The organism is Amycolatopsis thermalba (assembly GCF_003385215.1).
GTDB lineage: Bacteria > Actinomycetota > Actinomycetes > Mycobacteriales > Pseudonocardiaceae > Amycolatopsis_E > Amycolatopsis_E thermalba.
In genome coordinates, this window is the sequence record NZ_PQHW01000013.1 from 1 (window position 1) to 55,259 (window position 55,259).

General features: G+C 72.3%; 61 protein-coding genes, 1 pseudogene and 1 riboswitch (1 of these 63 running past the window's edge). Of the genes and pseudogenes, 44 read left to right on the forward strand and 18 right to left on the reverse strand.

The annotated features are described in order from the left end of the window. The first annotated feature begins 404 nt into the window (after positions 1-404). Positions 405-1,409 (forward strand): NADP-dependent oxidoreductase, encoded by a 1,005-nt coding sequence (locus tag D0D15_RS08060; protein ID WP_162830527.1) that lies wholly within the window; start codon positions 405-407, stop codon positions 1,407-1,409. 31 nt (positions 1,410-1,440) lie between these two features. On the opposite strand, the gene purU is transcribed toward D0D15_RS08060, so the two are convergent. The 7 genes and pseudogenes from purU to D0D15_RS08095 form a co-directional block, all read right to left on the reverse strand. Next, a complete protein-coding gene (gene purU, locus D0D15_RS08065) occupies positions 1,441-2,301 on the reverse strand; it encodes a formyltetrahydrofolate deformylase (RefSeq protein WP_094003689.1) in 861 nt (286 codons plus the stop codon). A gap of 26 nt (positions 2,302-2,327) precedes the next feature. After that, positions 2,328-3,068, reverse strand: coding sequence for a maleylpyruvate isomerase family mycothiol-dependent enzyme (locus D0D15_RS08070; RefSeq protein ID WP_341867295.1), 741 nt, complete (start codon positions 3,066-3,068; stop codon positions 2,328-2,330). 124 nt (positions 3,069-3,192) lie between these two features. Further along, positions 3,193-3,663, reverse strand: a pseudogene (locus D0D15_RS36955) (DedA family protein); the annotation flags it as partial. Further along, positions 3,656-4,339, reverse strand: coding sequence for a lysophospholipid acyltransferase family protein (locus tag D0D15_RS08080; protein ID WP_094003691.1), 684 nt, complete (start codon positions 4,337-4,339; stop codon positions 3,656-3,658). The pseudogene D0D15_RS36955 and the gene D0D15_RS08080, both read right to left, overlap by 8 nt. A 77-nt stretch (positions 4,340-4,416) precedes the next feature. Further along, positions 4,417-5,139, reverse strand: coding sequence for a GNAT family N-acetyltransferase (locus D0D15_RS08085; RefSeq protein WP_094003692.1), 723 nt, complete (start codon positions 5,137-5,139; stop codon positions 4,417-4,419). 112 nt (positions 5,140-5,251) lie between these two features. Next, positions 5,252-6,052 carry a class I SAM-dependent methyltransferase gene (locus D0D15_RS08090; protein ID WP_094003693.1) on the reverse strand — a complete coding sequence of 267 codons (801 nt, stop codon included), beginning with the start codon at positions 6,050-6,052 and terminating at the stop codon, positions 5,252-5,254. Then, the gene (locus D0D15_RS08095) at positions 6,028-6,531 is read right to left on the reverse strand and encodes a DUF2505 domain-containing protein (RefSeq protein WP_094003694.1); all 504 of its coding nucleotides are present in this window, start codon (positions 6,529-6,531) and stop codon (positions 6,028-6,030) included. The genes D0D15_RS08090 and D0D15_RS08095 overlap by 25 nt, the downstream gene beginning before the upstream one ends. Before the next feature lie 26 nt (positions 6,532-6,557). Here D0D15_RS08095 and D0D15_RS08100 point away from each other — a divergent pair, with 26 nt between their 5' ends. Then, on the forward strand, positions 6,558-7,580 hold the full coding sequence (locus tag D0D15_RS08100; RefSeq protein WP_094003695.1) for a UDP-N-acetylmuramate dehydrogenase: 1,023 nt from the start codon (positions 6,558-6,560) through the stop codon (positions 7,578-7,580). Here D0D15_RS08100 and D0D15_RS08105 read toward each other — a convergent pair whose 3' ends face one another. Continuing rightward, positions 7,581-8,315: an SDR family oxidoreductase gene (locus D0D15_RS08105; RefSeq protein WP_094003696.1), complete on the reverse strand. Its 735-nt coding sequence runs from the start codon at positions 8,313-8,315 to the stop codon at positions 7,581-7,583. 95 nt (positions 8,316-8,410) lie between these two features. Between D0D15_RS08105 and D0D15_RS08110 the strand changes: the two genes are divergently transcribed. The 4 genes from D0D15_RS08110 to D0D15_RS08125 all read left to right on the forward strand — a co-directional run bounded on the left by D0D15_RS08110 (position 8,411) and on the right by D0D15_RS08125 (position 12,800). Then, positions 8,411-9,580 (forward strand): L,D-transpeptidase, encoded by a 1,170-nt coding sequence (locus D0D15_RS08110; protein ID WP_115944344.1) that lies wholly within the window; start codon positions 8,411-8,413, stop codon positions 9,578-9,580. A gap of 99 nt (positions 9,581-9,679) precedes the next feature. After that, the gene (gene mshA, locus D0D15_RS08115) at positions 9,680-10,987 is read left to right on the forward strand and encodes a D-inositol-3-phosphate glycosyltransferase (protein WP_369806753.1); all 1,308 of its coding nucleotides are present in this window, start codon (positions 9,680-9,682) and stop codon (positions 10,985-10,987) included. Continuing rightward, positions 10,984-11,496 (forward strand): type III secretion system chaperone family protein, encoded by a 513-nt coding sequence (locus D0D15_RS08120; protein ID WP_094003699.1) that lies wholly within the window; start codon positions 10,984-10,986, stop codon positions 11,494-11,496. Before mshA ends, D0D15_RS08120 begins: the two co-directional genes overlap by 4 nt. Positions 11,497-12,059: 563 nt before the next feature. Further along, entirely contained in the window at positions 12,060-12,800 is a 741-nt protein-coding gene (locus D0D15_RS08125; protein ID WP_094003700.1) for a phosphoglyceromutase, read from the forward strand. Between the two features lie 105 nt (positions 12,801-12,905). Here D0D15_RS08125 and D0D15_RS08130 read toward each other — a convergent pair whose 3' ends face one another. Continuing rightward, entirely contained in the window at positions 12,906-13,532 is a 627-nt protein-coding gene (locus tag D0D15_RS08130; RefSeq protein ID WP_094003701.1) for a helix-turn-helix transcriptional regulator, read from the reverse strand. Positions 13,533-13,599: 67 nt separating this feature from the next. Between D0D15_RS08130 and D0D15_RS08135 the strand changes: the two genes are divergently transcribed. The 15 genes from D0D15_RS08135 to D0D15_RS36250 all read left to right on the forward strand — a co-directional run bounded on the left by D0D15_RS08135 (position 13,600) and on the right by D0D15_RS36250 (position 26,173). Next, positions 13,600-14,490: an oxidoreductase gene (locus D0D15_RS08135; RefSeq protein ID WP_094003702.1), complete on the forward strand. Its 891-nt coding sequence runs from the start codon at positions 13,600-13,602 to the stop codon at positions 14,488-14,490. 107 nt (positions 14,491-14,597) lie between these two features. Further along, positions 14,598-15,818 (forward strand): sensor histidine kinase, encoded by a 1,221-nt coding sequence (locus tag D0D15_RS08140; RefSeq protein ID WP_162830528.1) that lies wholly within the window; start codon positions 14,598-14,600, stop codon positions 15,816-15,818. Further along, complete coding sequence (locus D0D15_RS08145) at positions 15,818-16,507, forward strand: response regulator transcription factor (protein ID WP_115944345.1); 690 nt, start codon at positions 15,818-15,820, stop codon at positions 16,505-16,507. Before D0D15_RS08140 ends, D0D15_RS08145 begins: the two co-directional genes overlap by 1 nt. A gap of 66 nt (positions 16,508-16,573) precedes the next feature. Continuing rightward, a complete protein-coding gene (locus D0D15_RS08150) occupies positions 16,574-17,581 on the forward strand; it encodes a Ppx/GppA family phosphatase (protein WP_094003704.1) in 1,008 nt (335 codons plus the stop codon). An 88-nt stretch (positions 17,582-17,669) separates the two neighbouring features. Then, positions 17,670-19,346, forward strand: a complete 1,677-nt coding sequence (locus D0D15_RS08155; RefSeq protein WP_094003705.1) for a hypothetical protein — start codon at positions 17,670-17,672, stop codon at positions 19,344-19,346. A 25-nt stretch (positions 19,347-19,371) separates the two neighbouring features. Next, a complete protein-coding gene (locus D0D15_RS08160) occupies positions 19,372-20,145 on the forward strand; it encodes a sugar phosphate isomerase/epimerase family protein (protein ID WP_094003706.1) in 774 nt (257 codons plus the stop codon). Between the two features lie 83 nt (positions 20,146-20,228). Next, complete coding sequence (locus D0D15_RS08165; protein WP_094003707.1) at positions 20,229-21,155, forward strand: proline dehydrogenase family protein; 927 nt, start codon at positions 20,229-20,231, stop codon at positions 21,153-21,155. Further along, positions 21,152-21,979: a thioesterase family protein gene (locus tag D0D15_RS08170; RefSeq protein ID WP_094003708.1), complete on the forward strand. Its 828-nt coding sequence runs from the start codon at positions 21,152-21,154 to the stop codon at positions 21,977-21,979. The genes D0D15_RS08165 and D0D15_RS08170 overlap by 4 nt, the downstream gene beginning before the upstream one ends. Before the next feature lie 31 nt (positions 21,980-22,010). After that, positions 22,011-22,199 (forward strand): hypothetical protein, encoded by a 189-nt coding sequence (locus D0D15_RS08175; RefSeq protein ID WP_143266142.1) that lies wholly within the window; start codon positions 22,011-22,013, stop codon positions 22,197-22,199. A gap of 134 nt (positions 22,200-22,333) precedes the next feature. After that, positions 22,334-23,140, forward strand: coding sequence for a pyrroline-5-carboxylate reductase (gene proC / locus D0D15_RS08180; protein ID WP_094003710.1), 807 nt, complete (start codon positions 22,334-22,336; stop codon positions 23,138-23,140). 188 nt (positions 23,141-23,328) lie between these two features. Continuing rightward, positions 23,329-23,541: a helix-turn-helix domain-containing protein gene (locus D0D15_RS08185; protein ID WP_094003711.1), complete on the forward strand. Its 213-nt coding sequence runs from the start codon at positions 23,329-23,331 to the stop codon at positions 23,539-23,541. A gap of 128 nt (positions 23,542-23,669) precedes the next feature. Next, positions 23,670-23,771: a 30S ribosomal protein bS22 gene (locus tag D0D15_RS08190; RefSeq protein ID WP_017986394.1), complete on the forward strand. Its 102-nt coding sequence runs from the start codon at positions 23,670-23,672 to the stop codon at positions 23,769-23,771. Positions 23,772-23,963: 192 nt separating this feature from the next. Then, on the forward strand, positions 23,964-24,989 hold the full coding sequence (locus D0D15_RS08195) for an NAD-dependent epimerase/dehydratase family protein (protein ID WP_094003712.1): 1,026 nt from the start codon (positions 23,964-23,966) through the stop codon (positions 24,987-24,989). A gap of 28 nt (positions 24,990-25,017) precedes the next feature. Further along, positions 25,018-26,010, forward strand: a complete 993-nt coding sequence (locus D0D15_RS08200) for a lysophospholipid acyltransferase family protein (protein WP_094003713.1) — start codon at positions 25,018-25,020, stop codon at positions 26,008-26,010. Between the two features lie 25 nt (positions 26,011-26,035). Further along, positions 26,036-26,173, forward strand: coding sequence for a hypothetical protein (locus D0D15_RS36250; RefSeq protein WP_167481474.1), 138 nt, complete (start codon positions 26,036-26,038; stop codon positions 26,171-26,173). Positions 26,174-27,094: 921 nt separating this feature from the next. On the opposite strand, the gene D0D15_RS08205 is transcribed toward D0D15_RS36250, so the two are convergent. After that, positions 27,095-27,931, reverse strand: coding sequence for an HAD family hydrolase (locus D0D15_RS08205; protein WP_229874567.1), 837 nt, complete (start codon positions 27,929-27,931; stop codon positions 27,095-27,097). A 179-nt stretch (positions 27,932-28,110) separates the two neighbouring features. Here D0D15_RS08205 and D0D15_RS08210 point away from each other — a divergent pair, with 179 nt between their 5' ends. Both D0D15_RS08210 and D0D15_RS08215 read left to right on the forward strand, forming a co-directional pair. Continuing rightward, positions 28,111-30,066, forward strand: coding sequence for an ABC1 kinase family protein (locus D0D15_RS08210; RefSeq protein WP_094003722.1), 1,956 nt, complete (start codon positions 28,111-28,113; stop codon positions 30,064-30,066). Positions 30,067-30,071: 5 nt separating this feature from the next. Beyond that, a riboswitch (guanidine-III (ykkC-III) riboswitch) is annotated at positions 30,072-30,132 on the forward strand. Between the two features lie 33 nt (positions 30,133-30,165). After that, complete coding sequence (locus tag D0D15_RS08215; protein ID WP_094003723.1) at positions 30,166-30,480, forward strand: DMT family transporter; 315 nt, start codon at positions 30,166-30,168, stop codon at positions 30,478-30,480. A gap of 212 nt (positions 30,481-30,692) precedes the next feature. On the opposite strand, the gene D0D15_RS08220 is transcribed toward D0D15_RS08215, so the two are convergent. Both D0D15_RS08220 and D0D15_RS08225 read right to left on the reverse strand, forming a co-directional pair. After that, the gene (locus tag D0D15_RS08220) at positions 30,693-31,691 is read right to left on the reverse strand and encodes a DUF5667 domain-containing protein (protein WP_094003724.1); all 999 of its coding nucleotides are present in this window, start codon (positions 31,689-31,691) and stop codon (positions 30,693-30,695) included. Between the two features lie 39 nt (positions 31,692-31,730). Further along, positions 31,731-32,345 (reverse strand): sigma-70 family RNA polymerase sigma factor, encoded by a 615-nt coding sequence (locus D0D15_RS08225; protein ID WP_369806758.1) that lies wholly within the window; start codon positions 32,343-32,345, stop codon positions 31,731-31,733. A gap of 200 nt (positions 32,346-32,545) precedes the next feature. Between D0D15_RS08225 and D0D15_RS08230 the strand changes: the two genes are divergently transcribed. From D0D15_RS08230 to D0D15_RS08295, 14 genes are all read left to right on the forward strand, one after another. Beyond that, positions 32,546-34,039, forward strand: coding sequence for an AMP-binding protein (locus D0D15_RS08230; RefSeq protein WP_115944346.1), 1,494 nt, complete (start codon positions 32,546-32,548; stop codon positions 34,037-34,039). Between the two features lie 7 nt (positions 34,040-34,046). Beyond that, the gene (locus D0D15_RS08235; protein WP_094003727.1) at positions 34,047-34,283 is read left to right on the forward strand and encodes a glutaredoxin family protein; all 237 of its coding nucleotides are present in this window, start codon (positions 34,047-34,049) and stop codon (positions 34,281-34,283) included. Positions 34,284-34,306: 23 nt separating this feature from the next. Beyond that, positions 34,307-35,821: a molybdopterin-dependent oxidoreductase gene (locus D0D15_RS08240; RefSeq protein WP_115944347.1), complete on the forward strand. Its 1,515-nt coding sequence runs from the start codon at positions 34,307-34,309 to the stop codon at positions 35,819-35,821. A 165-nt stretch (positions 35,822-35,986) separates the two neighbouring features. Further along, entirely contained in the window at positions 35,987-36,766 is a 780-nt protein-coding gene (locus D0D15_RS08245) for a redox-sensing transcriptional repressor Rex (RefSeq protein ID WP_094003729.1), read from the forward strand. Beyond that, on the forward strand, positions 36,767-38,092 hold the full coding sequence (locus D0D15_RS08250; protein WP_094003730.1) for a glutamyl-tRNA reductase: 1,326 nt from the start codon (positions 36,767-36,769) through the stop codon (positions 38,090-38,092). It begins immediately after the preceding gene. Further along, complete coding sequence (gene hemC / locus D0D15_RS08255) at positions 38,089-39,054, forward strand: hydroxymethylbilane synthase (protein ID WP_162830529.1); 966 nt, start codon at positions 38,089-38,091, stop codon at positions 39,052-39,054. The genes D0D15_RS08250 and hemC overlap by 4 nt, the downstream gene beginning before the upstream one ends. Positions 39,055-39,109: 55 nt before the next feature. After that, on the forward strand, positions 39,110-40,645 hold the full coding sequence (locus tag D0D15_RS08260; protein WP_115944348.1) for a bifunctional uroporphyrinogen-III C-methyltransferase/uroporphyrinogen-III synthase: 1,536 nt from the start codon (positions 39,110-39,112) through the stop codon (positions 40,643-40,645). A 78-nt stretch (positions 40,646-40,723) separates the two neighbouring features. After that, positions 40,724-41,695, forward strand: a complete 972-nt coding sequence (hemB, locus tag D0D15_RS08265; protein ID WP_094003731.1) for a porphobilinogen synthase — start codon at positions 40,724-40,726, stop codon at positions 41,693-41,695. A 107-nt stretch (positions 41,696-41,802) separates the two neighbouring features. Further along, a complete protein-coding gene (locus D0D15_RS08270; RefSeq protein ID WP_094003732.1) occupies positions 41,803-42,321 on the forward strand; it encodes a hypothetical protein in 519 nt (172 codons plus the stop codon). A gap of 1 nt (position 42,322) precedes the next feature. After that, entirely contained in the window at positions 42,323-42,745 is a 423-nt protein-coding gene (locus tag D0D15_RS08275; protein ID WP_094003733.1) for a DUF3093 family protein, read from the forward strand. A 12-nt stretch (positions 42,746-42,757) separates the two neighbouring features. Beyond that, on the forward strand, positions 42,758-43,102 hold the full coding sequence (locus D0D15_RS08280) for a hypothetical protein (protein WP_094003734.1): 345 nt from the start codon (positions 42,758-42,760) through the stop codon (positions 43,100-43,102). Between the two features lie 25 nt (positions 43,103-43,127). Continuing rightward, a complete protein-coding gene (hemL, locus tag D0D15_RS08285; RefSeq protein WP_094003735.1) occupies positions 43,128-44,429 on the forward strand; it encodes a glutamate-1-semialdehyde 2,1-aminomutase in 1,302 nt (433 codons plus the stop codon). Continuing rightward, the gene (locus D0D15_RS08290) at positions 44,426-45,052 is read left to right on the forward strand and encodes a histidine phosphatase family protein (protein ID WP_094003736.1); all 627 of its coding nucleotides are present in this window, start codon (positions 44,426-44,428) and stop codon (positions 45,050-45,052) included. The genes hemL and D0D15_RS08290 overlap by 4 nt, the downstream gene beginning before the upstream one ends. Beyond that, positions 45,049-45,624 carry a TlpA family protein disulfide reductase gene (locus tag D0D15_RS08295; protein WP_094003737.1) on the forward strand — a complete coding sequence of 192 codons (576 nt, stop codon included), beginning with the start codon at positions 45,049-45,051 and terminating at the stop codon, positions 45,622-45,624. Before D0D15_RS08290 ends, D0D15_RS08295 begins: the two co-directional genes overlap by 4 nt. On the opposite strand, the gene D0D15_RS08300 is transcribed toward D0D15_RS08295, so the two are convergent. Then, the gene (locus D0D15_RS08300) at positions 45,603-46,130 is read right to left on the reverse strand and encodes a hypothetical protein (protein ID WP_094003738.1); all 528 of its coding nucleotides are present in this window, start codon (positions 46,128-46,130) and stop codon (positions 45,603-45,605) included. The genes D0D15_RS08295 and D0D15_RS08300 overlap by 22 nt on opposite strands. 121 nt (positions 46,131-46,251) lie before the next feature. Here D0D15_RS08300 and D0D15_RS08305 point away from each other — a divergent pair, with 121 nt between their 5' ends. From D0D15_RS08305 to D0D15_RS08320, 4 genes are read left to right on the forward strand one after another with little or no spacing between them, the layout of a single operon-like run. Then, a complete protein-coding gene (locus tag D0D15_RS08305; protein ID WP_094003739.1) occupies positions 46,252-47,025 on the forward strand; it encodes a cytochrome c biogenesis CcdA family protein in 774 nt (257 codons plus the stop codon). Continuing rightward, complete coding sequence (gene resB / locus D0D15_RS08310) at positions 47,022-48,620, forward strand: cytochrome c biogenesis protein ResB (RefSeq protein WP_094003740.1); 1,599 nt, start codon at positions 47,022-47,024, stop codon at positions 48,618-48,620. The genes D0D15_RS08305 and resB overlap by 4 nt, the downstream gene beginning before the upstream one ends. A gap of 6 nt (positions 48,621-48,626) precedes the next feature. After that, positions 48,627-49,625 (forward strand): c-type cytochrome biogenesis protein CcsB, encoded by a 999-nt coding sequence (gene ccsB, locus D0D15_RS08315; protein WP_094003741.1) that lies wholly within the window; start codon positions 48,627-48,629, stop codon positions 49,623-49,625. Then, positions 49,625-50,722 (forward strand): MinD/ParA family ATP-binding protein, encoded by a 1,098-nt coding sequence (locus D0D15_RS08320; protein ID WP_094003742.1) that lies wholly within the window; start codon positions 49,625-49,627, stop codon positions 50,720-50,722. The genes ccsB and D0D15_RS08320 overlap by 1 nt, the downstream gene beginning before the upstream one ends. A gap of 1 nt (position 50,723) precedes the next feature. On the opposite strand, the gene D0D15_RS36255 is transcribed toward D0D15_RS08320, so the two are convergent. Further along, entirely contained in the window at positions 50,724-50,897 is a 174-nt protein-coding gene (locus D0D15_RS36255) for a hypothetical protein (protein ID WP_094003743.1), read from the reverse strand. Positions 50,898-51,025: 128 nt separating this feature from the next. Then, entirely contained in the window at positions 51,026-51,235 is a 210-nt protein-coding gene (locus tag D0D15_RS08325) for a BldC family transcriptional regulator (RefSeq protein WP_020417396.1), read from the reverse strand. A 212-nt stretch (positions 51,236-51,447) separates the two neighbouring features. On the opposite strand from D0D15_RS08325, the gene D0D15_RS08330 reads away from it, so the two are divergent. From D0D15_RS08330 to cds1, 3 genes are read left to right on the forward strand one after another with little or no spacing between them, the layout of a single operon-like run. Beyond that, the gene (locus tag D0D15_RS08330; protein WP_094003744.1) at positions 51,448-51,921 is read left to right on the forward strand and encodes an Lrp/AsnC family transcriptional regulator; all 474 of its coding nucleotides are present in this window, start codon (positions 51,448-51,450) and stop codon (positions 51,919-51,921) included. Between the two features lie 11 nt (positions 51,922-51,932). Continuing rightward, positions 51,933-52,214 (forward strand): DUF4229 domain-containing protein, encoded by a 282-nt coding sequence (locus tag D0D15_RS08335; protein WP_115944349.1) that lies wholly within the window; start codon positions 51,933-51,935, stop codon positions 52,212-52,214. Next, entirely contained in the window at positions 52,198-53,271 is a 1,074-nt protein-coding gene (cds1, locus tag D0D15_RS08340; RefSeq protein ID WP_094003745.1) for an L-cysteine desulfhydrase Cds1, read from the forward strand. Before D0D15_RS08335 ends, cds1 begins: the two co-directional genes overlap by 17 nt. A gap of 159 nt (positions 53,272-53,430) precedes the next feature. On the opposite strand, the gene D0D15_RS08345 is transcribed toward cds1, so the two are convergent. The 3 genes in view from D0D15_RS08345 to menE are tightly spaced (at most 31 nt apart) and all read right to left on the reverse strand, a layout consistent with a single transcriptional unit that may run on beyond the window. Beyond that, positions 53,431-54,303 carry a 1,4-dihydroxy-2-naphthoate polyprenyltransferase gene (locus D0D15_RS08345; protein ID WP_094003746.1) on the reverse strand — a complete coding sequence of 291 codons (873 nt, stop codon included), beginning with the start codon at positions 54,301-54,303 and terminating at the stop codon, positions 53,431-53,433. 23 nt (positions 54,304-54,326) lie between these two features. Continuing rightward, the gene (locus D0D15_RS36260; protein ID WP_167481475.1) at positions 54,327-54,467 is read right to left on the reverse strand and encodes a hypothetical protein; all 141 of its coding nucleotides are present in this window, start codon (positions 54,465-54,467) and stop codon (positions 54,327-54,329) included. 31 nt (positions 54,468-54,498) lie between these two features. After that, positions 54,499-55,259, reverse strand: partial view of an o-succinylbenzoate--CoA ligase gene (gene menE / locus D0D15_RS08350; RefSeq protein WP_094003747.1) — the 3' portion only. The gene runs 388 nt beyond the window's last position; only the last 761 of its 1,149 coding nucleotides appear in the window; its start codon lies off the right edge, out of view — the gene reads right to left on this strand; it ends in the stop codon at positions 54,499-54,501.

Here is a 55,259-nt window from a genome sequence, read left to right on the forward strand (position 1 = left end):
GGGCTGGGAAGCTGACCGCAGTTGGTGGGCGGGGCTGGTTCGCGCGGCGGGCTGGGAAGCTGACCGCAGTTGGTGGGCGGGCCTGGTTCGCGCGGCGGGCCGCAGATGGTGGGCGCACAGTGGCTGGCGGGTGGGTCGTGGCGCGCACCGTGGCTGGCGGGTGGAGCTGGCGCTCGCGCCGAGCCGTGAGGTCGACCGCGGTCCCGGGTAGCCGCAGTTGGTGGGCTCGCGGGCCGAGCGCGGCTCGGGGCCCGGCACGCCCGCGGCTGGGGTGCGGGGGGCCAGAGGTGATGCGCCGGTGAGGGCACGTGCCGGACCGGCTGTAGCCTCAGCCACAAAGCGGAATCCTCGCCCCGTTTGAGTCGTTGGTGCCGGTGACACACCTTCGACCCGTGGAGTGCATCATGACCACCACCGCGACCGAGATCCGGCTGGCCTCACGGCCGCATGGCTCGCCGACCTTGGAGAACTTCGACATCGTCGACGTCGAGGTGCCGCGGCCTGGCCCCGGCCAAGCGCTGGTCCGCAACCTGGAAATCAGCGTCGACCCCTACATGCGGGGGCGGATGAGCTCCGCCAAGTCCTACGCGCCTCCGTACGAGGTCGGCAAGGTGATGCTGGGCGGTGCGGTCGGCGAGGTCGTCGAATCGAACACCGACTCGCTGCGGCCCGGTGACCTGGTGCTGCACGGCTTCGGCTGGCGGTCGCACGCCCTGGTCACCGCCGAGCAGGCCGCCAAGATCGACGCCGGCCTGGCGCCGCGCGAGGCGTACCTCGGGGTGCTCGGCATGACCGGCCTCACCGCCTACGCCGGGCTCACCGAGATCGCCCGGTTCACGCCGGGCGACACCGTGTTCGTCTCGGGAGCCGCCGGTGCGGTCGGCTCCGTCGTCGGGCAACTGGCGAAGCTGAAGGGCGCCAAGCGGGTCATCGGCAGCGCCGGCTCCGCCGCGAAGGTCCGCCACCTGATCGACGACCTCGGATTCGACGCCGCGTTCAACTACAAGGACGCGCCCGTCGCCGAGCAGCTGGCACAGGCCGCGCCCGAGGGCATCGACGTCTACTTCGACAACGTCGGCGGCGAGCACCTCGAAGCAGCCATCGCCTCGGCGAACGTGCACGCCCGCATCGCCGTCTGCGGCATGATCTCGATCTACAACCTCACCGAGCCACCCGCCGCGCCGCGCAACCTGGGCCAGATCATCGGCAAGCGGCTCGACATCCGCGGGTTCCTCGTCGGCGACCACTACGACCTGCAGCCGAAGTTCCTCGAGGAGGTCGCGCCGCTGGTGCGCGACGGCCGGCTCAAGTACGAGGAGACGATCGTCGAGGGGCTGCGCAACGCACCGCAGGCCTTCCTCGACCTCCTGGCGGGCGCGAACACCGGCAAGATGCTCGTCCGCGTCTGACCGCCCGGCGCACACACGGCGGCACCAGGAGCTAGAACACCACCGTGCGGTTGCCGTGCACCAGCACCCGGCTCTCCAGGTGCCACCGCAGCCCGCGGGCCAGCGTGATCTTCTCGATGTCGCGACCCTTGCGGACCAGGTCGGGCACGGTGTCGCCGTGGTCGACGCGGATCACGTCCTGCTCGATGATCGGCCCGGCGTCCAGGTCGGCGGTCACGTAGTGGCACGTCGCGCCGATCAGCTTCACGCCCCGGCGGTGCGCCTGGTGGTAGGGCCGCGCGCCGACGAACGACGGCAGGAAGCTGTGGTGGATGTTGATCGCCCGCCCGGACCACGCCTCGCACAGCTCCGGCGGCAGGATCTGCATGAACCGCGCCAGCACGACGGCGTGCGGATCGTGCTCGTCGACCAGCTTGCGGACCTCGGCGAACGCTTCGGCTTTGTCGCCGGCCGCAAAGGGCACGTGGTGGAACGGGATCCCGTGCGCGCGGGTGATGTCGGCGAGGTTGTCGTGGTTGCCGATCACCGCGCGCACGTCGACGTCCAGCTCACCGGCCGCGACCCGGCCCAGCAGGTCGTACAGGCAGTGGCCCTCCTTCGACACCAGGATCACCACCCGGCGCCGCTCCTCGGTGTCCTCGACGCGCCAGTTCGACTCGGCCGACAGCGCCGACGCCACCTCGGCGAAGCGCGAGCGCAGCTCGTCCACACCGAACGGCAGCGAGTCCGCCCGCACCTCCTGGCGGGTGAAGAACCAGCCGGTGTCCGGGTCGGTGTGGTAGGCCGCCTCGACGATCCACCCGCCGTTGTCGGCGAGGAAGGACGACACGCGCGCGACGATGCCGGTGCGGTCGGGGCAGCCGAAGGTGATCACATAACGTCGTTCGGGCACCGCTCCATCTTCCCCGGCGCTCCCGCTCACGGTGCGGCCAGGGGCTCCAGGAGACGCACGTCACCGGTCACCGAGGCGTGGCTGGGTCGCCCCCACACCCGCCGGTACACCGCGTCGGCGGTGCCCGCGACCGTCACGTCGGCCTCGAACGCGGCCGTCACCGGATCGATCGTGCCGGGCTGACCGGGGTGCAGCACGACCCGCCACATGCGGCCGGCGTCGGCGGCGTGCACCAGCACCGAACCGGACACGGCGAACTGGTCCCACTTCGCGCGCGTCGGCAGGATCCAGGCGATCAGCTCGTCGATCCCGTCCGCGGCGAAGGCCGGGCCGAACACCAGCGACGGGACGGCCGACGGGTCGGCGCTGCCGGCCAGCGCGTGCTCGGCGTCCAGCCGGTGGATCGCCGCCTCGTGCGCCTGCCTGCGGGCCCACGAGCCGGTGGTCCCCGGGTAGCGGCCCCACGGCAGCCACGCCGGCGCCGCCGGATCGGCGAGTTCGGCCAGCAGTCCGTGCAGCTGCTCGTCCCACCAGGCCAGCAGTTCAGTCCACTCGGCGGGCGGCTGCCCGGGTGTCACGTTCTCGCCACTGGGATGCGCGATCGCGGACCGGACCCACGACTGGACCTTCGCCAGGTGGCCGACGAGGCGCTGGACAGTCCACTTCGGACAGGTCGGCACCGGCGCCTCCGGCCCGGCCTTCACCGCGGCCGCTCGCAGGGCCTGGGACTGCGCCTCGATCATCGTCAGGTACTCGGCGTGCTGCATGCCGTGAGCCTAGCCGCCGCACCACCTCGATGACCCCGACCATCAGCAGGCCGATGCCGAACGACAGCAGCAGCCCCTTGGCCGGCTGACCGTTGAAGCTCGCCCCGCCGATCGCACCGATGATCACGGAGTAGAAGGCCCAGATCGAGGTCCCCACGGCGTCGAGCGCGATGAACCGCGCCCACGGCACGCCCATGCTGCCCGTCGCCAGGCCGCTCGCGACCCGGCCGCCGGGGATGTACCGGCCCGCGACGATCAGCAGCCCGGCGTGCCGGTCGACCTGTCCGCGGGCCCATTCGTAGCGGTCGTGCTTGCCGCCGCGGAGCCACCGGGTCAGCGCGGGCGCGGCGCCCCGGCCGACCGCGTGCGACAGGCAGTCCCCGGCGAGCGCGCCGGCGGCCGCGAGCAGCGCGAGCAACGCCAGCCTCGGCACGTCCGGACCGAGCAGCACGCCGACCGTGATCACCGTCGTCTCGCTCGGCATGAACGGCAACAGCGCGTCCAGCGCGGCCACCGCGAAGACGATCAGCCACAGCCAGGGCGAGGAGAGGGTGCCCTGGAGCAGCTCACCGAAGTGGTCGAGGAAATCAAGCATGGGCCGGGATCCGGGTGAGCCGGACGGCGTCCTGGGCCCGCGCGGCCAGCTCGCGCCGGTCGCCGGCGGGGTCGAGCGGCGGGTGCGCGGTCAGTTCGATCCGCAGGTCGCGAGCCCGTGCCACCCGGTTCAGCGAGGGCAGGAGCGCGTCGTCACCGACGAAGGCCGCGACCGTGCTCGGCTGCCCGCCCTGCGAGTACGCGAAGGTGACCGGCCGCACCGGCGCCCCGGCGTCGATCGCGGCCTGGAACGCGGCGCGCCGGAACGTCCCGCCCGGCCCGCCGCACCACGTGGTGCCCTCGGGGAACACGACGACCGACTCACCGTGGCGGAGCGCGTCGGCCAGCCCGTCGACCACCGCGGGCAGTTCCCGCAGCTCGCGCCGGGCGATGAACCGGGTGCCGCAGGCCTGCGCGAGCGACCCGATGACCGGCCACGAGCGCACCTCGCGCTTGGCCAGGAACCCCACCGGGTCGACGGCCAGGATCGCGACGATGTCCAGCCAGGACACGTGGTTCGCCACGATCAGGGTGCCGGTGCCGGCCGGCACCCGCAGCAGGTCGGTGTTCGCGTCCAGGGTGATGCCGAAGGCGTCGAGCACTCCGCGGGCGTGCGGCCGCAGGTTCCCCCGGCGCACCCCGGCGAGGACCGAGCCCAGCGCCAGCCACCGTCGCACGGTCAGCAGTGTGCTGACCTCAGGCAGCCGGTGGGTGACGCAGCGAGGGGTACAAGGTGAAGTCACGTCCCACGGGTTCATGAACTCTCCCCGAGGAAGAACCTGCGGTAGCGCTCGCCGATCTGGTCGACCGCCAGCACGGTGAAGAAGTCGGCGACCGCGAAGTCCGGGTCGTGCGCGGGCGGTCCGCACACCCACGCGCCCAGGCGCAGGTAGCCGCGCAGCAGCGGGGGCACCTGGGCGTAGCTGGGCGGGCGCTCGGTGCGGGGGAGCGGGATCCACGGCCGGTGCGGCTCGACCCGCAGCTCACCCGGCGGGCGGTGCTTGGTCTGCGCGAGCGCCCAGGTCGCGGCCGCCGAGGTGCCGCCGTCGGCCAGCGACACCGACGCGCACCCGGCGAGGTAGCGGTAGCCGTGGCCGACGACGTAACGCGCCATCGCCGACCACATCAGGTTGATCACCCCGCCCGCGCGGTGGTCCGGGTGCACGCACGAGCGGCCGGTCTCGACCAGGTACGGCCGCAGCGGGGCCAGGCCGTCCAGGTCGAACTCCGACTGCGAGTACAGCCGCTCGGACCGGCCCGGGGGCAGCAGCCGGTAGGTGCCGACGACCTCGCCGTCGTGGATGACGGCGAGGTGCTCGCACACGTCGTCGAACTCGTCGGTGTCGAGCCCGCTGGGGTGCGGTGCGGCGCCGAACTCGGTGGTGAACACGCGGTGCCGCAGTCGCTGGCACGCCTGGACGATGTCGGAGTCCGTCGTGATGACGGCCTCGTACTGTCTGCTGAGGGTCGCGGTCATGAGGTGATCGTGTCGCCGTGCGCACCGCCTGAGCCAGCAACTTCCGGCAAGATCAGGGACAACCCGGGGAACGCCCGTACGTGCTGCCCCCGCTACCGAAGTGGGGTTGTCCCTACCACCTTTCGGGTGCCACCGTGGCCCACGGCACGGTCAGCTCGCCGAGCCGGATCCGCCGCGGCCGGGTGAGCACCGGCCAGCCGCGCGCGGCGAGCAGCCGCACGGTCGCCAGCCAGCGGGCGCGGGCGCCGAACGCCTGGTGCGGCGCCGCGGTCGCCCAGCAGGTGTCCAGTGTGGACAGCAGATCGTGGATCCGCTCGCCCGGCACGTTGCGGTGGATCAGCGCCTTCGGCAGTCGTTCGGCCAAAGTGGACGGTTGGTCGAGTGAATCCAGGTGGCAGGACAGGGTGAGTGTACGCGGACCGTCGGTGTCCAGGGTGACCCAGGTGGACAGCCGGCCGATCTCGTCGCAGGTGCCCTCGACGAGCAGCCCGCCCGGGGCGAGCCCGTCCAGGATCAGCTTCCACGCGCCCGCGACCTCGTCCTCGGGGTACTGCCGCAGCACGTTGAACGCCCGCACCAGGTTCGGCCGGGTGCCGGCCAGCTCGAACCCGCCCTGGCGGAAGTCCAGCTCCGGCGGCCGCGCGGCCGGCTTCGCCACCGCGACCCGCTCCGGATCGATCTCCAGCCCGAGCACGCGCACCCGCGGGTGCACCCGCCGCAGCCGGGCCGCCAGCTCGACCGTGGTCACCGGGGACGCGCCGTACCCGAGGTCCACGACGAGCGGGTCCGGCGCGCGGCGCAGCGCGGCCGACACCTCGGGGGTGCCGGCCAGCCAGCGGTCGACGCGGCGCAGGCGGTTGGGGTTCGTGGTTCCTCGGGTCGGCGCGCCTACCGGGCCGCGCGCCCCAGCCATTCTCGGCTGAACCGGGCCTCGCGGGCCAGCAGCTTGGTCAGCTCACCGGCGACGAAGCTCTCCAGCTTGCCGCCGACCAGCGGGATCTTGACCTTGACCTCACCGCGGGTCTCCACCACGGCGCCGTCGCCACGGGGACGCAGCTCGGTGCGCGCGGTGATCTCGCCGGGCATCCCGCTCACCGTCGCCCGCGCCGTGCCCGTGTAGCCGTCCCCGCTGCGGGTGAAGGTGTGCTCGCGGTCGACGTAGAGGTCGCCGGGCTGCAGTTTGCGGACGATCTGCGGGAGCTTCTCCGCCTCGATGCCCTGGCGCAGCGTGAAGCGCGCGCCGTCGTCGTCCGCGGAATGGCTGAGCAGGGCGCTGTTCTTGCCGCCGATCTCGGCGAGGCGGGCGGTCAGCGCCTCCTCGCTCGTCTCGGCCCGGAACACCTCGGAGACGCCGTGGGAGTACTCCGCGCGGTGCTCGATACGGGATGCCATGAGGCCAGACAGTACCGTTTGTCCTCGTGAGCCGTCTTGACACGCCGACCCAGACGACCCTGGCCGAACACACCACGCTGCGCCTGGGCGGGCCGGCCCGCGCGTTCGTGGTGACCGAGACCACCGAGGACCTGCTGGCCGCGGTGCGCTCGGTCGAGGGCCCGGTGCTGCTGCTCGGCGGCGGGTCGAACCTCGTCGTCGGTGACGACGGCTTCCCCGGCACCGTGGTCAAGATCGTGACCAGCGGCTGGCGCGTCGACGGCGACGAGGTCGAGGTCGCGGCCGGGCAGAACTGGGACGAGTTCGTCGCGGCGACCGTCGAGGCCGGGTTCGGCGGGCTGGAGTGCCTGTCCGGCATCCCCGGTTCGGTCGGGGCGACGCCGATCCAGAACGTCGGCGCCTACGGCTGCGAGGTCGCCGACCTGCTCACCTCGATCCAGTGCTACGACCGCCGCACCGGCGAGGTGCGCACGATGACCGCGGACGAGCTGGGCTTCGGCTACCGCACGAGCGTGCTCAAGGGCGAAAGCTGGGGGATCGTCCTCAGTGTCCGGTTCGCCCTGCGAACCGACGGGCTGTCCGCGCCGATCCGCTACGCCGAACTGGCCCGCACGCTGGGGGTCGAGCAGGGCGCGCGGGTCCCGGCGGCCCAGGCGCGTGAGGCCGTGCTGAAACTCCGCCAGGGCAAGGGCATGGTGCTCGACGCGTCCGACCACGACACGTGGAGCGCCGGCTCGTTCTTCACCAACCCGATCGTCGCCGAGATCCCGCCGGCGCTGCGGGGCGTGGAGATGCCGCGCTACCCGGCCGACGGCGGCGTGAAGCTGTCCGCCGCGTGGCTGATCGACCGGGCGGGCTTCGGCAAGGGGTACGCGGGCCCGGGCGGGCGGGTGTCGTTGTCCACCAAGCACACGCTCGCGCTGACCAACCGGGGCGGCGCGAGCACGGCGGACCTGCTGGCGCTGGCGCGCGAGGTCCGGGACGGCGTGCACGACCGCTTCGGCGTCACACTGCGTCCCGAACCCCTGCTCATCAACTGCGCCCTGTAGTCACTCGCGGTGGGCGCGGCTGCCGTTCAGCTGCGCGCGCGGCTTCATGACGATCGTGTCGAGGTTCACGTGCGACGGCCGGGTCACCGCGAAGGCGATCACGTCGGCCACGTCCTCGGCGGTCAGCGGCGTGAGGCCCTGGTAGACCTTCGCGGCGCGCTCGGTGTCGCCGTCGAAGCGGTTGGCGGAGAAGTCGGTCTCGACCATGCCCGGCACGATCTCGGTGATCCGCACCGGGTCGCCCAGGTGCTCCGACCGCAGCGTGCGGTGCAGCGCCGACTGGGCGTGCTTCGCCGACGTGTAGCCGGAACCGCCGTCGTAGACCTCCTGCCCGGCGATCGACGTGACGGTCACCACGTGGCCGTCACCGGAGGCGATCAGCTTCGGCAGCAGCGCCTTCGTCATGCGCAGCGTGCCCAGGACGTTGACCTCCCACATCCAGCGCCAGTGGTCCTCGTCGGCCTCTGCCACGCGCTCCAGGCCGCGTGCGCCGCCCGCGTTGTTGACGAGAACGTGGCACTCTGGAACCCGCTGGACGAACGCGGCAACCGAACCGGGGTCGGTGACGTCCAGTACGTGTGCGGTTCCGGACAACTCGGCGGCCAGCTTCTCCAGGCGGTCGAGGCGGCGAGCCCCGAGCACGACGTGGAATCCGGCCTCGGCGAGGGCGCGGGCGGTCGCCTCGCCGATACCCGCGCTGGCGCCGGTGATCACTGCGGTTCGCTTGGTCGTCATACCGCACATACTCCCAGCGGGGGACACGCCGGTAACGCGGCAGGCCCGGGCGTCGCTTGACGTCCGGGAGAGGTAGTTGAGTGCGGAGGTAACAGGTGATCGAGAGGCGCACGGTGTTCAAGGCCGCGCTCGCCGCCGGTGCGGCGACCATGGCCGCGGCGTGCACCAGCACCAGCGAGGACGGTGGCGCGCAGACCGGGGGCGGTGCGACGACGGAGGCGCCGCCGGTCGCGGTCATCACCGCCGAGCCCGCCGCGAACGCGAAGAACGTGCCCGTGCTGCAACCCGTCACCGTGAAGGTCGCGCAGGGCACGCTCACCGAGGTCAAGCTGACCAACGCCGACGGCAAGGCCGTCGAGGGCAAGCTCAGCGACGACAAGACGACCTGGACCAGCAGCGAGTCGCTCGGCTACGACAAGACCTACACCTACACCGCCTCGGCCACCGGCACCGACGGCAAGCCGGTCACGCTGACCGGCAGCTTCGCGACGCTCAAGCCCGCCTCGACGGTGCGCGTCACCCTGAACCCCACCGACGACGTCACGGTGGGCGTCGCGATGCCGGTGAGCGTGAAGTTCACCAGCGCCGTGAAGAACAAGGCCGCGGTGGAGCGGGCGCTGAAGATCGAGACCTCCACCGAGGTCGAGGGCTCCTGGGGCTGGCTGTCCGACCAGCAGGTGGACTGGCGGCCGAAGGAGTACTGGCCGGCCGGCACCACCGTCAAGGTCGAGGCGAAGCTCTACGGGGTGGACCTCGGCGGCGGGGCCTACCCGCGGGCCGACGTCACCACCGAGTTCAAGATCGGCCGCAACCAGGTGGTCAAGATCCACACCCCGGACCACAGGATGAACGTGTACCGGAACGGGTCCCTGTTCAAGAGCTACCCCTGTAGCAACGGCAAGGACGCGGACGTGAACCTCAACACACCGAACGGCACCTACATCATCATGACGAAGGAGCCGAGCGCGATCTTCGACAACGCGCGGTACGGCTACACCAACGTCAACAAGAAGTGGGCGTGCCGGTTCTCCAACCACGGTGAGTTCATCCACGAAAACCAGGACAACGCGGCCAACATCGGGCGGGCCAACACCTCGCACGGCTGCGTCAACCTGCTGGAAGCCGACGCGAAGAACTACTTCGACTCGGCCCTGATCGGCGACCCCGTGGAGATCACCGGGTCGCGGCTCGGGCCGGTCGTCACCTCGGACGTCATGGACTGGCTCGTGAGCTGGAGCGCCTGGCAGGCCAAGTCGGCCCTGTGACGCATTCGCACCGCTGGGAAGATGTCGGGGGCCCGTGGGTGTTGTCGTTCATGGGCTCCGCTTCGATGCGGAAAGCGACTGACACGGGAGTTGAACCAGGTGACGATCTCGCTGCGCGGATCCCGACGGACGCGAACGAGCTGGCCGCGCAGGGTCGCGGTGCTGTCGGTGCACACGTCACCCCTGGAGCAACCCGGCACCGGTGACGCCGGTGGGATGAACGTCTACATCACGCACACCGCGGTCGAGATGGCGCGGCGCGGGATCGCCGTCGAGGTGTTCACGCGCGCGACCTCGTCCGAGCAGCCGCCGGTGGCCGAGCTGGCGCCCGGGGTGCTGGTGCGGCACGTCCCGGCCGGCCCCTTCGAACCTCTGACCAGGGACGAGCTGCCCGCGCAGCTGTGCGCGTTCACCTCGGGTGTGCTGCGCGCCGAGGCGTTCCACGAGCCCGGCTACTACGACCTGATCCACTCGCACTACTGGCTGTCCGGCCAGGTCGGGTGGCTCGCGCGGGACCGCTGGGGCGTGCCGCTGGTGCACACCGCGCACACGCTGGCGAAGGTCAAGAACGCCGCGCTCGCCGAGGGCGACAAGCCCGAGCCGCGCACCCGCGTGATCGGCGAGGAGCAGGTGGTCGCCGAGTCCGACCGGCTGGTGGCGAACACCCCGGTCGAGGCGCGGCAGCTGGTGGACCTCTACGGCGCGGCCCCGGAGCGGGTGCACACGGTGGCGCCCGGGGTGGACCTGAACCGGTTCGTGCCTGGTTCGCAGTCCGGCGCCCGCCGGCGGCTCGGGTTGCCGCGCGATGCCGTGGTACTGGCCTTCGCCGGGCGGATCCAGCCGTTGAAGGCGCCGGACGTGCTGCTGCACGCGGCGGCGCACCTGCTGGGGCGGCAGCCGGAGCTGCGGGAGCGGCTGGTCGTGCTCGTCGTGGGCGGTCCGTCCGGGACCGGGCTGGAGCAGCCACAGGCGCTGCGTGAGCTGGCGGTGTCGCTGGGTATCCAGGACGTGGTGCGGTTCCTGCCGCCGCAGGCGGGTGAACGGCTGGCGGAGGTGTACCGCGCCGCGGACGTGGTGGCGGTGCCGAGCTACAACGAGTCGTTCGGCCTGGTCGCGCTGGAGGCGCAGGCGTGCGGGACGCCCGTGGTGGCGGCCGAGGTCGGCGGGCTGCCGGTGGCGGTCGCGCACGGCGTGTCCGGGCTGCTGGTGCCCTCGCACGGGGCGCGGGACTGGGCCGGGGCGCTGGCCAGCGTGGCGTTGCGGCCGGACCGGCGGGCGGAGCTGGCGGAGAACGCGCTGGTGCACGCGCGGCGGTTCTCGTGGGCGCGCACCACGGACGCCCTGTTGGACGCGTACGCGGCGGCTTCGCGCACGCTGGCCGCGCTGCACGAGGAGGTCGCGGTATGACGCTCGACAAGGTCGTCCGGACAACACTGGACCAGGCGGACCTGAAGTACGACCGCAAAGCCGAGGGCAAGTACTTCGTCACCCTCCCCGGCACGAAGAAGCTGCAGACCAACGCCTGGCTGATCGAACGCGACCACGCCTTCGCCGTGGAGGCCTTCGTCTGCCGCCGCCCCGACGAGAACCACGAGCAGGTCTACCGCTTCCTGCTGCGCCGCAACGCGAAGCTCTACGGCGTGCACTACACGGTCGATGCGCTGGGTGACATCTACCTGGTGGGCCGGTTCGGCAAGGACGCGGTGACCGAGCCGGAGCTGGACAAGATCCTGGGCCAGGTGCTGGAGGCCGCGGACGGCGACTTCAACACGATCCTCGAACTGGGCTTCGCGACGAGCATCAAGCGCGAATGGGACTGGCGAGTCAGCCGAGGCGAAAGCCTGGCGAACCTACAAGCATTCAAACACCTGGTAGAGCCAGAAACGCCCCACGACCCCGGCACCCTGACCGACTGACAAGCCACGCTGGTCCAAACCCACGGTGCCCAGCGCCCGCCAACGCAAGAAGCTCGCACCGTGGGGGTTTGGGGGGTCGCCCCCCAAATGCAATGGCGAACGCCCGCTCCGGGAAGCGAGCGCAGCGAGCGAACAGGAGGAGCGGGCGGAGCGGCTTGAGGGAGGGGGAGTCGCGAACTCAAGCCGCCCCGCGAACGCTCCCGCCGCTTCTGGACCCGGTGGCGAGGGGGAGTGCCAACGGGGCCGGCGGGGCCGCAGCCCGGCAGGGGGGAGACAGGCTGCGGTCGTACCCCGCGTCCGGCTGGGGAGTGCGTGGAATTCCAGCCGAGCGGGACGTAAGCCAACTTGTCAGATGTCCACCAGTAATCACAAGACTACTGGTTACTCCGTTCGAGTGATTCTCACTGTCTGTGTTAACGGTGTGCAGCAAGTGTCACTTTCGTGACCGGTGTTCAACAGGTCAAGGAGTGGTTTGGCGAACCTCTACCGGGTGGTAACACACTGTCGGTAGAAAGCTCCGGGCGTCATCCGGTCGCTCGCCGTGTTCTGGCAGGCTAGCGGGTATGGCCGAACTTGGGACGCTGGTGCTGCTCCGCCACGGGCAGAGCACCTGGAACGCCGAGAACCTGTTCACCGGCTGGGTCGACGTGCCCCTGTCCGAGCTCGGGCAGCAGGAGGCCCGCAAGGGCGGTGAGCTGCTCGCGGAGAGCGGGCTGCTGCCCGACGTCGTCCACACGTCGCTGCTGCGCCGGGCGATCTCGACCGCGAACATCGCGCTCGACGTGGCCGACCGGCACTGGATCCCGGTGCGCCGCGACTGGCGCCTCAACGAGCGGCACTACGGCGCGCTCCAGGGCAAGAACAAGAAGCAGGTCCGGGACGAGTTCGGCGAGGAGCAGTTCATGCTCTGGCGCCGCTCCTACGACGTGCCGCCGCCGCCGATCGAGCGCGGCAGCGAGTTCAGCCAGGACACCGACGTCCGCTACGGGCCGGACGCGCCGCTGACCGAGTGCCTGAAGGACGTCGTGGCGCGGCTGCTGCCGTACTGGGACTCGGCGATCGTGCCGGACCTGCGCGCCGGCAAGACCGTGCTGGTCGCCGCGCACGGCAACTCGCTGCGCGCCCTGGTCAAGCACCTGGACGGCATCTCCGACGACGCCATCGCCGGCCTGAACATCCCGACCGGCATCCCGTTGCGGTACGACCTGGACGCGGACCTGAAGCCGGCCAACCCGGGCGGCACGTACCTCGACCCGGAGGCCGCGGCCGAAGCCGCCGCCGCGGTCGCCAACCAGGGCCGCTGAACCCAGCCGCGAGGGCCGGTTCTCCACGGGGGACCGGCCTTTCGCGCGTTCGGGGGCGCATCCGTCCGGGACCTGCGCCAGGTGTGCCGGCGCGCGAGGGCGGCGCTAGATCAGTCCCAGCTCGCGTGCTCGCGCGCCGGCCTGGAAGCGGGACGTCGCGCCCAGCGCGGCCATCAGCTCGGCCACCCGGCGCCGGTAGGTGCGCACGCTCAGCCCGAGCGCCCGCGCCGCCGTCTCGTCCTTGCTCCCGGATGCCAGCTCGTCGAGTATCCGCGGCGCCAGGGCCCTCACCTCGCGGAACTCGGTGTCGTAGATCGCCAGCTCGGTGCCGGCCCGCCAGGCCGCGTTGAACAGGCCCGTCACGCTGCCGATCACCTCGGGGCTGGTCACCACGCTGTACCCACGCTCGCCGCCGGACGCGTCGCCCGCCAGGATCGCCACCTTCCGGTCCAGCACGATCGTCTCGTTGATCTCGTCCAGCGTGATCCGGATCCGCGCGCCCATCCGCTCCCGCTCACGCAGGTGCGCCACCCCGCCCGGCTGCAGCAGCGACGCCGGCCGGTACAGCTTCCGCACGCTCCGGCCGGTCAGGTCCCGCCGGGTGTGCGGCACCCGGTGCGCGGCCGCCCACGTGTGCAGGTCGTTCGCGGCGCAGAAGATCTCCCGCGCCGAGGAGAACAAGTGCGCCGTCCGCGCGAACAACTCGGCCTCGCCCCGCACCAGGACATCCATGACAACCAGTGTGGCAGCAAGTTGCCAACCCGAGGCGTCACCACGATCGCCGCACCAGGCTGGAGCCATGACCGAAACGATCAACGCCGCCGCGGCCGGCACCTGGCAGCTGGGCGATCTCACCGTGAACCGCATGGGCTACGGCGCCATGCGCCTGGCCATCTCCGGCGACGGCAGGCTCGACCGCGACCAGGCCATCGCGGTCCTGCGCCGGGCCGTCGAGCTGGGCGTCAACCACATCGACACCGCCGCCTTCTACTTCTCCCCGCTGCGCTCGGCCAACGAGCTGATCAGCACCGCGCTGAACCCCTACCCGGACGATCTGGTGATCACCACCAAGGTCGGCCCCGGCCGCGGCCCGGACGGCGAGTTCCTCCCCGAAGCACGCCCCGAGCAGCTGCGCCTGCAGGTCGAGGAGAACATCCGCCAGCTCGGCCGCGACCACCTCGACGTCGTCAACCTGCGCATCGGCAGCACCCTGGACCGCGGCGCCGGCTCACTGGCCGACCGGTTCGGCGCGCTCGCCGAGCTGCGGCAGCAGGGCCTGATCCGGCACCTGGGCATCTCCAACGTCGGCCCGGAGCACCTGGCCGAGGCGCAGGCCATCGCGCCGGTGGTGTGCGTGCAGAACCAGTACGGGCTCACCGCCCGGCGCGAGGACGACGACTTCGTCCGCCTCTGCGCCGAGCAGAAGGTCGCGTTCGTCCCGTTCTTCGCGATCGCCGGCGGCACCGAGGACCAGACCGTCCAGGCCGTCGCGGACGACCACGGCGTCACCCCGGCTCAGGTGCGGCTCGCCTGGACCCTCCACCAGGGACCGAACGTGCTCGCCATCCCGGGCACCGGCAGCGTCGGGCACCTCGAGGAGAACATCGCGGCGGCGTCGCTGCGGCTGTCCGAAGAGGATCTCGCACGGCTCGACGGGGTGAATGGTCACGAGCCGGGACGAGGTGAGTAAACGCAGGTTGAACCGGGTGCGAACACGCGTTGTGAAGGTGTCACAGCCATCACGAGAAGGCAGCCGGGACTAGGCCAAACGGCCACTTCCATGCTTACGATTCACCCGTGAGTGCACCCGGTGCGGTCCTGCTGGCCGTCGGCTGTCTGCTGGTCGGCCTGGTCGCCGGTTTTCTCGTTCCGCAGGTGCGGAAGCGGCGGGCCCAGCGGCGGCCGAGCGGTCCCACGGTCGCCGAGCTGCTGCTCCGGCTGGTGCGCTCGTCGAACAACGGGATCCTGGTGCTGAACCGCTTCGGCGACCTGGTGCTGTTCAACCGCCGCGCCGAGGCGCTCGGACTGGTCCAGGCCAATCGCGCCGATCCGCGGGCGCGGGTCGCGGCCGAGCAGGTCGAGGAGACCGGTGATCCGATGGAGATCGACCTGTCCCCGCTGGAGGCCCGCGGCCGCCAGCCGGAGGCCGTGGTCGCCGAGATCCGCCCGCTCGGCGAGGGGTTCACCGTCGTCGAGGCGGTCGACCACTCCGAGGCCGCCCGGCTGGAGGCCGTCCGGCGCGACTTCGTGGCCAACGTCAGCCACGAGCTGAAGACCCCGGTCGGTGCGATCGCGCTGCTCGCCGAGGCGGTGCTGGACGCGGCGGACGACGTCGAGGAGGTGCGCCGCTTCGGCGGCAAGATCCTGCACGAGTCGACCCGGCTGGGCACGCTCGTCAGCGAGCTGATCGCGTTGTCCCGGCTGCAGGGCGCCGAGCGGCTGCCCGACCTGAACGTGGTCGAGGTGGACGCCGTCGTGCGGGAGGCCCTGGGCCGCACCCGCCTGTCCGCGGAGTCCCGCGAGATCGAGATCACCACCGACGAGCCGAGCGGCCTGCTCGTCGAGGGCGACCGGACGCTGCTGGTCACGGCGTTGTCGAACCTGCTCGACAACGCCGTGAACTACTCCCCGCAGGGCAGCCCGGTGTCGATCAGCCGCCGCCTGTCCGGTGGCATGGTCGAGATCGCGGTGACCGACCGCGGCATCGGCATCGCCGAGGAGGACCAGCAGCGGGTCTTCGAACGCTTCTACCGCGCGGACAAGGCGCGCTCGCGCGCCACCGGCGGCACCGGGCTCGGCCTGGCCATCGTCAAGCACGTCGCCGCCAACCACGGCGGCGAGGTCAAGCTGTGGAGCATGCCGGGCACGGGATCCACGTTCACCCTGCGGATCCCGATGCACCAGTCCGGGCGCAACGGGGACGGAACCCCCGCGGCCCCGGACGACCAGACCCCCGCGCAGCTGTCGCGGCTCGTCGTCACCGCCGCGAAAGACGGCCGGAACCAGGGAGGAAAGTAGTGACGAGAGTGCTCATCGTCGAGGACGAGGAGTCCTTCGCCGACCCGTTGGCCTTCCTGTTGCGCAAGGAGGGGTTCACGGCCGCGGTCGCCACCACCGGCCAGCAGGCCCTGGACGAGTTCGACCGCAACGGCGCCGACATCGTCCTGCTCGACCTGATGCTGCCCGGCATGAGCGGCACCGACGTCTGCAAGCAGCTGCGGCAGCGCTCGGCCGTGCCGGTGATCATGGTGACCGCGCGGGACAGCGAGATCGACAAGGTCGTGGGCCTGGAGCTGGGCGCCGACGACTACGTGACCAAGCCGTACTCGGCGCGCGAGCTGATCGCCCGCATCCGCGCGGTGCTGCGCCGCGGCGGCGAGACCGGTGGCGAGGGCGAGCTGGCGCCGCTGGTGCTCGCGGCCGGCCCGGTGCGGATGGACGTCGAGCGGCACGTGGTCACCGTCGGCGGCGGCGAGGTGTCGCTGCCGCTCAAGGAGTTCGACCTGCTCGAGTACCTGCTGCGCAACGTCGGCCGGGTGCTCACCCGCGGTCAGCTGATCGACCGGGTGTGGGGCGCGGACTACGTCGGCGACACCAAGACGCTGGACGTCCACGTCAAGCGGCTGCGCTCGAAGATCGAGCCGGACCCGGGCTCACCGCGCCACCTGGTCACCGTCCGCGGCCTGGGGTACAAGTTCGAGTCCTGACAAGCGGAGGTGGCCTATCCGGCACTTTGCGGCCGCACACGGTGCGGACCGGTACCGTAGGGCTTTGTGCGCCTAGGGGTACTCGACGTCGGGTCCAACACCGTCCACCTGCTCGTGGTGGACGCGCACCGTGGCGCGCACCCGACGCCGATGCACTCCGAGAAGACCGTGCTGCGGCTGGCCGAGCAGATCACCAGGAACAACCACCTACCCAAGCAGGGCGCGCAGGCGCTGGTGGCCGCCATCGAGGAGGCGAAGGTCTCCGCGGCGAAGCTGGGCTGCGAGGAGCTGATGGCGTTCGCCACCTCGGCGGTCCGTGAGGCCGACAACAGCTCCGAGGTGCTGCGCAAGGTCGCCGACGAGACCGGTGTCGAGCTGACCGTGCTGTCCGGTGTTGACGAGGCGCGGTTGACTTTCCTCGCGGTACGCCGGTGGTTCGGCTGGTCGGCCGGTCAGTTGCTGGTGCTCGACATCGGGGGCGGTTCGCTGGAAGTCGCGATGGGGATCGACGAGGAGCCGGCACTGGCCGAGTCGCTGCCGCTCGGCGCGGGCCGGATCACCCGCACCCGGTTCGCCCACGACCCGCCCACGCGCTCCGAGCTGGTCTCCACCTCGGCCTGGCTGGAGGACCAGCTCGCGCCGCTGGCGAAGCGGGTGGCGAAGTTCGGTGTCCCGGACCGCGTGGTGGCCACCTCCAAGACCTTCCGATCCCTGGCCAGGCTGACCGGGGCGGCTCCCTCCGCAGCCGGTCCGCGGGTACGCCGTACCCTGTCCCAGACCGCACTGCGGCAGCTCATCGCGTTCATCTCCCGGATGGAGGCGGCCGACCTCGCCGAACTGGAAGGGGTCAGCGCGAGCCGCGCGCACCAGCTGGCCGGTGGCGCGCTGGTGGCGCAGGCCGCGATGCGGGCGCTGTCGCTGGAAGAACTGGAGATCTGTCCCTGGGCGCTGCGAGAGGGCGTCATCCTGCGGCGACTTGATCACTCCAACGGTGACGAGGCGACTGTTCGGCGCGGCAGAACCACCGGTGACAGCAACCGGCTGGACCTCGGTGAGCTCGATCAGGCACGGTGAAAGGCGGAAGGATGCGTAAGGCGGTGGTGGGCGTGTGCGGTACACGAGCCCGCGTCTTGTGGCCCTACGCGCTGTTTGGGATGACACGATGAGCCGAGAGAGCCGAGAAGACCGCTCGCAGAAGACCGTCGCCGAGCTGCTCGCCCTGCACGGCGGGAACATCGAGGGCAGGCGGCGCCGCCGGCGCGCGGCCGACGACGACGCGCCGGAGGAGAACGACGGCCCGCGTCGCGCCCAGGACCCGACGGAGACCGGTCCGCAGGCGATCATCGACCGGGTTCGCGCCAACGGCGCGCCTCCCGGGCCCAACGGGGCGCCGCCGGGACGCAACGGCGGGCGGCGCGCCATGCCCGACTCGCCGGGCAGGCAGGACTCGGGTGGCTTCCGCCGTCCCGAGCCGGGCCCGCCCGCGCCGCCGGTTCCCCCTGGCCAGCCCGTTCCCCCTGGTCAGCAGAGCTCGGCCGCCATGCCGCGACCGGTCGTGCCGCCGGAGAACCCCGGCCAGCAGAGTTCGGCCGCCCTGCCGCGGCCGGTGACCCCCGAGCCGCCTGGGCAGCCGGTTCCGCCCGTTTCCCCAGGCCAGCCCGTTCCGCCTGGTCAGCCCATTTCTCCTGGTCAGCCCATTTCTCCTGGTCAGCAGAGCTCCGCGGCCCTGCCGCGGCCGGTCGCGCCCGACACCGGTGTCCCGCCGCGCCGCGGCCAGCAGGACTCGGGTGGCTTCGCGCGCCCGAACACCGGCGCGCTGCCGCCTCCGCCGCAGGACTCCATGCCGCTGCGCCGCCCGCATCCGCAGGACTCCGGTTTCGTGCGTCGCCCGCCCCAGGAGTCGGGTGCGCTGCCGCTGCCGCCGCAGGAGTCCGGCGCGCTGCCGGTGCCGCCCGCGGAGGCCGTGCCGCCGCCGCTGCGCCGCCGTCCGCCCGGCGAGGAGACCGGCACCGGGCTGGCCGCGCGCCTGGACGGCCTCGACGTGCCGGTCGACCCGGACGCCCCGCCCACCGGGGGCCGTGCCACCGGCACGTTCCCGCCGCCGCGGCGTCCGCGTCGCGCCCCAGCGCGCGTCTCGCCGCCGCCGGACCCGAGCACCGAGCAGTTCGAGCCGGTCGGCGAGGTCAAGCCGGTCGACGACCCGGCCCCCGACGCCCCGCCCGCCGGGCTGTCCGCGCCGCCGGCCGGTCTGCAGCGGTGGCGCCGTGGCCGGGAGGAGGCGCCGGCCGAGGAGGACACCGAGGTCGGCCTCATGCCGCCGGTGCGGGACACGCCGGACGCCGACGAGCCGACCGGGTTCCACGCGCCGCCGCATCTGCCCGGCCGCCCGCCGCAGGACGACCCCGGCGAGGCACTGGAGGCCACCGGCTTCCACGACCCGTTCGCCGACGATGACGACGACGTGGACGAGTTCGACCCGGCCGGGGAGGCAGCCGAGCAGCCCTACGACTACGACGACGAGCCCGAGGAGGCCGCCGACGAGCCGGCCCGCGCCAAGAAGCGGGAGCCGGAGCCCTCGCCCGCCAAGCAGTGGCTGTCGATGGCCGGTCAGCTGGCTGGCGGCGTCGTCGGCGGTGCGGCCGTGTGGCTGGGCTTCAACTGGCTGTGGGGCCAGATTCCGGCCGCCGCGCTGATCGCCGCGCTGGTCGTGATCGTCGGGCTGGTGTGGATCGTGCGGCGCATCCGCCGCGCGGACGACATCCAGACCACGGTGCTCGCGGTGCTGGTCGGTCTCGTGGTGACCGTCTCGCCCGCGGCGTTGTTGCTCTTGTCGAGGTAGTGCGAGCGTGCCGGTACCGATCGGGATGTCCACCGCGTCGGTCTGGCCGCTGCGGGCCGGCGCCGGTTTCGAGCTGGCCCAGCGGCTGGGTTACGACGGGGTCGAGGTGATGGTCTGGGTCGACCCGCTCAGCCAGGACGTGGCGGCGCTGCGGCGGCTGTCCCGGCAGACCGGGGTGCCGGTGCTGTCGGTGCACTCGCCGTCGCTGCTCATCACGCAGCGGGTGTGGTCGCCGGACCCGGTCGTGCGGCTGCGTCGCAGCGTCGAGGCGGCCATCGAGCTGGACGCGCGCACCGTCGTGGTGCACCCGCCGTTCCGGTGGCAACGCCGCTACGGCGACATGTTCGCCGACCTGGTGGCCGAGCTGGAGGACGAGACCGGGGTCGAGATCGCGGTCGAGAACATGTTCAAGGTCCGCCCGCCGGGCGGCCGCCGCGACGCGCGGGTGTCGGCGTTCCGGCCGTCGATCGACCCTACGGAAGTCGGGTATCGCCACTACACGCTCGACCTGTCGCACAGCGCCGCGGCCGGCATGGACGCGATGGCGCTGGCCGAGCGGATGGGCAGCGGCCTGACGCACGTGCACCTCGCGGACGGGACGGGTGTCCCGAAGGACGAGCACCTGGTCCCGGGCCGGGGCAACCAGCCGTGCGCGGAGCTGCTGGAGAAGCTGGTCGCGAGCTCGTTCACCGGTCAGGTGGTTCTGGAGGTCAACACGCGGCGCGCGGCGAGCGCCGTGGACCGGGCCCGCGATCTGGCCGAGGCGCTGCTGTTCGCCCGCTTCCACCTCGGTCAGTGAGTCGTATTACAAGATCAACTTCTCCGGGTGGGTGGCGGCCCGGATCGTGGGCTTCCGATAGATGAACACGTAAAGTTCCCGCTGTGAACCCGCTGCGCTCGCTGATCCTCGCCGCCGCCGGAAGCGAGGTGGTCCGCCACCTCGTGGCGACAACCCCGGGAACCTCCGGAGTGGTCGAGCGGTTCGTCGCCGGGAACACGGTCGCCGAAGCGGTGACGCGTGTGGGCCGTCTGGTCGACGACCGGTTGTGGGTGACGCTGGACTACCTCGGCGAGGACGTCACCGAGCCCGCGCAGGCCGAGCAGACGGTCCAGACCTACCTGGCGCTGCTGGACCGGCTCTACGCCGAGGGCCTGGCCGCGCGGGTCGAGGTCAGCGTCAAGCTGTCCGCGCTGGGCTTGCGGCTGGACGAGCGGCTCGCGCTGGACAACGCCTACCGGGTGTGCGCGGGGGCCGAGCAGTGCGGCACCACGGTGACGCTCGACATGGAGGACCACACCACCACCGACGCGACGCTGCGCGTGCTCGGCGAGCTGCGCCGCACCTGGCCGTGGGTGGGCGGGGTGCTGCAGGCGTACCTGCGCCGCACCGAGGACGACGTGCGGGCGCTGGCGGTGCCGGACTCGCGGGTCCGGCTGTGCAAGGGGGCCTACGCCGAGCCGGACGAGGTGGCGTTCTCGCGGGCGCACGAGGTCGACCTCAGTTATGTCCGTTGTGCGAACTTGCTGCTGTCCGGTGACGGTTACCCCATGTTCGCCACGCATGACCCGCGGTTGATCGCGATCCTGGCCGAGCGCGCCCGCTGGTACGGCCGCAAGCAGGGCAGCTACGAGTACCAGATGCTCTACGGGGTCCGTCCGGACGAGCAGCGGCGCCTGGCCGGTGAGGGGGAGACGGTGCGCGTGTACGTGCCGTTCGGGGAGCACTGGTACCCCTACCTGATGCGGCGGCTCGCCGAGCGGCCCGCCAACCTGCTGTTCTTCCTGCGCGCGTTGGTCAGCCGTTCGTGAGCGCGGCAGAGGTTCCGGACCCGGCGTCCTTCGAGGCCGCGTGCGCGGTCCGGTCGCTGGGCGACGGCACGCTGACGGCCGATCTGCGGCACGAGTGGTCCATCGGCGGCCACCCGCACGGGGGATTCCTGATCGCGTTGATGGCTCGCGCGGCGCTGGCGGTGCTGTCCGAGCGGGGCGAGCCGTCGACGGATCCGCTGGCGGTGAGCGCGGAGTTCCTGCGGCCGCCCGCGATCGGCCCGGCGCTGCTGCGGACGGACATCCGGAAGGTCGGCCGCCGCGCGACGGTCGTCGCGGTGCGGCTGGAGCAGCGCGGGCGCAGCTGCGTCGAGGCGACGGTCACCACCGGACGGCTGCCGGTGCGGCGGGCGGACTGGGCGGACCTGCCGCAGATGCCGGTCGAACCGCCGCCGCGGGCGATCCACCTGGCCGGGGAGACGTCGGAGGGCGTGTTCAACCTGGCGAAGGGCTGCGACGTGCGCATCGACCCCGCGACGGCCGGGTACCTGGCCGGCCGCAACGGTGATCCGCCGCGGCTGCGGCTGTGGGTCAAGCCGCGCTACTCGGTGCCGGACGCGTACTTCGCGCTGCTCGCGGGCGACATCAACCCGCCGGTGGTGTTCAACCTGGGCCGGCTGGGCTGGGCGCCGACGGCCCAGCTGACGGCGCTGGTGCGCGCCCGCCCGGCCCCCGGATGGCTCCGCGTGCAGGTCGACTGCCGCACGGTGCAGGAGGCGTGGTTCGACTCGGACGCGACGGTGATCGACTCCGCCGGACGGCTGGTCTGCCAGGCGCGGCAACTGGCCCTGGCCCCGGCGCCCTGACGGGTACGCGTGCGGTAGCTGCGGTGTGGCGGTGCGCTCGCCGGGCGGCGTTGCCTGGTGGGTGCTTCTGGCGCCGGGTGGTCGCTGGGGTGGGCTCGCGCTGGCGGTGGTGCGCGCGGCGGGCGGCGTTGCCTGGTGGGTGCTTCTGGCGCCGGGTGGTCGCTGGGGTGGGCTCGCGCTGGCGGTGGTGGGCGGGCGGCTCTTCGAGCTGGTGTCCTGAGGGGCGCGTGCGGTGGGCGCCGCGTGGCGGTGCGCTCGCCAGCGGCGCTGTGTGGCGCCTCCCGCGCCGTGCTGCGCCGCCGCTGAGCGGCCCCTGGCACCGGCGCCCTGAGCGGCCTTTGGCACGCTGGTGCCATGACGGTTATCGCGGTTCTCGGGGCGGGGAAGATCGGTGAGGCGCTGCTGGCGGGCCTGCTGCAGGGCGGTCGCGGCGCGGAGGAGTTGCTGTTCACCGAACGCCACCCGGAGCGCGCCGCCGAGCTGACCGCCCGCTACGGTATCGCCGGGGTCGAGGTCACCGAGGCCGCCAAGCGCGCCGACGTGCTCGTCGTCGCCGTGAAGCCGCAGGACATCGAGCCCGTCCTGACCGAGCTGGCGCCGCTCGTCGGGCCGAACTCGCTGGTCGTGTCGCTGTGCGCGGGCCTGCCCACCAGCCTCTACGAGCGCCGGCTGCCGGACGGCGTGCCGGTCGTACGGGTCATGCCGAACACCCCGATGGTCGTCGGCGAGGCGATGAGCGCCGTGTCGCCCGGCAAGCACGCCACCCCCGAGCACGTCGCGCTGGTGACGGAGATGCTCGCCACCGTCGGCCAGGTCGTCGAGGTCCCCGAAGCGCAGCAGGACGCCGTCACCGCGCTGTCCGGATCCGGCCCCGCCTACTTCTTCTACCTGGTCGAGGCCATGATCGACGCCGGCATCCTGCTCGGCCTGCCCCGCGCGGTGGCGGAGAAGCTGATCATCCAGTCCGCCGTGGGCGCCGCGAAGATGCTCGCCGAGACCGACGAGCACCCGGTGATCCTGCGGGAGGCCGTCACGTCCCCGGCCGGCACCACCATCAACGCGATCCGCGAACTGGAGAAGCACGGCGTCCGCGCCGCGCTGCTGGCCGCCATCGAAGCGGCGCGGGACCGGTCCGTGGAACTCGGCAAAGCCCACGAATGAGCCCCGCGCACCGGCCCTGACTAGGCCGAACGGGCGCCGCCGACCGGGCTCTTTCGCGGGAAAGTACCCGCCGGGCGTCGCATTGGCCCCAGGTGTCCCGCTACCCTCAAGGGTGAAGCACGTGCGTGTCGGTACCGCCCGGTGGGGAAGCCGAGCGGCACGACACGTGTCGAAGGGCACGGTGACGTATGCCGTCGAACAACAAGGACGTGCCCGCTGTCGGGCAGGTCCAGTTCCTGACGGTCGCCGAGGTGGCCGCGCTGATGCGCGTCTCCAAGATGACCGTCTACCGGCTCGTGCACTCGGGCGAGCTACCGGCCGTTCGCGTCGGCAAGTCGTTCCGGGTGCCCGAGAAGGCCGTCCACCAGTATTTGGAGAACGCCTACTTCGATGTGGGTTAGGCCGGGGGCCCGCGCCGCGGCGCGGGCCCGCCCGGTAACCTTAAGGGCCGCTCGTGCCTGTAGCGCTTCAACTCTTTGGACGTTGCGCTGGGCAGCGTGTGAAGCAGACGAAACGTGAAGGAGCACCCGTGGGCTCGGTGATCAAAAAGCGCCGCAAGCGCATGTCCAAGAAGAAGCACCGCAAGCTGCTGCGCCGGACGCGGATGCAGCGTCGCAAGCAGGGCAAGTAAGCCCTGCGCGAACGCCTCTTCACGCGGCCCGTCCAGATCCTGGACGGGCCGCGCGCTTTTTCCGCGGCGATCAGTGACCAAAGTCCCTGACCTGGGTTAACAGCGTGTTAGGCCTCCTGACTCCGGCCGAGGTCCGGGGTAGCATCGGCCACTGCCGCGAACACCACATCCACACCCTTGTCAGGGGGTTTCATGGCGTCCAACGTCGTGCTGGTCACCGGGGTCGGCGGCGAACTCGGAGGCAGGCTGCTGGTACGGCTGGGCAACAACCCGGACCTCGAGCGGGTCATCGGCGTCGACACCGCGCCACCGCCCAGGACGGTCCTCCGACGCCTGGGCCACGCCGAGTTCGTGCGGGCCGACATCCGCAACCCGCTGATCGCCAAGGTCATCGACTCCGCCGGCGTCGACACGGTCGTGCACTGCTCGACCACCGTGCACCCGGCCGGCCCCGCCCGCCGCACGGCGATCAAGGAAGTCAACGTCATCGGCACCATGCGCCTGCTCGCCGCCTGCCAGCGCTCGCCCCGGGTGCGCAAGCTCGTCGTGAAGTCCACCGCCGCGGTCTACGGCGCGGGGGCGCGCTCGCCCGCCGTCTTCACCGAGGACTCCGAGCTGATCCCGGCCTCGTCCAGCGGCTACGCCAAGGACGCCGTCGAGATGGAGGGCTACGTGCGCGGCCTGGCCCGCCGCAGGCCCGACCTCACCATCACCACCACCCGGTTCACCAACGTCATCGGGCCGGACGTGGACACCGTGCTGGCCCGCTACTTCGCGCTCCCGGTCGTGCCGACGGTGCTCGGCTTCGACGCGCGGCTGCAGCTGCTCCACTCGTCGGACGCGCTGGCGATCCTGGAGAAGGCGACCCTGGAGGACAAGCCGGGCGTGTTCAACGCCGGCGGGGACGGGGTACTCACCTTGTCGCAAGCGATCCGGCGAGCGGGCCGGGTCGAGCTGCCGGTGCCGCGGACCATGATCGGCACGGTGGGCAGCATGTTGCGTGGCGCGAGGGTCGACTTCTCGCCGGACCAGGTGCGCCTGCTGAACTACGGGCGGGTCGTCGACACCACCCGGCTGGTCGCGGTCTTCGGGTACCGGCCGCGGTGGTCCAGCGAGGCGGCCTTCGACGACTACGTCACCGGGCGCGGGTTGCGGCCCGTGCTGGATGGTGAGCAGCTGGCCGGAGCGGTCGGCAAGGTGCTGGCGGCAGTCCGATGACCAGAGAGAGGAAAGCGGGGCAAGACAAGTGACGACCAGCGCGGAAGCTCAGGTCATCCCCCTGCACGCACCCGGGCGCGAGAAGCCGGCGGACGTCCCGCCGCGCGCCGGGGAACCCCCCGCCGACGCGCCCGTCGTGGCGTTCCCGGCGAAGAGCGCGGCGGCCGCGGAAGCGCCGGCCCCGGAACCGGACGCGCTGAGCCGGCTCCTGGAGTTCGTGCGGCACCGGCTGACCGGCGACTACGACGTCGACGAGTTCGGGTTCGACCCGGAGCTGACCGACACGCTGGTGCTGCCGCCGTTCCGGCTGCTGTACGAGAAGTACTTCCGGGTGACCACGCACGGCGCGGAGAACCTGCCCGCCGAGGGCGGCGGGCTCATCGTGTGCAACCACTCCGGGACGCTGCCGCTGGACGCGGTGATGACGGCGGTCGCCGTGCACGACGAAACGCCCGGCCACCGGCACCTGCGCATGCTCGGCGCGGACCTGGTGTTCAAGACGCCGCTGCTCGGGGCGCTGGCGCGCAAGACCGGCCAGACGCTGGCGTGCGCGGCCGACGCCGAGCGGCTGCTGTGCTCGGGCGAGCTGGTGGGGGTGTGGCCGGAGGGCTACAAGGGCATCGGCAAGCCGTTCTCGGCGCGGTACCGGCTGCAGCGGTTCGGGCGGGGCGGGTTCGTGTCGGCGGCGCTGCGGACGCGGGTGCCGATCATCCCGTGCTCGATCGTGGGCGCGGAGGAGATCTACCCGAAGATCGGCGACCTGAAGCCGCTGGCGCGGTTGCTGGGGTTGCCGTACTTCCCGGTGACGCCGTTCTTCCCGCTGCTGGGGCCGCTGGGCGCGATCCCGCTGCCGACGAAGTGGCACATCGAGTTCGGGGAGCCGATCCCGACGGATTCCTACGCCGAGGAGGACCTCGACGACCCGATGCTGGTGTTCTCGCTGACCGACCAGGTGCGCGAGTCCATCCAGACGACCCTGTACCGGCGGCTCGCGCACCGGCGCAGCCCGTTCCAGGACTGAGCGGTCCCGTGCCATCCTGGGTGGCATGGGGTTGATCACGCGGATCGCGTACTCGGTGGGCCGTGTCGTGGGCGGGGTGCTGAAACTGGCGAACGCGATCACCGGCATCCCGGCCGGCGAATCGACGCAGAACCGGCGCAACGAGCGGGGCCGGCGCCGGTAGGGCCTCCCGGCCGCCACGGCGCGGGCAGGCCTTGCGAGCGGGGGCGCGGTCGCCGACGCCGCTACGGCGCCAGCTTGGCGTCGACGGCGCGGGCCGGCCTTGGCAGCGGTAACCGGGGTGCGGTTAGCGGCGTTGGTAGGTCATCCCGGTCGCCACGGTGGCTGCACGGTGCGGGTAGGCCTTGCGAGCGGGAGCCGGGGGCGCGGTCAGCGGCGCCGGTAGGGCGGTAGCGGCGGGCGAGTCCCGCGTTCGGGTGGGCGAGAACGCCCCGCTCGGTTGGGCAATGCGCGGAGGGGGCAGCACGCCGCCGGAAGCGGCCAACCCGCGCCGGGGAACAACACCTGCCCTGGGAGGGCACGCGGTCCGGAGCGCGGTCAGCGGCGTCGGTAGGGCATTCCGGCGGCCACGGTGCCCGCACGGGGGTGCGAGTAGACCTCGCGAGCGGTAGCCGGGGGTGCGGTTACCGGCGCTGGTAGGTCATCCCGGTCGCCACCGTGCCGCACGGCGCGGGTAGGTCTTACGCGCGGTAGCCGGGAGCGCGGTCAGCGGTGGGCGAATCCCGCGGTCGCGCGGGCGAGTTCCACGGTTGGGCGGGCGGGAATGCGCCGCTCGGATGGGCGGAGGGGCAGCACGCCGCCGGGTGGCGATCGCGTCTTGGCGGCGTTGCCGCCGTGGCCATCGCGTCGCCGGAAGCGGCCAACCCGCGCCGGGGAACAACACCTGCCCTGGGAGGGCACGCGGTCCGGAGCGCGGTCAGCGGCGTCGGTAGGGCATTCCGGCGGCCACGGCGCCCGCACGGGGGTGCGGGTAGGCCTTGGCAGCGGTAGCCGGGGGTGCGGTTACCGGCGCTGGTAGGTCATCCCGGTCGCCACCGTGCCGCACGGCGCGGGTAGGCCTCGCGCGCGCCAGCCGGGAGCGCGGTCAGCGGCGCCGGTACGCCATCCCGGCCGCTACCGCTCCCGCCAGTGCGCCCGCGCCCAGCACCGACGGCACCCCGATCTTCGCTGCCTTCCGGCCCGTCCGGAAGTCGCGGATTTCCCAGCCCCGGGCGCGCGCCACCTCGCGCAGGCCGGCGTCCGGGTTCACCGCCACCGCCGTGCCGCACACCGACAGCATCGGGATGTCGTTCGACGAGTCCGAGTACGCCGTGCACCGCCGGAGGTTCAGGCCCTCCCGGGCGGCCAGCGCGCGCACCGCGTGGGCCTTCGCCCTGCCGTGCAGCAGGTCGCCGACCAGACGACCCGTGTACACCCCGTCCACGTGCTCGGCCACCGTGCCCAGCGCGCCGGTGAGCCCCAGCCGCCGGGAGATGATCGCCGCCAGCTCGACCGGCGTCGCCGTCACCAGCCACACCCGCTGGCCCGCGTTGAGGTGCATCTCGGCCAGCGCGCGGGTGCCCGACCAGATCTTGTCGGCCATCAGCTCGTCGTAGATCTCCTCGCCGACCTGGTTCATCTCGGCGACCGTCTTGCCCGCGACGAACGACAGCGCCTGCTCGCGGCTGGACTGCACCCCGCTGTGCGACTCGCGCCCGCCGACCCGGAACTTGATCTGCTGCCACGCGAACCCGGCCAGGTCCGACGTCGTGAAGTACTTGCGCGCGGCCAGCCCGCGGGCGAAGTGGAAGATCGACGCGCCCATCATCATCGTGTTGTCCACGTCGAAGAACGCGGCGGCGGTCAGGTCCGGCGGCGCCGGGGGCACGTCGGCCTGGGCCTCCATGGCCACGGCGGCGTCGGCCGACGCCTCGCCGGCCATCTCGGCGAGCCGCTCGCGCTCCGGGCCGTCACCCCTGCTACGCCACACGCACACCGCCTCCTGCGCTTGTCCCTGGGGTCAGCGTAGCGAGCACGTCACGCATCCGGATCAGGCGATCCCTCCACACCGGGCACCGGTGTGCTTCGATCGGGACACTCATCGCACGCCGGGGAAACACCATGTCGACAGCGTTGCTGGGGCTGCTCAGCCTGCCCGTCTACCTGCTCATGCTGTGGCCGCTCGTGGTCGCCTCGCGGCGGGTGCTCGGCGTGCGCATCGGCACGTTCCGGGCGCTGCTCGGCGCCGCCGCCGGGTGGACCGTCGCGGGTGGACTGGCAGGCCGGATCGGGGTGCTGACGCGCGATTCCGCCGGCGCGTACCTCGGCTTCATCCTGCCGCTCGCCGGATGCGCGTTCCTGGCGACACTGATCTTCCTGTTCCTCGCCGAGATGGCCGTCCCCAGCGGCGGCGGGCTCGGGCTGCTCGGCCGGGTCCGGTCGCTGCGCGCGCGGTTCGCCCGGGCCCGCCGGTACTCGCAGATCACGCGGATCGCCGTGCGGCACGGCATCGGGCCCTACCTCACCGGCCGCCGCGTCACCGACTCCGGCCGGCACGCCACCCTGGCCCGCTCGCTGCGGCGCGCACTGGAGGACGGTGGCGCGACCTTCGTGAAGCTCGGCCAGGTCCTCTCCACCCGGCCGGACGTGCTGCCGCCGGTGTTCGTCGACGAGCTGAGCCTGCTGCAGGACCGCGTCGCGCCGGTGCCGTTCGCCGACGTCGAGCGCGAACTGGAGGCCGAGCTGGGCCGCCCGCGCGCCGAGGTGTTCGCCGAGTTCGACCCCGAACCGCTCGGCGCCGCGTCGATCGCCCAGGTCTACCGGGCCCGGCTGCACAGCGGTGAGGACGTCGTCGTCAAGGTGCGGCGGCCGGGCATCGACCGGATCGTCGAGCGCGACCTCGACATCGTCTTCCGCGTCGCGCGCTCGCTGGAACTGCGGGCGGCCTGGGCGCGCTCGCTCGGCGTGCTCGACCTCGCCGAAGGCTTCCGCGCCGCGCTCACCGAGGAGCTGGACTTCCGCGTCGAGGCCCGCAACCTCACCGCGGTCGCCGCCGCCGAGAACGGCTCGGCCGTTGCCTTGCCGTCCGTGCACGCCGACCTGTCCGGTGAGCGCGTGCTGGTCATGCGGCGCCTGCACGGCGTGCCGGTGCGCGAGGGCATCGCCGAGGTGCCGGCGGAACGGCGCGCGGTCCTGGCCCGCGGGCTGCTGGACTCGCTGCTCCGGCAGGTCCTGCTGCACGGGGTCTTCCACGCCGATCCGCACCCGGGCAACGTCCTCCTGCTCACCGACGGCACCCTCGGGCTGCTCGACTTCGGCTCGGTCGGCCGCCTCGACTCGTCCCTGCGCGGCGGGCTGGCGAACCTGTTCGCCGCCGTCGACCGCGGCGATCCGGAGGGGCTGCGGGACGGTCTGCTGGAGATCGTGGACCGGCCGGACGAGATCGACGAGCAGCGCCTGGCGCGGGCCCTGGGCGCGTTGATGGCGAAGCACCTGTCGCACGGCCGGTCGCCGGACGTGGACATGTTCACCGACCTGTTCCGGATCATCGCCGAGTTCCGGTTGTCGATCCCGCCGGCGATCGCGGCGGTGTTCCGGGCGCTGGCGACGATGGAGGGCACGCTCGGGCTGCTGTCGCCGGGCTTCGACATCCTCGGCGCGTCCCGGTCGTTCGCCGGCTCGCTGGTCGGGGAGCGGCTGCAGCCGGGCTCGCTGCGCGGCGCGGTGACCGACGAGCTGGTCGCGCTGCTGCCGGTGCTGCGCCGCCTGCCCCGACGCGTGGACCGGTTGACGTCGGCGCTGGAGCAGGGCCGGCTGACGGTGAACGTGCGCACCTTCGCCGACGAGCGCGACCGGGCGGTGGTGTTCGGCATGCTGCACGAGCTGCTGCTGGCCCTGACCGGCGCGGCGACCGGTCTGATGGCGGTCCTGCTGCTCGCGAGCACCGGCGGGCCGCGGGTGCTGCCCGAGCTGACGCTGAACCACGTGTTCGGCTACAACCTGCTGGTGGTCAGCGCGCTGCTGGGGCTGCGGCTGCTGTTCGTGGTGTTCCGGGCGCAGCGGCGCGGAACCGGGTAACGTGGGCGGCGGTGGCGCGCCACCCCGGACGAGAACGTCGTACCCGGCAGGACAAGACGACGTGGCAGGTTGTCGGGTTCTGTTCGGAGGTTTTCCGTCATGGCGTGGATCGTTCTCGTCGTCTCCGGTCTGCTCGAGACCGTGTGGGCCGCCGCCCTCAACGCCGCTCGCGGCTTCACCCGTCTCGTGCCCAGCGTGGTGTTCGTCGTCGCGCTCGTCGCCAGCATGGCCGGGCTCTCCTACGCGATGCGGTCGATCCCCATCGGCACCGGTTACGCCATCTGGGTGGGCATCGGTGCGATCGGCACCGCCGTCTACGGCATGGTCGCGCTCGGCGACGCCGTGACCGCGGCGCGGCTGGTGTGCCTGGCGCTCATCGTCGCCGGGGTGCTGGGCCTGAAGCTCCTGCACTGATGCCCGCCGCGCGCGGCCCGGCGGTGCGTCCGCAGCCAGGAACATCCCGGTCAGCCCGGTGAAGTGCACCAGCGCACCCAGCACGAGGCCGGCCGCCGCGGTGCACGCGGCCGCCGCCCACGCGCCGCCGCTCGCTTGGACGACGGCGAGCCCGCACGGCGGCCCGAGGACCAGGCAGGCGAAGGCGAACAGCGTGGCGGTGCTGCGGCCGCTCAGCCGATCCCGAGTCCCGGCAGGCCGGGGATCAGCGGCGGGATCGAGATCAACGGCGGTGGCGTCGTGGTCGACGGCACCGGCAGCCGGGTGCTGGTCGGCGCGCTGATCGGCGGCGGCAGGACCGGGGGCGCCTGACCGCTGCTCGGCCGCGGCAGGGGACCCGTCGCGGTGGGCACGACCGGTGCGCTCGTCCCGGGCGCGGTCGGCGTCGTCGCGATCTCGACCGGCGGCGGGGACACCGTGCTCACCGGCGGCAGCGGCACCGCGGTCGGGACGCCGAGCAGCGCGTCCGGCGGGACCGCGCACTCGCCGGACGCCGGGACCGCGCCCAGGTCGTCGGCCTCGCCGGTGGTGATGCGGTAGCAGGACAGCCGCCCGGCCAGCGCCACCGCCCGCGCGTCGATGCGGTTGAGCAGCGCCCCGGCCTGCGTGAACCCGTTGCGCGCGTCGTCCGGCACCGCGAGGCCGCCGAGCTTGCCGGCCTGCTCGCGCGCCCACGTCCGCAGCTGCTCCAGCCGGGCCGTGTCGCCCTGCACGCCGAGCACCGTGAGCCGCGCGGTCCCGGCCGTCGCCTCCGCGGCGAATGCCGACAACGTTGTCAGAAAGGCGTCGGCGCCGGGGGAGGGCATCGCGGCGAGCTCGTCGATCCGGTTCGCCGCGAACTGCAGGTGCTTCGACCCGCGCGCGGCCTCGTCGAAGGTGAGCTGCAGCTGGGCGTCCTCGCTCGCCAGCTTCATGCCGTAGAGCGGGTCACCGGGCAGCGAGCCGCGGGAGAGCAGCAGGCCGACCCCGGCGACGAAGACGATCAGCGCGGCCGCGGCGGCCAGGACGGTCGCCAGCACGCGCCGCCGCCGGCTGGGCTCCGCCTCCAGCTTCCGCGAGATGTCGGCGCGGATGCGGGCCCTGGTGTGCTCGTCCGGTTCGACGGCGCGCCCCAGTGCGCGAAGGCCGGAGATGACCTCCAGCTCACGCGCCGTCCACCGGTGTTCGTCCACACCACCTGCAACGACGCAAACCGTCCGGTTGTTACGCGGTCAGCGCCACCCGTCCGGCAGGAGCTGCGCGAGCTTGCGCACCGCGCGGTGCTGCAACGCCTTGATGGCGCCCTCGTTGCGCTTCATGATCCGCGCGGTCTCGGCCAGCGACAGGCCCTGGATGAACCGCAGCACGATGCATTCCCGCTGGTCGTCGCCCAGGCCGGCGATCGCGGACAGCAGGGCGTCGCGGGTCGCGCTGGTGACCGCCTGCTGCTCCGGGCCCGCGTCGGGACCCGAGGTCGCGGCGAACGGCGCCGAGCCCGAGTCGGCGACCTCGTCGGTGACCACCTCGAGCTTGTACCGGCTGGACTTGAGGTGGTCGAGCACGATGTTGCGCGCGATGGTGACGAACCACGCGCCGACGTCGCGACCCTGGTAGCTGACCGACGAGATCCGGCGCAGCGCCCGCAGGAACGTCTCGCTCGTGATGTCCTCGGCCAGCTCGCGGTCGCTGAGGCGGAAGTACACGTAGCGGTAGACGACGTCGACGTACTGGTCGTAGAGCGCGCCGAAGGCGGCGGTGTCACCCTGCTGGGCGGCGCGGACCAGGGCCCACGGCCCCGCCTGCTCGTCCGGCACCTCGTCCGCGCGGGTGACCGTGCCGACGTGCAGACCCGCTGGACGGGCGGCAAGCCAGTTCGTCACGGCGACTCCTTCGTCCGACCCGAGTGATCATCACCACTACGACGCGAGAAGCAGCATACGGGTAGTTACCCGGAAGTAGGTAGTGGCGGGGGTCTCGGAAGAGCGACGATCGCCGGGCTTCCCCGTGACGGGTGAGACGACGCCTGGTTGGTGCCACACTGACTCACATGAAAACGGGCAACATCGCCGACCTGCTCACCGGCGCCGCCGAGCAGTGGCCGGACGCCGTCGCGGTGATCGACACCGCGGCCGGTGTCAGCCTGACCTGGTCCGAGCTGGACGCGGCCGCGGGCGGGCTCGCGCAGCGGCTCACCGGCCAGGGCGTGCGGGCCGGTGACCGCGTCGCGATGCGGCTGCCCACCTCGGCGGACTTCGCCGTCGCCCTGTTCGGCGTCACCCGCTCCGGTGCGATCGCCGTGCCGGTCTCGCCGCTGGCTCCGCGCCCGGAGCTGGACACCGTGCTCGCGCACAGCGGCGCGCGCCTGGTGATCAGCCGGGACCCCGACGACGGCACGGACGAGGTGCCCGTGCTGCGGCCGGAAATCGGTCCCGGTGCGAATTTCCCCGCCCGCGGCGGTGGTGAGGACATCGCCGTGCTGTCCTACACCTCGGGCACCACCGGACCGCCGCGCGGCGTGATGCTGTCCCACCGCGCGCTGCTGGCCAACCTCGAACAACTGGGCCGCCTCGACCCGGCGCCGGTCGGGCACCCGGACCGGGTGCTGATCGCGATCCCGCTGTTCCACGTCTACGGCCTCGGCCCGGGCCTGCTGCTGAGCACCGCGGTGGGCGCGACGGCCGTGCTGGCCGAACGGTTCGACGCGCGGCAGGCGCTGCAGGCGTGCGTGGACCACCACGTGACCGTGATCGGCGGGGTGCCGGCGATGTACGCCGAGCTGGCCGCGTTGGAGCCGGAGGAGCTGGCCGCCGGCCTGGGCACGGTCCGCCTGCTCACCTCGGGCGCCGCGCCGCTGCACCCGAAGGTGCTGGCCGCGATCCGGGAGAAGACCGGGCTGGGCGTCTTCGAGGGCTACGGGCTGACCGAGACCGCGCCGGTGGTGACGTCGACGCTGGTCACCGGCTACCCGAAGCCGGGGTCGACCGGCCGTCCGCTGCCCGGCGTGGAGGTCCGGCTGGTCGGGCCGGACGGCTCGGGCGAGGCGGTGCCGCTCGACCCGGACGACCCGGACGACGTGTTCGCCGAGGACGGCGACGGCACCGGGCTCGCCGCGATCCGCGGCGCGAACCTGTTCTCCGGCTACTGGCCGGACGGGGCGCACGGGCCGGACGCGGACGGCTGGTTCCGCACCGGCGACGTCGGGTTCCTGGACAGCGACGGCGACCTGCACCTGGTGGACCGCGCCAACGACCTGATCATCGTCAACGGCTTCAACGTCTACCCGCACGAGGTCGAGGAGGTCATCGCGCGGCTGCCGGAGGTCGCCGAGTCGGCCGTGGTCGGGGTGCTCGACGAGCGCAGCGGCGAGGCGGTCAAGGCGGTCGTGGTGCCCGCGCCCGGCGCGTCGCTGTCCGAGCAGCAGGTCGTCGAGCACTGCGCCGCCCACCTGGCCGGGTACAAGGTGCCGCGCACGGTCGAGTTCGCCGAGCGGCTGCCGCATTCGGCGACCGGGAAGCTGCGCCGCGTCCAGCTGCGGGGATGATGGGCCCATGGCCCACGAAGTGACCGTGATGACCCGCCGGGGCTGCTCGTCGTGCGTCCAGGCGGAACGCGACGTCTCGCGGATCTGCGCCGAGCTGGGTGTGCCGTGGCGCGCCGAGGACGTCGACAGCGATCCGGAGTGGCAGGCCGAGTACGGCGACCGGGTGCCGGTGATCCTCGTCGACGGCGCCGAGCACGGCTACTGGAAGGTCGAGGAGGACCGCTTCCGCGCCGCGCTGGCGTGACCCGCACGGGTCAGACTGGTGGGGTGAGCACGCACCTCGAGCCGCCGCGGCTGTCCGCGCCCGTCGCCGGGCAGATCGGCGTGATCGCCCTGGTCGCCGCGCTCGGGGCCGGGCACCTGGTGGCCGGGTTCGTCGGGGCGGGCGCTTCGCCGTTCTTCGCGGTCGGCAACGCGGCGATCGACGTGTCCCCGGGCTGGCTCAAGGACTTCGCGGTGCGGGCGTTCGGCACCGCGGACAAGGCCGTGCTGCTGACCGGCATGGCCGTGGTGGCGCTGGCGCTCGCGGTGGCCGCCGGGCTGGCCTCCCGCCGCCGGTCCGCGCCCGGCCTGGTGTTCGTGTCCGTGGTCGGCGTGCTCGGCGGTGTCGCGGTGTTCACCCGCCCGGACCTGGGGCAGATCGCGTTGCTCGCGCCGGTGGTCAGCCTGGTCGCCGGGCTCGCGGTGTTCGGGTGGCTGCACCGGACCGCGCTGGACGGGCAGTACTCGTCGGCGGCGCGGCGGAACTTCCTGCTCGCCGTGGCGGGCGCCGGTGCCGCCGGGGTCGCCGGGCAGCTGGTCGGCGCGAGCAAGGACGCCGAGGGCTCCCGGGTGGCCGTCGGTCCGCTGATCCCGGCCCGGACCGCGCCACCGGTGCCCGCCGGCGCGGACTTCGCGAAGTTCGGCACGCCGCCGTTCCTCACCCCCAACGCGGACTTCTACCGGATCGACACCGCGCTCGTCGTGCCGCAGGTGCGCACCGAGGACTGGTCGCTGCGGATCCACGGCATGGTGGACCGCGAGACCACCTACTCCTGGTCCGACATCCGGAACCGGCCGCTGGTCGAGCGGATCGTGACCCTGTGCTGCGTGTCCAACCCGGTCGGCGGGCCCTACATCTCCACCGCGCGGTTCGTCGGCGTCGACCTCGCCGAGCTGCTGGCCGAGGCCGGGGTCGCACCCGGCGCCGAGCAGGTGTTCTCCACCAGCGCCGACGGCTGGACCGCGGGCACGCCGGTGGCCGCGATGGCCGATCCGTCGGTGGGCGCGATGCTGGCGATCGGTATGAACGGCGAGCCGCTGCCCGTCGAACACGGCTTCCCGGCGCGGCTGGTCGTGCCCGGGCTCTACGGCTACGTCTCGGCGACGAAATGGGTCACCGACCTGGAGGTCACCACCTGGGACGCGCGCACGCCGTACTGGCTGCGGCGCGGCTGGGCGAAGCACGCGCCGATCAAGACCCAGTCGCGGATCGACGCGCCGCGCGGGCCGGTCACCGCCGGGCCGGTGCGGGTCGCCGGGATCGCGTGGGCCCAGCACACCGGCATCGACCGGGTCGAGGTGAGCGTGGACGACGGGCCGTGGGAGCCCGCGCAGCTGTCCACGGAGGTGACGGTGGACGCGTGGCGGATGTGGTGGGCGGACGTCGCCGCCGCGCGCGGCAGCCACGTCGTGCGGGTGCGAGCAACGGACCGGAGCGGCTACACCCAGACCGATCAGCTCGCCGACGTCCTCCCCGACGGCGCCACCGGCTGGTACGCGATCACCTTCACCGCGCGCTAGGTGTGCTTTCGGTCATGCCGTTGACCAGCCACTTTGTGCCTGCGTTCACAAGTGGCTACCGTATTGCCGGTACCCCTCACGGCGGCCGTGCATCAAACCCGACTTCGCGGCCCGGGTCAAGAGGGAATTCGAAGCTCATCGAGGGCGTGGAACGAGGAGGCCGGCGTGGTGTCACAGCGTGGCCGGCGAAACGGTGCGGCCGTCGCCCGGAACCTGTCCACCCCGGACGCCGACAACGCCCCCACCGCGGAGATGCCCGCGGTCACCGAGAACGGCGCCGAGGAGGCCCGGGTCCGCGCGATCCCGGAGGCCGCCGTCGCCCGTCTCGCCGTCTACCTGCGCGTCCTGTCCGCGATGGCCGAGCAAGGCGCGACCACCGTGGCCAGCGAGGAGCTCGCCACCGCGGCCGGCGTGAACTCCGCCAAGCTGCGCAAGGACCTGTCCTACCTCGGCTCCTACGGCACCCGCGGCGTCGGCTACGAGGTGGCCGTCCTGGTCGCCCAGCTCGAACGCATATTGGGACTCACGCGACAGCACAAGGTCGCCGTCGTCGGAATCGGTAACCTCGGTCATGCGTTGGCCAATTACGGAGGCTTCCCCGGCCGGGGGTTCCCGGTCGAGGCGCTGTTCGACATCGACCCCGACCTGATCGGCGTGCCGGTCGGCGGGATCCCGGTGTCGCACCTCAACGACATCCCCGAGGTGTGCTCGGAGCGGGGGATCTCGATCGGCGTCATCGCGACGCCGCCGCCCGCCGCCCAGACGGTCGCCGACCGGCTGGTGCAGGGCGGGGTGCAGTGCATCCTGAACTTCGCGCCGGTGGTCCTCCAGGTACCCGACCACGTCGAGGTGCGCAAGGTCGACCTGGCCGTGGAGCTGCAGATCCTGTCGTTCCACGTCGCCCGGCGAGCGGAGAACGTGGGTAACGGAATGGTGGTGCGCTAAGTGAGTGTCCTGGCCGTCGGGCTGTCGTACCGCACTGCCGATCTCCGCACGCTGGAGAAGGTCGCGATCCCGGCGACGGAGCTGGACAAGGTCCTGCACGAGCTCCAGCAGTCGCCGCACGTGAACGAGGTCATGGTCGTCTCGACCTGCAACCGCATCGAGGTCTACTCGGTGGTCGAGGCGTTCCACGGCGGTCTCGCCGACATCTCCGAGGTGCTCGCCCGGCAGGCCGGCTGCGACGCCGCCGACCTCTACGACAACTTCTACGTGCACTACGCGGGCGCCGCGGTCGAGCACATCTTCTCCGTGGCCTCCGGCCTGGACTCGATGGTCGTCGGCGAGACCCAGATCCTCGGCCAGGTGCGCAACTACTACGCCGCCGCGCGCGAGGCCGGCACCGTCGGCCGCACCCTGCACGAGCTGATCCAGACCACGCTGCGCGTCGGCAAGCGCGTGCACTCCGAGACCGGGCTGGACCACCTCGGCGCGTCCGTGGTGTCCGAGGCCCTCGGCGAGGCGCCCGACCTGGCGGGCAAGCACGCGGTGATCGTCGGCGCCGGCTCGATGGGCGCGCTGTCCGCGAGCCAGCTGCGCAAGGGCGGCATCGGCCGGATCACGGTCGTCAACCGCACCGTGGCCAACGCCGAGCGGCTCGCGGCCAACGTCACCGAGCAGGGCGTGCCCGCCGTGGCCGCGGGCATGGACGAGCTGACCGCGCGCCTGGCCGACGCCGACGTCGTGGTCGCCTGCACCGGCGCCCAGGACGTCGTCATCACCCCCGCGCACCTGGCCGCGCGCGGCGACCGCCCGGTGGTCGTGTGCGACCTCGGCCTGCCGCGCGACGTCCACCCCGACGTGGACGCCCTGCCCGGCGTGCGCCTGGTCGACCTGGAGACCGTCCGCAGGCGGATGGACTCGCACGGTTCGGCAGGCAGCGCCAAGCAGATCGCCAAGGCCAACGGCATCGTGCTGGACGAGGTGCGCGAGTACCTCGCCGCGCAGCGCAGCGCCGCGGTCACCCCGACCGTCACCGCGCTGCGCAAGCGGGCCGCCGAGGTCGTCGACGCCGAGATGCTGCGGCTGGACAACCGGCTGCCCGGTCTCGACGCCGAGGTCCGCGACGAGTTCAACCGGACCGTGCGCCGGGTCGTGGACAAGCTGCTGCACGCGCCGACGGTGCGTGTGAAGCAGCTCGCCGCGGAAACCCAGGGCACGGACTACGCCAACGCGCTCCGGGAGCTGTTCGAGCTCGACCCGGCCTCGCCGGCCGTCGTGTCGAGCCCGACCACCGAGCGCCTGCCCAGGACAGACGGTGAAGGCAAGTGACGAGGACCATTCGGATCGGGACCCGGGGCAGTGCGCTCGCCCTGACGCAGACCGGCACGGTCGCCGACGCGCTGCGCAAGGCGGGGCAGGAGGTCGAGATCGTCAAGGTCTCCACGCCCGGTGACCGCTCCAGCGCGCCGATCGCGGAGATCGGTGTCGGCGTGTTCACCTCCGCGCTGCGCGAGGCCCTGCTGAACAAGCAGGTCGACGTCGCGGTGCACTCGTACAAGGACCTGCCGACGGCGCCCGAGCGCGGCATCGTGCTGGCCGCCGTGCCGCCGCGGGAGGACCCGCGTGACGCGTTGATCGCGCGCGACGGGCTGACCCTGGGCGAGCTGCCCCCCGGCGCCCGGATCGGCACCGGCTCACCGCGCCGCACGGCGCAGCTGCGCGCGCTCGGCCTCGGCTTCGAGGTCGTGCCCATCCGGGGCAACATCGACACCCGGCTGAACAAGGTCTTCGACGGCGAGCTGGACGCCGTCGTGCTCGCCCGCGCCGGCCTGGTCCGCCTCGGCCGGGCCGACGTGATCACCGAGACCCTGGACCCGATCCAGATGCTGCCCGCGCCCGCACAGGGCGCGCTGGCGGTGGAGTGCCGCGTCGACGACGTGGACATCGAACACCTTCTTCGGTCCATTGTGGACGACGAAGCGACACGGGCCGCGGTGACGGCGGAGCGGGCCATGCTGGCCGCGCTCGAAGCCGGCTGCAGCGCGCCCGTCGGCGCACTCGCCGAGGTTGTGGAGGATTACGAAGACACAGGCGCGGGCGACCGAGTGGTCGAACGCGTCTCGCTGCGCGGGGTCGCCGCCGCAGGCCTCGACGACGAGTCCGTGCAGCTGCTGCGGGCCTCGGCGGTCGCCGGCAAGAGCGAAGCGGAGCAACTCGGCCGTGACCTGGCCGCGGAGCTGCTCGACCTCGGAGCCGGCGCGCTGTCCGGCCCGGGCCGCGAATCACGGTAAACCAGTTCCTCGAACGGTACGGCGTGCTCGCGCCGATCAATAGGAGAAAGACACGATGACCCCCGCGCGGACAACCGCTGGGCGCGTCGCCTTCGTGGGCTCCGGCCCCGGCGACGCCGGACTGCTGACCGTACGTGCCCAGGAGCTCCTGGCGAAGGCCGAGGTCGTGGTGACCGACCCGGACGTGCCCGCCGGCGTGCTCGCGGGCGCCAGCGCGGACGCCGAGGTCCGGCCCGCCGTCGGCGAGCCGGCCGAGGTCGCGAAGGACCTCGCCAACGAGGCCAAGGGCGGACGGCTGGTGCTGCGCCTGTCCAGCGGTGACCCGCTGACCAGCGCCGCCGCCGTCGCCGAGGTGCAGGCCGTGGCGAAGACCAGCGCGGTCTTCGAGGTCGTCCCCGGCATCACGCCGGGCTCGGCCGTGCCCGCCTACGCCGGCATCGCGCTCGGCGGCAGCTACACCGACGTGGACGTCCGCGGTGACGTGGACTGGGCGAAGGTGGCCGCGGCGCCGGGCCCGATCGTGCTGCACGCGACGTCCGGCCAGCTGGCCGAGGCCGCGGGCGCGCTGACCGAGCACGGCCTGGCCGGCACCACCCCGGTCGCCGTGACCGCCAACGGCACGATCAACACCCAGCGCACGGTCGACACCACGCTGGCGAGCCTGTCGCAGGACGCCGGTGAGCTGGTCGGACCGCTCGTGGTGACCGTCGGTGAGCAGGCCGGGCAGCGGTCGAAGCTGTCCTGGTGGGAGTCGCGTGCCCTGTACGGCTGGAAGGTCCTGGTGCCGCGCACCAAGGAGCAGGCCGGCGAGATGGCCGAGCGGCTGCGCATCCACGGCGCCACCTCGCACGAGGTGCCGACCATCTCGGTCGAGCCGCCGCGCAGCCCCGCGCAGATGGAGCGCGCGGTCAAGGGCCTGGTCGACGGCCGCTACCAGTGGATCGTGTTCACCTCGGCCAACGCGGTGAAGGCGGTGTGGGAGAAGTTCGAGGAGTTCGGCCTCGACGCCCGCGCCTTCTCCGGCGTGAAGATCGCCTGCGTCGGCGAGGCCACCGCGGCGCGCGTGCGGGCGTTCGGCATCAACCCGGAGATGATCCCGCAGGGCGAGCAGTCCAGCGAGGGTCTGCTGGCCGAGTTCCCGCCGTACGACGACGTGCTGGACCCGGTGAACCGCGTGCTGCTGCCGCGGGCCGACATCGCCACCGAGACCCTGTCCGCGGGCCTGGTGGACCGCGGCTGGGAGGTCGACGACGTGACGGCCTACCGGACCGTCCGGGCCGCGCCGCCGCCGGCCGAGACGCGCGAGATGATCAAGACCGGCGGGTTCGACGCGGTGTGCTTCACCTCGTCCTCGACGGTGCGGAACCTGGTCGGCATCGCCGGGAAGCCGCACACGCGCACGCTGGTGGCGTGCATCGGGCCGAAGACCGCGGAGACCGCGGTGGAGTTCGGCATCCGGGTGGACGTGCAGCCGGAGGTGGCCGACGTGCCGCACCTGGTCGACGCGCTGGCCGCGCACGCCGCGAAGCTGCGCGCGGAGGGCGCCCTGCCGCCGCCCCGGAAGGCGAAGCGCACGCGGCGTTCTTCCTGATTCCACCGGCTCGGGGCCGTCTGTGAGATCTCACGGGCGGCCCCGAGCCGTGTCCGGGGCCGGAGTACCGTCGGTGGCGTGTTTCCCGAGCATCGTCCCCGCCGGTTGCGTAGCACGGCGGCGCTGCGGCGCCTCGTCAGCGAGACCACCCTCCGGCCGCGCCAGCTGATCCTGCCCATGTTCGTCGCGGAAGGGGCCGACCAGCCCCGGCCCATCGCGAGCATGCCGGGCGTCGTCCAGCACACGCGGGACTCGCTGCGCAAGGCGGCCGTCGAGGCGGTGGGGGCCGGCGTCGGCGGGCTCATGCTGTTCGGCATCCCGGCGCACCGGGACGCCACCGGCTCCGGCGGGATCGACGAGAACGGCATCCTCAACGTCGCCCTGCGTGATCTGCGTTCCGAACTCGGCGACTCGACCGTCCTGATGGCCGACACCTGCCTCGACGAGTTCACCGACCACGGCCACTGCGGCGTCCTCGACGACAGCGGCGCCGTGGACAACGACGCCACCCTGGAGCTGTACGCGGAGATGGCCGTCGCCCAGGCCGAAGCCGGGGCGCACCTAGTCGGGCCGAGCGGCATGATGGACGGCCAGGTCGGCGTCATCCGCCGGGCCCTCGACGAAGCCGGCCACACCGGCACCGGCATCCTCGCCTACTCCGCCAAGTACGCCAGCGCGTTCTACGGCCCGTTCCGCGAGGCGGTGGACTCCCAGCTCAAGGGCGACCGCAAGACCTACCAGCAGGACCCGGGCAACGCCCGCGAGGCGCTGCGCGAGATCGAGCTGGACGTCGAAGAGGGCGCCGACGCCATCATGATCAAGCCGGCGCTGTCCTACCTGGACATCCTCCGGCAGGCGGCCGACGCCTCCCCGGTCCCGGTCGCCGCGTACAACATCTCCGGCGAGTACGCGATGGTCGAGGCGGCCGCGGCGAACGGCTGGCTGGAGCGTGAGCGCACCATCCTCGAGGTGCTGATCTCGATCCGCCGGGCGGGCGCGGACATGATCCTGACCTACTGGGCGACGGAAGCGGCGGCCTGGCTCGACTGAGCCCAGCACCGCCCGCACCGGAGCCGCTGGCGCGGCGCAGTAGCCCACCCGCCAGCCCACCACCGCCCTCAACGGAGCCGCTGGCGCGGCACAGTAGTCTCTGTGGCGTGACCGCAGGGAACGAATCGGACGACGAGCGCCGCGCCCAGGGCCTGCCCCCGGCGCCGAGCCTGCCGGGCGACGAGGTCGAACGGCCCGAGCCGCCGAAGCCGGTGCAGGTGTCGTTCTGGTTCTGGGTCGCCTCGGCGGTGGTCCTGGTGATCGCCTACCTGGTCGTGTTCCTGTCCCGGCAACAGGTGATCGACGTCCTGGTGAAGGCCAACACCGACCCGCAGATCACCCCGGACAAGATCTCCTCCGGCACCACCGTGTTGTTCGCGATGCTGCTGGTCGGCTCGGTGTCGTTCGCGGCCTTCTTCGTGTTGTTCGCCTGGAAGGCGCGGCAGGGCACCCGCTCCGCCCGCACCGTCCTGACCGTCCTGGTGGCCATCACCCTGGTCTTCCAGTTCGTGATGCAGGCCTACACCGGCATTTCGCTCATCGCGACGCTGCTCTGCCTGGTCGCGCTCGTGTTGATGTACATCCCGTCGGTGCAGCCGTACTTCCCGAAGGTCGGCCGCCGGTAGCGTGACCCGGTACCTGGAGCGCGGAGCGAGCTGGACGGCCCTCGCCTACGGGCCCGGCTTCGCCCTGCTCGGGTTCCTGGCCGAGCTGCTCACCGGCGCCACGCACACCGTCGCGTGGGTGATCGTCGGCCTCGGCCTGGCCGCGATCACCGCGCCCTGGGTGTACGCGCGGCGCCGGTTCCTCACCGTCCAGGTCACCGACGACGCGCTGTGGCAGGGCCGCGAGCGGGTGCCGCTGACGGACATCGCCGAGGTCACCGACGTCGGCGCGCCGGCCGGGGCGCGCGTCCTCGGCGGCGGCTGGACCACCCCGAACAAGTACGAGGCGCTGCCCATCCGGCTCACCGACGACACGGTCGTCCTCGCCTGGGCCAAGGACGTCGAGGCGCTGCGGACCGCGCTGCGCGACGCGCGGGCGGCATGAGAGGCTGCTCACGTGACTGAACAGCCCCGCCTGAACCAGCCCGTGCGCGCGGTCGTCGCGCTGGCCGAGGTGCTGCTGGCGGCCGTGGCCGTGTGGGGCGCGTTCCAGTTGTGGCCGCACGGCGTGCACACCGTGGCGGTGACGCTCACCGACGGCACCGTCCTGACCAGCACGCGCTGGATCGGCAGCTGGATGGCCGGCGCGATCGGCCTCGGCGTGGTCGCCGGGATCCTGCTGGCCGACGCCGTGCGCGAGATCCTGCTCGCGACGCGGGTCAAGCGCCGCCGCAAGAGCCGCGAAGGCGGCGGCGACGGGGATGACTTCGGCTACTTCGCCGGACACCTGAACCAGGCCTGACGAGGCTTTTGCAAGACTGGGGTCTGTGACGCAAGAAGTCGACAAGTCCAGGGCATGGTTCGACCGCGCCGCCGCGGTGACCCCCGGCGGCGTGAACTCCCCGGTGCGGGCGTTCAACTCGGTGGGCGGCACGCCGCGGTTCATGGTGCGCGGCGAGGGCCCGTACCTGTGGGACGCCGACGGCAACCGCTACGTGGACCTGGTGTCCTCCTGGGGGCCGATGATCCTCGGGCACGCGCACCCGGCGGTCGTCGAAGCCGCGCGGGAGGCCGCGAGCTCGGGCCTGTCGTTCGGCACGCCGACCATCGGTGAGGTCGAGCTGGCCGAGGAGATCATCGACCGGGTCGACCCGGTGCACCAGGTGCGGTTGGTCAACTCCGGCACCGAGGCGACGATGAGCGCGATCCGGCTGGCCCGCGGGTTCACCGGCCGCAGCAAGATCGTCAAGTTCGCCGGCTGCTACCACGGGCACGTCGACGCGCTGCTCGCCCAGGCCGGGTCCGGCGTCGCCACGCTCGGCCTGCCGACCTCGCCCGGCGTGACCGGCGCGCAGGCCGCGGACACGATCGTGCTGCCCTACAACGACATCGAGGCCGTGCGGCAGTCCTTCGCGGACAACCCGGACTCGATCGCCGCGATCATCACCGAGGCCGCCGCCGGCAACATGGGCGCCGTCGCGCCCGGCCCGGACTTCAACGCCCAGCTGCGCGACCTCGCGCACGAGCACGGCGCGCTGCTGATCATGGACGAGGTCATGACCGGTTTCCGGGTGTCCCGGTCCGGCTGGTTCGGCATCGAGGGCGTGCCCGGCGACCTCTACACGTTCGGCAAGGTCATGTCCGGCGGGCTGCCCGCCGCGGCGTTCGGCGGCCGCTCGGACGTGATGGCGCGGCTCGCGCCGACCGGCCCGGTCTACCAGGCCGGCACGCTGTCCGGGAACCCGGTCGCGGTGGCCGCCGGCCTGGCGGCCCTGCGCGCGGCCGACGACGAGGTGTACCGCTGCCTCGACGCCAACTCGCAGCGCCTGGGCGCGTTGTTCACCGAGGCCCTGAACAAGGCGGGCGTGCCGCACCACGTGGCCTACGCCGGGAACCTGCTCAGCGTGTTCTTCCGCGAGGAGCCGGTGCGCAACTACCACGACGCCACCAGCTCGGACACCTGGCGTTTCCCGCCGTTCTTCCACGCCCTGCTGGAGCGCGGCGTGTACGGCCCGCCGAGCGCGTACGAGGCGTGGTTCGTCAACTCCGTGATGGACGACGCGGCGTTCGAGGTCATCGAGGCCGCGCTGCCGGCGGCCGCCAAGGCCGCGGCGGAGGCGCGACAGTGACGACCATCGTGCACCTGCTGCGGCACGGGGAAGTGCACAACCCGGACGGGATCCTCTACGGTCGCCTCCCCGGCTTCCACCTGTCCGAGCGCGGCCGCCGCCAGGCGCTCACCGTCGCCGAGGCGGTCGCCGCCCACGACATCGCCTACGTCGTCTCCTCGCCGCTGCAGCGCGCGCAGGAGACGGCGGCGCCGATCGCCGCGGCCCACCGGCTCGACGTGCAGACCGACGAGCGGCTGATCGAGGCGGGCAACGCGTTCGAGGGGCAGAAGGTCGCTGTCGGCGACGGCGCGCTGCGCCAGCCGCGGCACTGGCCGAAGCTGCGCAACCCGTTCGTGCCGTCGTGGGGCGAGCCGTACGTGGAGATCGCGCACCGGATGCTCGGCGCGGTCCTGCGGGCCCGCTCGAAGGCCGAGGGGCACGAGGCGTTGTGCGTGTCGCACCAGCTGCCGATCTGGACGCTGCGCCGGTTCCTCGAGGCCAAGCCGCTGTGGCACGACCCGCGCCGCCGCCAGTGCTCGCTCGCGTCGCTGACCAGCCTGGTCTTCCAGGGCGAGGAGCTGGTGAAGATCGTCTACAGCGAACCGGCCGGCGCCACCGACCCGAAGGTGACCGGAGCATGAAGCGGATCCTCGCGGCCGTCCTGGCGAGCGTGTTCGTGCTCGCCGGGTGCAGCACGGGCAACGACGCGGTGTCGCAGGGCAGCAACTTCGAGTTCGTCGCGCCCGGCGGCAAGACCGACATCCTCTACGAGGGCGCCGACCGGCAGCCGATCCCGAACCTGTCCGGCGAGGACCTGATGACCGAGGGCAAGACCATCTCGGTCGCGGACTACGCCGGCAAGGTCGTGGTGATCAACATCTGGGGCCAGTGGTGCGCGCCGTGCCGCACCGAGGCGCCCGAGCTGGAGAAGCTCTACCTGGCGCACCAGGACAAGGGCGTGCAGGTCCTCGGCCTCGACGTCCGCGACGACGACCGCTCGGCGCCGCAGGACTTCGTGCGCAACCGGCAGCTGACCTACCCGTCCATCTACGACCCGCCGGGCCGCAGCCTGCTCCAGCTGTCCGGCTACCCGCGCAACGTCGTGCCGTCCACGATCATCCTGGACAAGCAGCAGCGGGTGGCCGCGGTCTACCTGCGGTCGATCCTGGCGAGCGACATCGAGCCGGTGGTTCAGCGGCTCGCCGCCGAGTAGCCGGAACGCAGGAAGACGCCGCAGGCCAGCGCGCCGCCGAACACCAGCAGCGCCGTGCCCACGACCGACGGCGGGTACGGCGTCGCGAGGTGGTGCGACACCCGCGCCCACTGGTGGATCGCCACGGCGGCGGCCGCGGCGGACAGCGTGAGGGCGGTCGCGCCGAGCGCCGCGCCCCACGGCCCGGCGTCGCGCAGGACGATCACCAGCACCGCGATCAGGCCGGCCACCTGGACCAGCGGCAGGTTCACCACCTCGGGCCGGGCCGGCAACCAGTCCAGCAGCAGCACCAGTCCGGCCGAGCCGAGCACACCGCCCGCGGCCGGCAGCACCCCCGTCGACCAGTGGAAGCGCAGCGCCAGCCACGGTGCCGCGGCGACGAGCGCGCAGCAGAGCAGGAACGCGTAGGAGGCGGGACGGCTCAGGTCGACGCGGGTGATTTCCCACACCAGCGGCGCCCCGGTCAGCACGGACAGCAACGCGTGGACACGCAGCGGAATCGTCATGGCCGAAAAGGTATGGTGCGGACCACGGGGCCGGCTTCGGTCGAAGGGCTCGCCGTCCTCGGCCGATCGGCCGACCCCATCCCGGTGAACTCACACCGAACTCACTGCTTACCCTCGAACCGTGAACTCCGTGACCGAGCTGGCGACCTCCGGGCCGCTGCTGCTCGCCGCCGGGGTCGCCCTGCTCGCGGGTGCCATCTCGTTCGCCTCGCCGTGCGTCGTCCCGCTCGTGCCGGGTTACCTCGCCTACCTCGCCGCGCTGGTCGGCGCCGACGCCCCGGCCGTGACCGCGGACGAGGACCGCAAGAAGGGCCGCTACGCGGTCGTCGGCGCGGCCGCCCTGTTCGTGCTCGGGTTCACCGTCGTGTTCGCCGCGGGGGTGGGCAGCCTGGTGTGGCTCGCCGACGCGCTGCTGGTCAACCAGGACCTGCTGCAGCGCGTCGGCGGCGTGGTCACCATCGCGATGGCCCTGGTCTTCCTCGGTCTCATCCCGGCGCTGCAGCGCGACGTCCGGTCGCACCGCGTGCCGCGCGGCGGTCTGCTCGGCGCGCCGCTGCTGGGCGCGGTGTTCGGGCTCGGCTGGACGCCGTGCATCGGCCCGACGCTGTCCGGCGTGCTCGCGCTGGCCGCGGGCACCGGCTCCAGCGGCGCCCGCGGGTTCCTGCTGGTCCTGGTCTACTGCCTCGGCCTGGGCCTGCCGTTCCTGCTCATCGCGTTCGGCGCGCGCTGGGCCGTGCGCGCCACCGACTGGCTGCGCCGCAACGGCCGCCGCGTCCAGATCTTCGGCGGCGTGCTGCTGCTCGTCGTCGGTGTCCTGCTGGTCACCGGCCTGTGGGGCGAGCTGGTCAGCTGGCTGCGGGACGCCTTCGTCACGGACACGGTGCTGCCGCTGTGACCGCCACCGAAGCGCCCCCGGACCCCAAGCCCTACCGCAACTCGCCCGCCCAGCGCGTGCTGGCGTTCCTGCGCAACACCTGGCGCGGGCTCACCGCGATGCGCACCGCGCTGATCCTGCTGTTCCTGCTCGCGCTCGCCGCGCTGCCCGGCGCCCTGCTGCCGCAGCGCACGCTCAACGCCCCGAAGACCGAGCAGTACATCGCCGACCACGGCTGGTGGGGCACGCTGCTGGACCGCCTGCAGTTCTTCGACGTCTACTCCAGCGTCTGGTTCTCGGCGATCTACCTGCTGCTGATGATCTCGCTGGTCGGCTGCCTGCTGCCGCGCAGCGTCGAGTACTTCCGGTCGATGCGCGCCAAGCCGGTGCTCACCCCGCGCAACCTGGCCCGGCTGCCGCACTTCGCCAAGGCCACCACCCCGCGCGACCCCGACGAGGTACTGGCCGCCGCTCGCGCCCGGCTCAAGGGCTGGCGCGCCGTCGAGCGCGCGGAGGACGACGGCGCCCGCACGATCAGCGCCGAGCGCGGCTACCTCCGCGAGACCGGCAACCTGGTCTTCCACTTCGGGATGCTCGGGCTGATCATCGCGTTCGCGCTGGGCAAGATGTACACCTACGAGGGCCAGGTGATCGTCCAGGCCAACGGGTCCCAGTTCTGCAACTCCGGGATCTACGCCTACGACTCGTTCACCCCCGGGCTGCGGGTCGACGGCACCGACCTCAACCCGTTCTGCGTCAAGGTGAACGACTTCACCGCCGAGTTCACCGAGGCCGGCCAGCCCATCCAGTACAGGTCGAACGTCCAGTACCAGGCGGGCGTGGACCTGGAGACCGGCACCTGGCGCGACTACCTGCTCGAGGTCAACTCGCCGCTGCGGCTGGCCGGCGACCGCGTCTACCTGCTCGGCAACGGCTACTCGCCGATCTTCACAGTCACCTGGCCGGACGGCACGACCCGCACGCAGGCGACGCAGTGGCGCCCGACCGACGGCACCGCGACGCTGAACGAGGGTGCGACCAAGTTCGACCCGCCCAACATCACCGACCCGTTCGAGCGGCGCACCAAGCAGCTCGCGATCACCGGCCTGTTCGCGCCGGACGGGCTGCTGCACGGCGGCGTGCTGACCGGCGGCGGGCCGGAGCTGACCAACCCGATGGTCGCGGTCGACGTGATGCGCGGCGACCTCGGCCTGGACTCCGGGCAGAGCCAGTCGATCTTCTCCATCGACCAGTCCATGGTGGACGACGGCCGCCTCACCCGGGTCGCCCGCTCGAACCTGAACGTCGGCCAGTCGGTCACCCTGGACGACGGCACCGTGGTGCGGTTCGACGGGGTGCAGCGCTTCGTGTCGCTGCAGATCTCGCACGACCCGACCCAGACGTACGTGCTGGGGTTCGCCGTCGTCATGTTCGTCGGCCTCGGGTTGTCGTTGCTGATCAAACGCCGGAGGCTGTGGGTGCGGGTCGCCCCGGGCGCCGAGGCCGGGACGGGTACCGTGGTCGAGGTGGGCGGGCTCGCCCGCACCGACCAGGCGGGCTACGGCGAGGAGTTCACCCGGATCGCGGACGAGCTGCTCACAGGCAAACGGAGGTAAGTGGCAATGCCGGGCGCTGCTGTTAATGAGACGTTGTCCCAGTACAGCGACTGGTCCTACACGACAGCGACGGCCATCTACGTACTGGCGCTGGTCTTCTTCCTCATCGAACAGTCCTTCGGCGCCAAGGGGCGCCGCGCGGCCGAGCGCACCCGGGAGCGGGCGCGTGAACTGGTCGGCGCCGGTGGTCCGGGCACCACCGAGACCGTCACCCCTCCGGCTGAAACTCCCGCGGACCGGGCCGCCCGTGGCCGCGCCGAGCGCATCGGCCGGATGGGTGCCGCGCTGACCGTCCTGGGCGTGCTGCTGCACCTGGCCGCGCTGATGCTGCGTGGTCTGGCGACGCACCGCGTGCCGTGGGGCAACATGTACGAATACATCATGGCGGTGACCTTCATCGCCGTGGTGACCTGGCTCGTGGTGATCCGCAAGTTCCCGGCCCGCCACCTGTCCGGCTTCCTGCTGCTGCCGGTGGTCATCCTGATGTTCGTCGGCGGCACGATGCTCTACACCGTGGCCGCGCCGGTCCAGCCCGCGCTGCAGTCGTACTGGCTGATCATCCACGTGTCCGCGGCGGCCGCGTCGTCCGGCATCTTCCTGGTGCCCGGCGTCGCCAGCATCCTCTACCTGATCCGCACCGCGCACGAGCGCAACCCGAAGCGCTTCGCCCGGTTCGGGTCGCGACTGCCCGCCGCCGACGTGCTCGACCGCATCGCCTACCGCACCACCGTGTTCGCGTTCCCGCTGTTCACCTTCGGTGTGCTGTGCGGCGCCGTGTGGGCCGAGGCCGCGTGGGGCCGGTTCTGGGGCTGGGACCCGAAGGAGACCACCGCGTTCATCGCGTGGGTCGTCTACGCCGCCTACCTGCACTCGCGGGCCACGGCGGGCTGGCGCGGCACCCGCGCCGCGGTCATCAACACCCTCGGATTCGCGGTGACGGTGTTCAACCTGTTCTTCGTCAACCTCGTCACCACGGGCCTGCATTCCTACGCCGGGGTCGGCTGATGACCGAGCCGCGCGAACCCGAGTCCTACTTCTCCGACGAACGAACCGACTCCACCTCGCACCCGGCTCCTCCACCGCCGCGGCACCAGCAGCCCGGCTACGACCCGAACCTGCCCCCGCTGCACCAGCAGTACGGGCAGCCGCAGTACCCGTACCCGCCGTTGCCGCAGCCGTCCCGGCCGCGTCACGCCGCGCCCGAGCGCCCCGTGCGGCCGCCGAAGCGCGTGCCCCAGTCGGGCTGGCGCAAGGCGGTCTACCTGGCCTCCGGCAAGCTGATCAACCCGGGGGAGAGCCCGCTGGAGCAGCGGCAGCGTGAGCTGGTCGCGCGGGTGAACCAGCCGCTGCGCGGGTGCTTCCGGATCGCGATGCTGAGCCTCAAGGGCGGCGTCGGCAAGACCACGATCACCACCACGCTCGGCTCGACGTTCGCCGCGCTGCGCGGCGACCGGGTGATCGCGGTGGACGCGAACCCGGACCGCGGCACGCTGTCGCAGAAGATCCCGATCGAGACCACGGCGACGGTGCGCCACCTGCTGCGGGACGCGGACAAGATCACCCGCTACAGCGATGTCCGCGCCTACACCTCACAGGGGTCGAGCCGGCTGGAGATCCTCGCCAGCGAGCAGGACCCGGCGGTGTCGGAGGCGTTCTCCGAAAGCGACTACCTGCGCACGGTCAACCTGCTGGAGCACTTCTACAACATCGTGCTCACCGACTGCGGCACCGGCCTGATGCACTCGGCGATGAAGGGCGTGCTGGACGCGGCCGACGCGCTGGTGGTGGTGTCGTCCGGGTCGGTGGACGGATCGCGCAGCGCGTCGGCGACCCTGGACTGGTTGGATGCCCACGGCTACGGTGACCTGGTGAAACGGTCGGTGACCGTGATCAACTCGGTGCGCCCGAAGGCCGGTTCGGTGGACTTGGACAAGCTGGCCGCGCACTTCGCGGCCCGGACCAGGGCGGTGTGCCGGATCCCGTTCGACCCGCACCTGGAAGAGGGTGCGGAGATCGAGCTGGAGCGCCTGACGCCGGAGACGCGCATGGCGCTGCTGGAGCTGGCGGCCACCATGGCGGACGCCTTCCCCGGTAAACGCTAGGTCAGTCGTCCTCGGACTTCGGCGGCTTCCGCTCGCCGAGCTTGCGCAGGAACTCGGGGTCGTCGTCCGGCGCGACGGTCGCCCGCGAGGACACCCCGACGTGCTCGGGGCCGAAGGCCCGCCACAACAGGACAGCGATGGTGAGCGCGCCGATCGCTGCGAGCAGGTAGATCATCCCCGCTCCCTTCCGAGTGCGTTGGCGGAACTGCTGTACCGAGGGTAACCCCTCCGGCGTGAGTTCCGGATGACGCGCCCGGGCCCCGCGGGTCCGGCTGGGCCGGTCCGCGGGGTTTCGCCACGTGGTCAGACGCGAGCCGGCTCGTTCGCGTCCGTGGTGAGCTCGGCCAGCAGGGCGTTGACCTCGGACTCCCGGAACCGCCGGTGCCCACCGGGGGTGCGGATCGAGCCGATGCGGCCCGCGGTCGCCCACCGGGTCACGGTCTTCGGGTCCACCCGGAACAACGCGGCGACTTCGCCGGGCGTCAGCAGGCGCCCTCCCGTGCTAGCGGTCATTTTCCGCCTCCTTCACGACCAAACTGCTAAACCGGAGGTCGAAGCCCCGGTTCGATCAACACGGCAATCGTGGCATCTCACCCGTCAGGTACTCGAACGGTTGTCAATAAGTAAAGGGGTAGTAATGGACAAAACGCCCAGCTCGTGTGCGTGGAGCAACAGCGCAGGCAGCGGTCGCGGGCGTTCGGTAAAGGCCGCCTAGGCTGGCTTCCGTGGATGCCCTGGACCGCAAGATCATCGCCGCGTTGCGCATGAACGGCCGTGCCACCTACGCGGAGCTGGGCAGAACCGTCGGGCTGTCCGCGTCCTCGGTGCACGAGCGCGTCGGCAAGCTCGAAGCCGCCGGCGTGATCACCGGCTACCACGCGACGGTCAACCCGAGCACCGTCGGACTGGGCGTGACCGCGCTGGTCGGCATCCAGCCCACCGACACCGCCGACGACAACGACGTGGCCGAGGAGCTGGGCAAACTGCCCGAGGTGGAGAGCTGCTACGCGGTCGCCGGGGACGAGGCGTTCGTGGTGAAGGTCCGGGTGCCGACGGTCGACGAGCTGGAGCACACGCTGGGCAGGCTGCGGCGGATCGGCGGGGTGGCGCGCACGCGGACCACGGTGGTGCTGTCCACGCGGTTCGAGGGGCGGCCGAACAACACGGTGCTCGAAGATCCGCCCGTGACCGGCGCGTAGGCTCCTCAGACGTGAGCGAGACCCGTACTCATCTGGGCCGTGACCTGACGCTTTACCTGCTCGCGCGGTTCGGGCTGATCGTCGTCGTGGCGGCTGTGCTCGTCCTGGTGAAGGTGCCGCTGCTGGTCGCCGTCGCCGACGGCGTGGTGGTCGGCCTGCCGGTCGGGCTGCTGGTGTTCCGCAAGCTGAACGCGCGGGTGACCGCGGGCCTGGCGGCGCGCAACGAGCACCGGGCGCGGGAGCGGGCGAAGCTGCGGGCCCAGCTGAGGGGCGAGGATGCCGCCGACGAATAGGGCGTGGGTGCGCGAAGCGATCCGCCTCATCGAGGCCGACGCCAACCGCAGCGCCGACACGCACCTGCACTGCTTCCCGCTGCCGCCCGAATGGGGCGTGGACCTGTACCTGAAGGACGAGTCGGTGCACCCGACCGGCTCGCTCAAGCACCGGCTGGCCCGGTCGCTGCTGCTGTACGCGCTGGTCAACGGCCAGATCGGGCCGGACACCACGTTGATCGAGGCGTCCAGCGGCTCGACCGCGGTGTCCGAGGCGTACTTCGCGCGGATGCTCGGGCTGGACTTCGTGACGGTGGTGCCGCGCAAGACCAGCCGGGAGAAGATCGAGCTGATCGAGTTCTACGGCGGCCGGTGCCACTTCGTGGACGTCCCGTCCGCGATGTACAGCGAGGCCGAGCGGCTGGCCGCGGAGTGCGGCGGGCACTACCTCGATCAGTTCACCTACGCCGAGCGGGCCACGGACTGGCGCGGCAACAACAACATCGCGGAGTCGGTGTTCGCCCAGATGCGCGCCGAACGGCACCCGGTCCCGTCGTGGATCGTGGTCGGGGCGGGCACGGGCGGCACGAGCGCGACGTTCGGCCGGTACGTGCGCTACCGGCGGCACACCACGAAGATCGCGGTGGCCGACCCGGAGAACTCGTCGTTCTACGGCGCGTGGGAAACGGGCGCCCTGGACTACGCCACGGGGATGCCGTCACGCATCGAAGGCATCGGACGGCCGCGGGTGGAGCCGAGTTTCGTGCCGACGGTCATCGACCACATGATCCAGGTCCCGGACGCGGCGTCGATGGCGGCGATCAGGTTGTTGCGGGAGCGCACCGGACACTGGGCGGGCGGCTCGACGGGCACGGCGCTGTACGCGGCGTTCGAGATCATCGCGGGCATGCTCGAGGCGGGCCAGGTGGGCAGCGTGGTAACCCTCATCTGCGATGGCGGGGAGCGCTACGCACACACCTACTACAACGACGAGTGGATCGCCGAGCAAGGCTTCGACCTGGCCCCGCACACGGCGCGGATGGAGACCTTCCTGGCCAGCGGCAAGTGGACCAACTGACCGCAGAACTCGCCCACAGGAGCGCAGAACTCGCCCACAGGAGCGTGGGACTCGCGTGCGGCCGCGAGTCCCACGCTCATGGCCGCGAGTCCCACGTTCAGGGGCGCGAGTTCTGCGTTCAGGGGCGTGAGTTCCACGCTTGGGCGTGGCGCTGGGCGGCTAGGAGAGTCCCAGCCCCAGGGCGGTCAGCACCGACCACGCCAGCATCGCCAGTCCGGTGTCCTTCAGCACCGGGATCAGCCCCGGCCCCGTGCCCCCACTGATGATCGCCCGCACCGGGGTCCGCAGCAGCGGCGCCGTCACCAGCGCGATCAGCGGCCACGGGTGCCCGATCGCCAGCAACACCGTCACCACGTACGGCACCGCGATCAGCGTCAGGTAGAACCGCCGCGTCCCGGCGTCGCCCAGGCGGACGGCGAGCGTCACCTTCCCGGCCACCTTGTCGGTCGGGATGTCGCGCAGGTTGTTCGCCACCAGCACGGCCATCGAGAAGCACCCGACCGCCACCGCGGCCCCCAGCGCCTCCCAGCTGATCCGCCCGGCCTGCACGTACACCGTCCCCAGCACGGCGGCCAGGCCGAAGAAGATGAACACCGCGACCTCGCCGAGGCCCGCGTACCCGTAGGGCTTGCGGCCGCCGGTGTAGAACCAGGCGCCGAGGATGCACGCGGCGCCCATCGCGAGCAACCACCACCGCCCGGTGACCGCCACCAGCACCAGCCCGAGCACCCCGGCCACGCCGAAGCTGGTCAGCGCGGCGGTCAGCACGAGTTTCGGCGCCGCGGCACCGGAGCCGACCAGGCGGAGCGGCCCGACCCGGTCGGTGTCCGTGCCGCGGATGCCGTCGGAGTAGTCGTTGGCGAAGTTGACGCCGATGATCAGCGCGAGCGCCACGAGGAGCGCGAGCAGCGATTGCCACCAGGTGAACGCCCCCAGCTGGATCGTCGCCCCCACGCCCGCCACCACCGGGGCCACCGCGTTCGGCAGCGTCCGCGGCCGGGCCCCCTCGATCCACTCCGTCACAGTCGCCATGACTGCATTCTGGTCGAGCGCGTCTACTCCCCGGCGACCGGTACGGACCAGGTGAGGGTGCCGGAGTCGGGCAGCGGCGGAGCGGCCGCGGCGGTGCCGGACACCGCGAGGACGGTGAATGCGGCTCCGACGGCCGCGACCAGGAGACGTTTCAGCGAGATCATTGGCTAACTGAAAGACGGTCCGCGCCCGATGTCAACCAACCGGGGGAAAAATCTGCTGCGCGACCGCTGTCCGGTCGATTTTGCCCGGCCCGCGCAGTGGGAGTGTGGTAACGAATTCGACCCGTTTCGGCACGGCCGCGGCACCCGCGGACGCCCGCACCGCCGCCCGCAGCTCGTCCACGCTCGGCGCCGCACCCTCGGCCACGACCGCGGCCGCCACGATCTGGCCCCACTCGGCGTCCGGCAGCCCGACGACACAGGTTTCCCGCACCCCGGGCAGGGCCGTGATCAGGCGTTCCACCGCAGCCGCGGACACCTTGACCCCGCCGGTGTTGATCACGTCGTCGAGGCGGCCGAGGACCTCCAGGCGCCCGTCGCGCAGCTGCCCGCGGTCCCCGGTGCGGAACCAGCGCCCGTCGAACGCGTCGGCGGTGAGGTCGGGCCGCAGCCGGTAGCCGTGGGTCAGGACCGGCCCGGCGATGAGGATCCGCCCGTCGCCGGCGATCCGCACGTCGACCCCGTCAAGCGGGACGCCGTCGTAGACGCAGCCGCTCGCGGTCTCGCTCATCCCGTACGACGGGACGATCCGCACCCCGGCCTCGGCGGCGCGGGCGCGCAGGGCCGGGGTGGTCGCGGCGGCGCCGAGGATGATCGCATCGAACGCCTTGGCCGCGTCCAGGCCGGGGCCGCCGGCGTCGAGCAGGCGGGTCAGCTGGGTCGGCACCATGGCGGTGTAGCGCGGCCCGTCCCCCGCGAGCACCGGCCGCGCGGCCTCGGCGAAACGCTCCGCGC

Bases quoted from the DNA above. Each gene is read 5' to 3' on its own strand.
- D0D15_RS08060 (WP_162830527.1), top strand. From the start codon at position 405: ATGACCACCACCGCGACCGAGATCCGGCTGGCCTCACGGCCGCATGGC.
- D0D15_RS08070 (WP_341867295.1), bottom strand. From the start codon at position 3,068: ATGCAGCACGCCGAGTACCTGACGATGATCGAGGCGCAGTCCCAGGCC.
- D0D15_RS08085 (WP_094003692.1), bottom strand. From the start codon at position 5,139: ATGACCGCGACCCTCAGCAGACAGTACGAGGCCGTCATCACGACGGAC.
- D0D15_RS08090 (WP_094003693.1), bottom strand. From the start codon at position 6,052: ATGGCTGGGGCGCGCGGCCCGGTAGGCGCGCCGACCCGAGGAACCACG.
- D0D15_RS08095 (WP_094003694.1), bottom strand. From the start codon at position 6,531: ATGGCATCCCGTATCGAGCACCGCGCGGAGTACTCCCACGGCGTCTCC.
- D0D15_RS08105 (WP_094003696.1), bottom strand. From the start codon at position 8,315: ATGACGACCAAGCGAACCGCAGTGATCACCGGCGCCAGCGCGGGTATC.
- D0D15_RS08120 (WP_094003699.1), top strand. From the start codon at position 10,984: ATGACGCTCGACAAGGTCGTCCGGACAACACTGGACCAGGCGGACCTG.
- D0D15_RS08125 (WP_094003700.1), top strand. From the start codon at position 12,060: ATGGCCGAACTTGGGACGCTGGTGCTGCTCCGCCACGGGCAGAGCACC.
- D0D15_RS08130 (WP_094003701.1), bottom strand. From the start codon at position 13,532: ATGGATGTCCTGGTGCGGGGCGAGGCCGAGTTGTTCGCGCGGACGGCG.
- D0D15_RS08135 (WP_094003702.1), top strand. From the start codon at position 13,600: ATGACCGAAACGATCAACGCCGCCGCGGCCGGCACCTGGCAGCTGGGC.
- D0D15_RS08155 (WP_094003705.1), top strand. From the start codon at position 17,670: ATGAGCCGAGAGAGCCGAGAAGACCGCTCGCAGAAGACCGTCGCCGAG.
- D0D15_RS08160 (WP_094003706.1), top strand. From the start codon at position 19,372: ATGTCCACCGCGTCGGTCTGGCCGCTGCGGGCCGGCGCCGGTTTCGAG.
- proC (WP_094003710.1), top strand. From the start codon at position 22,334: ATGACGGTTATCGCGGTTCTCGGGGCGGGGAAGATCGGTGAGGCGCTG.
- D0D15_RS08185 (WP_094003711.1), top strand. From the start codon at position 23,329: ATGCCGTCGAACAACAAGGACGTGCCCGCTGTCGGGCAGGTCCAGTTC.
- D0D15_RS08195 (WP_094003712.1), top strand. From the start codon at position 23,964: ATGGCGTCCAACGTCGTGCTGGTCACCGGGGTCGGCGGCGAACTCGGA.
- D0D15_RS36250 (WP_167481474.1), top strand. From the start codon at position 26,036: ATGGGGTTGATCACGCGGATCGCGTACTCGGTGGGCCGTGTCGTGGGC.
- D0D15_RS08205 (WP_229874567.1), bottom strand. From the start codon at position 27,931: ATGGCCGGCGAGGCGTCGGCCGACGCCGCCGTGGCCATGGAGGCCCAG.
- D0D15_RS08210 (WP_094003722.1), top strand. From the start codon at position 28,111: ATGTCGACAGCGTTGCTGGGGCTGCTCAGCCTGCCCGTCTACCTGCTC.
- D0D15_RS08215 (WP_094003723.1), top strand. From the start codon at position 30,166: ATGGCGTGGATCGTTCTCGTCGTCTCCGGTCTGCTCGAGACCGTGTGG.
- D0D15_RS08230 (WP_115944346.1), top strand. From the start codon at position 32,546: ATGAAAACGGGCAACATCGCCGACCTGCTCACCGGCGCCGCCGAGCAG.
- D0D15_RS08235 (WP_094003727.1), top strand. From the start codon at position 34,047: ATGGCCCACGAAGTGACCGTGATGACCCGCCGGGGCTGCTCGTCGTGC.
- D0D15_RS08260 (WP_115944348.1), top strand. From the start codon at position 39,110: ATGACCCCCGCGCGGACAACCGCTGGGCGCGTCGCCTTCGTGGGCTCC.
- D0D15_RS08295 (WP_094003737.1), top strand. From the start codon at position 45,049: ATGAAGCGGATCCTCGCGGCCGTCCTGGCGAGCGTGTTCGTGCTCGCC.
- D0D15_RS08300 (WP_094003738.1), bottom strand. From the start codon at position 46,130: ATGACGATTCCGCTGCGTGTCCACGCGTTGCTGTCCGTGCTGACCGGG.
- ccsB (WP_094003741.1), top strand. From the start codon at position 48,627: ATGCCGGGCGCTGCTGTTAATGAGACGTTGTCCCAGTACAGCGACTGG.
- D0D15_RS08320 (WP_094003742.1), top strand. From the start codon at position 49,625: ATGACCGAGCCGCGCGAACCCGAGTCCTACTTCTCCGACGAACGAACC.
- D0D15_RS36255 (WP_094003743.1), bottom strand. From the start codon at position 50,897: ATGATCTACCTGCTCGCAGCGATCGGCGCGCTCACCATCGCTGTCCTG.
- D0D15_RS08325 (WP_020417396.1), bottom strand. From the start codon at position 51,235: ATGACCGCTAGCACGGGAGGGCGCCTGCTGACGCCCGGCGAAGTCGCC.
- cds1 (WP_094003745.1), top strand. From the start codon at position 52,198: ATGCCGCCGACGAATAGGGCGTGGGTGCGCGAAGCGATCCGCCTCATC.
- D0D15_RS08345 (WP_094003746.1), bottom strand. From the start codon at position 54,303: ATGGCGACTGTGACGGAGTGGATCGAGGGGGCCCGGCCGCGGACGCTG.
- D0D15_RS36260 (WP_167481475.1), bottom strand. From the start codon at position 54,467: ATGATCTCGCTGAAACGTCTCCTGGTCGCGGCCGTCGGAGCCGCATTC.